This is a genomic window from Pseudomonas caricapapayae (genome assembly GCF_001400735.1).
GTDB lineage: Bacteria > Pseudomonadota > Gammaproteobacteria > Pseudomonadales > Pseudomonadaceae > Aquipseudomonas > Aquipseudomonas caricapapayae.
In genome coordinates, this window is the sequence record NZ_LJPW01000008.1 from 1 (window position 1) to 57,671 (window position 57,671).

Here is a 57,671-nt window from a genome sequence, read left to right on the forward strand (position 1 = left end):
TTGTTCGAACAAATGGCGTTCGTCTTCGAGTACGAATGGGCCGCGTGCGCCAATGACCGCGCAGCGGTCGTTGCCGGGGTAGCTGTCCAGGGCTCTGAGTGTCCAGAACTGGTGTGCCGGAATTTCACTCAGGTGCTGCAAGGGCTCGCGACCCAACGTGAACAGCGGACGCTTGAAGGGGGCCAGTGCGGTGACCAGTTCTGCCCAGTCGGCCACTTCGCGCCAGTCATCACCCGCACCGGCCTGCCAGGCACTGCGGCGCAAGGCCCAGCAGGGAATGCCAGCCAGCCTGGCCGCACGCGCTGCGTTGTGGCTGATCTGCGCGGCATACGGATGGGTCGCGTCCAGCAGTAAGTCGACGCCCTGTTCGCCAATGTACTGCGCCATGCCTTCGGCACCGCCATAACCGCCGACCTTCAACTGGCAGGTCAGATCCGACGGCACCCGGCCCACGCCTGCCAGGCTGTAGATATGTTCAGGCCCGAGCGTTCTGGCAATCGCCAGGGCCTCGGTAACGCCGCCCAGCAGCAGAATTCGTTTCATGCGTGTTTCCCCTCTTGCAAGACGCCCGCCTGACCGACGATTCCACCCTGGCGGTCGATGGCAAAGACCTCGACCCGGACCTGCGCAGGCACCACGCTGCGGGCAAACGCCAGCGCATGACGACACACTTCATCACCCAGCGGCACACCCGCCGCAGCGCTCATCGCCAGCGCCTGCTGACTGGTATTGGCATCGCGAATCTGCAGTTGCAGGCCTGCGTCCGCGCCGATATCCGCTGCCCACCGGGCCAGTTGCGGCAGATCGATGCTCGAGTGGCGGCTGTGCAGGTCCATGTGGCCGGCTGCCAGCTTGCTGATCTTGCCGAAGCCGCCACAGAGGCTCAACTTATCCACAGGCACCTTGCGCAGATGCTTGAGCACTGCGCCGACAAAATCGCCCATCTCGATCAGGGCGATATCGGGAATGTTGTACACGCGGCGCATGGTGTCTTCGCTGGCGTTGCCGGTGCAGGCGGCAATATGTCGGTAGCCGTTGGTGGTGGCGACGTCGATACCCTGGTGGATTGACGCGATGTAGGCCGCGCAGGAGAAGGGGCGAACAATTCCGCTGGTGCCGAGAATCGACAGCCCTCCGAGAATGCCGAGGCGCGGGTTCATGGTCTTGAGCGCCAGTGCTTCACCACCCTCGACACCGATCGTGACCTCGAAACCGCCGCTGTAGCCTTGTTCTTCAGCCAGCCGCAGCAGGTGCTCGGTCATCATGCGTCGGGGCACCGGGTTAATGGCCGGCTCACCCACTGCCAGCACCAGACCAGGGCGGGTCACGGTGCCGACGCCGGTGCCTGCGATGAAGTGCACACCAAGTGCGTCTTTCAGCCTGACGCGCGCAAATACCAGCGCGCCGTGGGTCACGTCAGGGTCATCGCCGGCGTCCTTGAGCGTTCCGGCTTCGGCAACGTTATCCACGACCCGGCAGAATTCCAGACGCATCTGCACCTGTTTGCCCTTGGGCAACACGATCTCCACCGCATCGCTGACCTGCCCACTGAGCAACAGTCGCGCCGCCGCGAGGCTGGTTGCGGTGGCGCAACTGCCAGTGGTCAGGCCACTGCGCAATGGCGCAGGCTGTTCGGCGGTTTCTTCGCGCATCAGGGTTTGACTACGTCCAGCAGAGTGATCGGCAAGGCCTGGCGCCACGTGTCGAACTCGCCAAGGGGTTGCGCGTGGGCGACGTGAATACGCGTCAGTTCGCCGCCATGCCGCTCGCGCCAGGCCATGAGTGCAGCTTCGCTTTGCAGGGTGACGGCATTGGCGACCAGCCTCCCGCCGGAGCGCAACTGCTCCCAGCAGGTTTCCAGTACGCCGATACGGGTCACGCCACCGCCGATGAAAATCGCATCCGGTCGTTCCAGACCGTTCAGCGCCTGTGGCGCGCTGCCACGTACCAGTTGCAGGCCGGGCACGCCCAATGCGTCGCGATTGAATTCGATCAGTTGCTGACGGTCTTCGTCCGCTTCGATGGCCATGGCCCGGCAGGTCGGGTGCGCACGCATCCATTCGATGCCGATAGAACCGCAGCCCGCGCCGACATCCCACAGCAGCTCGCCCGGTACAGGCGCGAGGCGGGCCAGGGTGATGGCCCGCACGTCGCGTTTGGTGAGCTGACCGTCATGCTCGAACGCACTGTCCGGCAGGCCCGCCAACGTGCTCAGGCGCAGTGCGCTGGCGTCGGCGCGACAATCAATGGCAACCAGGTTCAGGGCAGCAATATCGGGGTTGCCCCATTCACTGGCCAGCCCTTCAACGCGCCGCTCGGCTTCGCCACCCAGATGTTCGAGGACGGTCATGCAGCTCGGGCCAAAGCCTCGCTCGCGCAACAAACCGGCGATCATTGCGGGGCTGCTGCCATCGTTGCTCAGCACCAACAGACGCACGCCATGATGGAAATGCGCGTTCAGCGCGGCCACCGGTCTGGCAACCACCGACAGGGTGACAACGTCCTGCAGCGGCCAGCCCAGGCGGGCGGCAGCCAGTGAAAAAGAGGAGGGCGCAGGCAGAATGCGCATTTCATCGATGGCGACCACGCGTGCAAGGCTGGCTCCGACGCCGAACAGCATGGGATCGCCACTGGCCAGCACGCAGATTTCGGCACCGCGTTGCTCCAGCACCGGGTTCAGCGAGAACGGACTGGGCCACGCACGCCGTTCTGCACGGATACACGGCGGCAGCAACGCCAGCTGGCGCGGGCCGCCGAACACCTGATCGGCGTGCAGCAGGGCGTGTCGGGCGTTCTTGCCCAGTCCCTTGTAACCGTCTTCTCCGATTCCCACGACTGTCAGCCACGGTGACATGTAACTACCTCAATCCGAACTTCCGACAGAGCGCCTTTTCATGCCTGCGGACAAAGCAGGCATAATACCGCGCCCGACGGGGTACAAGTGCTCTAATCCACGTCCAGTTCATACCGGGTGATCCATTTGAACGAGCCGCAGTCCGCTCGCACATCCTCTGCAACGCTACGCCCCTCGGCCTGCCCGGGGTTGCTGCGCATCGTCCCGGCACTGGACGGCGGGATCTGCCGGATCAAGCTGGCGGGCGGAGTTATCACCAGCGCTCAGGCCACGGCGGTCGCCGAAGCTGCGCAGACTTATGCGCAGGGTGTTATCGAAGCCACCAACCGCGCCAATCTGCAGATTCGCGGCATCGGTGCCGATCACGACGGGCTGATAGCATCGCTGATGGCGGCCGGGCTTGGTCCGGCCAACCCTGCCAGCGACGATGTGCGCAACCTGATGCTCAGCCCGACCGCCGGGCTGGACCCGCAGATGCTGTTCGATGCCCGGCCGCTGGCGGCGCAGATTCTCGATGCGCTGGAAAGTCACCCGCGTTTTCACGAGCTGTCACCCAAATTCGCGTTGTCGCTGGATGCAGGTGAAGCATTGATAATGCTGGAACATCCACATGATGTATGGCTGTCGGCGTTGAAACTCGAGGACGAGGTGCTGCTGGCGTTCGGCCTGGCCGGTTGCCCGGCTCATGATCAGCCAGTTGCCGCTGTGCCTCTGGCTCAGGGAAAGAAGCTGGTGATCGCGCTGCTGGAGCTGTTTCTCGATCTGGCCCGTCCGCAACACACGCGTATGCGCCATCTGCTGGCTGAGGTAGCGATCGACGATGTGTTGCGCCGGCTTTCGACCCGACTCGACTGTACGTTGCGGGTTGATCACGCGATCACCCGGTGGCGACGTCCGGCAACTCAGGGCAATCGCCATATCGGCGTTTATCCACAGGCACAGCCGGATCAAGTGGCAGTGGGCGCTGTTGTACCGTTAGGGCGCCTTGATGCGGCGACGCTTTCCCGTGTCGCGCAACTGGCTGCCGATCAGGGCGACGGCACCTTGCGCCTGACGCCCTGGCAGAGCCTGTTGTTGCCCAATGTGCCGGTCGAGCAAGCGGCTGTGGTGATGGATGCGTTGCAGTCTGCGGGTCTCCTGTGTTCGGCTCGGCAACCGCTGGCGCAGATGCTCGCGTGCACCGGTTCTGCCGGTTGCGCAAAGGGACTGGCCGATACCAAGGCTGATGCACTGCAACTGGCTGCCGGTCTGACGGCCAGCCAGGCCGTCCATCTGAGTGGCTGCACGCGCTCCTGTGCCGCGGCCCACGTCGCGCCAGTCACCCTGCTGGCCGTCTCGCCCGGCCGTTACGACCTTTATTTTCGCGACGCAGCCCACTCCGGTTTCGGTGTACTGCGCGCGCGTGACCTTACTATTGAAGCAGTCGGTGCGCAGTTGAACGCCGACTCACGGAGCAGCATTGCATGATTGATTACATCCGCGATGGTCAGGAGATATATCGCAACTCCTTCTCGATCATTCGCGCCGAAGCGCGCCTGGACACGATCCCCGCCGACCTGGAAAAACTCGCCGTGCGCGTGATCCATGCCTGCGGGATGGTCGAAGTCATCGAAGACCTGCGCTTCTCGCCAGGTGCCGGTACGGCCGGGCGCAATGCCCTGGCGGCGGGTGCGCCGATCCTGTGCGATGCGCGCATGGTCTCCGAAGGCATCACCCGTACCCGGCTGCCCGCCAACAACCCGATCATCTGCACATTGCATGACGACGGTGTACGCGAAATGGCCCTTGAACTGGGCAACACGCGCTCCGCCGTGGCGCTTGAACGGTGGCGTCCGCACCTGGAAGGCAGCGTGGTAGTGATCGGCAACGCACCCACCGCGTTGTTCTACCTGCTGGAAATGCTTGATGCCGGAGCGCCGAAACCTGCCTTGATTCTTGGCTTTCCGGTCGGCTTTGTCGGTGCTGCCGAGTCCAAGGCCATGCTTGCCGCAGACAGCCGGGGTGTACCGTTCGTGATCATGCAGGGCCGTCGTGGCGGCAGCGCCATGGCTGTGGCCGCTGTCAACGCACTGGCCACGGAGATCGAATGATGCAGGCTCGCGGTCGATTGATTGGCCTGGGCGTCGGTCCCGGCGACCCGGAACTGATCACCGTCAAAGCTCTGCGTCTGCTGCGTGAGTCGCCCGTGGTGGCGTACTTCGTGGCCAAGGGTAAAAAGGGCAACGCATTCGGCATTATCGAAGCGCACCTGCAGGACGTTCAGACCTTGATGCCGCTGGTCTACCCGGTTACCACCGAAGCATTGCCTGCACCGTTGTCCTACGAAAAAGTCATCAGCGACTTCTACGACGAGTCCAGCCTGCACATTGCAGCACACCTGGACGCCGGACGTGATGTGGCGGTGATCTGCGAAGGCGATCCGTTCTTCTACGGTTCTTACATGTACCTGCACGATCGTCTCGCCGAGCGCTTTGAGGCTGAAGTGATCCCGGGCGTGTGCTCGATGCTGGGGGGCGCTTCGGTGCTGGGTGCGCCACTGGTGTATCGCAACCAGAGCCTGTCGGTGTTGTCCGGCGTGCTGTCCCATGACGACCTGAAACGCAAGCTGGCCGACGCCGATGCGGCGGTGATCATGAAACTGGGACGCAACTTCCACAAGGTACGCGAGGTTCTGACCGAACTGGGCATGGCCGGGCGCGCGCTGTATGTCGAGCGCGCCACGATGGCCAATCAGAAAATCGTGCCACTGGATCAGGTAGACCCGATGTCTTCGCCGTATTTTTCGCTGATTATCGTCCCTGGCGACAGGTGGCAAGGCTGATGACTCTCAATACTCCGGCCATCGTCATCCTCGGCAATGGCAGCCTTGCTACTGCGCGGCGCATTCAGCAGATGTTTCCCGATGCGCTGATTCATGGTCTGGCCGAGCGTGTGCAGGGTGCCGACAGCACTTACAGCGAGTTTGGCGCGCTGCTGCGTCAGTTGTACCAACACAACACTCCCATCATTGCCCTTTGCGCTGCGGGCATCGTGATCCGCACGCTGGCCCCGTTGCTGCTGGAGAAAGGTGCCGAACCGCCGGTCCTCGCCGTCGCCGAAGACGGCAGCGCGGTGGTGCCCTTGCTGGGCGGCCTCGGCGGGGTGAATGTCCTGGCGCGCAGTATCGCGAGCGGGCTGGGTGTTTCGCCCGCAATTACTACCAGCGGCGAGTTGCGTTTCGGCACCTGCCTGCTCAACCCGCCGAGCGGCTATGCACTGGGCGATCTGGAGCTGGGCAAACGTTTTGTTTCCGACCTGTTGTCCGGCGAGCCCGTGCGCATCGAAGGCGAGGCTCCGTGGCTGGCCCAGGCGCAATTGCCCGAGGATCCACACGCCGCGCTGGCGATCCATGTCGGCAGTACGGTGCGCGAGCCTTCGGTCAATGAATTGCTGATCTACCCGCGCAATGTACTCGTTGCCGTGACTGACATGACCGATGAACTGGCTGACAGCGTACGCTCGGCCCTGCGCGACGCACGTATTGCGCGTCAGTCCCTGGCCTGCCTGCTGGCCGCAGAGGAGCAGATGGCCAATGGGCATTTGCATCAGGCCGCTGCCGAGTTGAATGTGCCTGTACGGTTCGCCACTGCCGGCTCGGCCCGCGAGATGGCGATGAACGCTGTACCGCAACTGTTGCCACCGGCCTGCGTCGACGACAACCTGTCGATTGCCGTGGCCGCTCAACCGCTGGACGTGCAGAGCATCGGACGCAAGCGCGGCCGGCTTGCCGTCATTGGCCTGGGTCCCGGTGCGGCAGACCTTATGGTGCCCGCGGTCAAGGCTGAGCTGGCCTGTGCCAATGATGTGCTGGGGTATGAAACCTACGTTCGCATGGCGGGGCCGTTTCGTGCCGATCAGGTGCTGCATTGCACCGATAATCGTGAGGAAATGATGCGTGCCCGGCATGCCTTCAAACTCGCTGCGCAGGGCCGCTCGGTGGTCGTGGTGTCGTCCGGTGATCCGGGCGTCTTCGCCATGGCTTCGGCGGTACTTGAAGCGCTGCATGAGTCAGACAACGAGCACTGGCATGCCGTCGAGCTGGAAATTCTGCCGGGTGTCTCGGCTTCTCTGGCAACAGCAGCCCAGGCGGGCGCTCCGTTGGGGCATGATTTCTGCGTGCTGTCGCTCTCCGACAACCTCAAGCCCTGGGAAATCATCGAAAAGCGTCTGGACCTCGCCTGTCATGCAGATCTTGCGCTGGCCTTCTACAACCCGATTTCCCGCTCCCGACCCTGGCAACTGGGGCGCGCGCTGGAGATTGTCCGCCAACATCGTATTTCTGAAACACCCGTTACGCTGGGGCGCGACATCGGCCGACCTGGCCAGACACTGCGCGTCATTACGCTGGGTGAACTGACACCGGAACAGGTGGACATGCGAACCATGGTGTTGATCGGCTCTTCTCTGACGTGCACGTTTCCTCGCAGTGAAGGTGGCAAGTGGGTCTACACGCCGCGTTGGTATGGCGAAAAACCTACAGCATGAGCCCAGTGGGCTGTCATGCATGCGTTGGATTTGTTGTGAGAAAGTTCTGAAACCCCTAAGCGGTACAAGGCATTCAGGCCGTATATTTTGGCTTGGGTGCCTGAGTGAATTGGCACTGTTCAAACTGCCAGGCTTGTGGCCTGTTTCCCTGTCCTGCCACTGAATGTTCTCTCGTCCGCGATTCACCGGGCGCGGCACTCTGATTGAATTTTGAGCACGTTACTGAGTGCAGGTCCGACTCGTCCTGAAGACATCAGTGTTTCGTTTGTATCTGCTGGAAAAACAGCCTGATTTATTTCGTTAGTCTCGTTTCGGTCCCTCAGGACTCATGAATTAAAGGACTAATGAAATGAACCAGGAAAATACAATGAGCACTACTGACAATCTTGATTACCTTGCCGCCTGTGAGCTGGCTGAATGCCCAGCATCGTTGATCGCGTACGCAGTATCCAGACAGCCCGAATTACTGCGGGCAAGTGATGTGACTGATTCCGTCTCCGATGATGAACGTTCTCAGGGCGCAGTGGTTGCGAGCAATCTGGTGGCGTTTGCCGAGGGTATGTCGCGCCAGAGCAAGGAAGACGTCATGGACTCTTTTCTGTTCGCCACCCTTGCGGCCAACAAGGCGTTCAACGCTGAAACGCAAGCCGAGAAGTGGTATGGCAAATTCAACGAAGTACTCTCGAAGACTGGCTGGCTCTCCACCCGCTGGAACTATGCCCGTTACCGTGCGACCCAGCAGCGCTTTACCATGGACGAAGTCGGCCTCGAGGTTCTTGGCTCGGCCGTTACGACTGCCGCATTACCAGGGCCTGCATCGTTGCTGATGCTCAAGGTCGCTGCAGATGCCGTCGCTGCGCTGAAAGCCAGAGAAGAGCCTCTGCGCCTGTTCGAAGGCCAGACCAAAACACACCGCGGTGGCAGTTTCCGGATTGCCTCTTGTATCGAAGATGACAAGACCGTGAATCTGGCCATGGGTGCGGTCAGCTTCCAGGCCGACAGCGATGTCACCAATGTCCTGTTCTGGGAGTGGCAGGATACCCATGTCAGTACCTGGAAGGGTGAGGACAACCTTGTGCTCAATGCGAGGCTGTATGCACGTCATCGTGATCTGATCCAGCAGAGGCTGGGTGACAGCGCCAAAAGCGCGATCGCAGAGTTTGATATCTGATTTTTTTGCGGAGGCACAGGTCGCCTCCGCGTTCGGGATAAAAGGAATTTTCCCCATGAAGCAGGAACTGAATGCCGTTGTCGTCAACGCAGGCTGCGTGCTGTTTTTTTCCGCTCCGCAGCAGGCCGTCCCGAAAAACGATGTGCTGGATTCGCTGTTGTATGTGCAGCTGGCCGCATCAAAGCAGCACCCCAAGTTTGCCGAATTCGAAAAATGGAATGAAACCCGTCTCGCAGCGGCCCTGCGTTTCGGCTGGGTGCTTAATGCCAGTGAACATGTCAGCGAGCCCTTGCGTGCAGGGGCTGCTGCCCGGACAGCATGGAGCTGCATGGCGGAGGCCCTCACGCACAGTGTGCCACCGGAGGATCTTCAGCGCGCAGAGGTCTTGATGCGCAAGGTTTGCAGTCAGCGAGCCGGTGACACAGCGCTTCGGCTGTTGCGCAGTCAGACGCTACAGAGCGGCTTGAATCATGCGGGAAAGTTGCAGGTCAATGTGGTCCTGCAACTGGGTTTTGTCGACGCCCGACGCAACCTGACGCTGGCGCAGCTTAATGTCGCCACACACCAGCCGTTGTCATCCGGTTTTCTTTTCGATGTGCTCGAGCCGCAAAGTATATACGGCAACGTCGCTGTGACCGTCTATACCATGCAATTGCTCGAAAAGGTCTATTCACGGTTTCGCGAAAGTATCGACACGGCGCTTTCGAGCAAGCGTGCGGGGCTGATCATGTCGCTTGGGGAGCACCCTGATGTCTGATCCGGATGAAACCCTGCTGGCAGGCTCCAGCCTGCTGTCCTTTGCCCGGAACGTCGAACCTGATTTACGCGAGGACATACTGAGCTGTCTGCAATACGCCCGGCTTGTCGCAACGGATCGCTACTCCCCTGGCAGGGCCTGGCGTGCATGGCTGAATGCTTACCTGCACGCCATTCTTGCCAATGGCGGGCGGCGCAGCGCAGGGCTCAACGACGTACATCTGAAAATTCACAGTTTCAGGGATGTTGGCAAATTGCAGCTTCCAGTGATCGATAACACCGTTGAGCTTGGCCAGTTATACCGCAGTTCGTTCGACAGACTACTGAGCAGTGATCACGCGAAAACGTTTTTCAGCAGTTGGTTTACGTCTGGACGTTCTGAAAGCTTCCAACTCATGCCCTGCGTAATGCACAGCGAAGACGAAGTGACGATTCTCATGTGCAGTGTGCAGATGACAACATTGGCGTTGAGACCTGCGCTTCATTTCTGGCAGGTACTTGGAGGGGAAATGCGCGTGCATGCTGTCGGTACGGCGTTCCGGTTCAGTCGCCAGAGCTTCGGACCTTTTCGCCAGACTGTTCAGGACGCCCTGACTGGTCGTGCCGTAGCCGAAATAATCAGGCTCTAGCAATGTGGTCAGGCGCCCAGGGAAGGGAGTAACGCAAATGAATGCAGAAGCAGGCAATGCAGCGTATCTAGGTGATATCCCCAGTATGGTGGCATTTCTTCCGGGGCTTTCGAGCGAGGAGCGCACGGACATTCAGGACGTACTTCTGGATGCGCAGTTGTTCGCAGGCAGGCAGTTTGATTTCAAGACGCAGTGGAACAGCTGGATGCATTACTACCGCAGCCGACTCAAGGCTCGCGGCATACAGCAAAGAGGTTTGGTGCTGGGCGACTCACTGGTCGTGAGCAACGTCGATGATCTGTTGCAGGCGACCTTCAACGTCAGTAATCCTGCGGATCGCGAGCGAGTCGGCAGCCTGGTGCAGCGTGCCGTCAAGGCGATGGGGGTAAATCAGGCGGCAGAGTCCTACTTTCAAAACGGTTTTGATCACGGGCGTCTGGGCAGTTTTCAGGTAGTGCCCTGTGAAAAGTATGAGCATGACCGGATCCTTTTGCTGCTTTGCAGTCTGCATCTGAGTGTCGACGAGCGCGCTGCGGGCAGCCGACGCTTGCTCTTTCACTTCAAGGGCGGCAGTTACACCTTTGACAGCAAGCGTTACGCGACCCATCGCGATGACGTCATGCGTTATCTGGATGGCAGAGCGCAAGGCCTGGTGCGGGCTGCGCTCATCTGAGCCGGTCAGGGCAGCAGATAGCCCCTGATACCGGTGAAAATGATCTGTGCAGCCAGCGCACAGACGAATAGCCCCATCAGGCGGCTGACAATCTGCAAACCCTGATCGCCAAGGATCCGTTCGATACGGTTGGACAGGTAAAGCACTACTCCAACCGTGAGGCTGGCCAGCGCAATACTCAGGATGGCGGTGAGCTTGTCGTCCCAATGGGGCTGACTGACGCCCATGACCAGTAACGCGCCGATGGTGCCGGGGCCAACGGTAAGGGGGATGGTCAGCGGAACAATGGTCACATCCTGTTGAACAGTGTCGGTCTGAACGGCCGACTTGCCTTGGGCCATGCCCAACGCAGAGATGAACAGAACACTGCCCGCACCGATCCTGAATGCATCGACAGTGATTCCGAAGACATCGAAAATCACTCTTCCGAACAGATAGAGCAATACGCTTGAAACCAGCGTTGCAAGCGCGACCTTCCAGGCCAGGCGCCGTTGCTCCTTGCGCGAGTGACCACGGGTCAGACTGATGAAGCAGGAAAGAACGAAAAACGGGCTGTAAAGCACCAGCATTTTCAGATAGACGCTGAACAACACGTGAAGCATGGCTTCGACTCGACAGCAGGTGGATGGCATCGTCAGTCTATCAGGCCACTCGCTGCCTTTCCCGTTGCTGTCATTTGTGCCGATACTGCTCGCCGCTCGACGCAATGCCGCGAGCCTTGTCTCGGTGCGCAACCCAGTGTTCGACCAGTTCACGCAGTTGGGACAGTTCGATGGGTTTGGCCATATGACCGTCCATCCCTGCCTGACGTGCGCGGTCCTTGTGCTCGGTGAGAATGTGCGCGGTCAGTGCAACGACCGGTGTGCGCACCCGCTGGTTGCCGACCTCCCAGGCACGTAATTGCTCGGTGGCCGAGAACCCGTCGAGTATCGGCATTTCACAGTCCATCAATACCAGATCGTAACGTTGTGCCTTCATGGCACGCAGCGCTTCTTCGCCATTGCTTGCCGTATCGGGGTTCAGGTTGAGCTTGCCAAGCATGCCGCGAATCACTTTGGTCGAAATGCTGTTGTCTTCGGCGACCAGAATCCGGAAGTCGCCGGGCACGCTTACCGGTGTATTCATTACCGGACCCGGTTTGTGCGAGCCGACGCCCTTGTTCAGTTGGGTCAGCTCGTCTGCCAGCGTCGTCTTCAGTGTGTAGCCTGCCACCGGTTTCGCCAGAATGCGTTTGATGCCGGAGTTGCGAGCGATAATCTTGCTGGGCGCATTGCTGATGCCGGTCAGCATGATCAGCAGAATATCGTGATTCAGGCTCGGGTCTTCCTTGATCTTGGCGGCCAGTTGCATCCCGGTCATGCCGGGCATGTTCTGATCGAGAAGGACCACATCGAAATAGTCGCGTAAATGAGCCTTGGTCCTGAGCAACGCCAGCGCCTCTTTGCCGGACGCCACGGCACTGACGTTCAGGCCCCAGGCGCTGCATTGCTGAACCAGCACTTTGCGGCAAGTATCATTGTCATCGACCACCAGCACCCTGGCATCCTTCAACGGGCTGTCCAGATCGATGGTCGGCTGTTCCAGCAGCTTTGCATCCAGAGGCAGGTTCAGCCATAGCGTGTTGCCCTGGCTGCCACTGTTCTGAATACCGAATTCGCCGTCCATGAGGACAATCAACTGGCGGGCGATGACCAGCCCCAGATGGCCACCAAGTCTGCTGCTGGCCAGGAAGTTGCGGCTGTGCAGTTCGGCGTGCAGCAATTCTTCACGCTCTTCGTCGGAAAGCGATTCACCGCTGTCCTGCACCGAAATACGCAGGCGGGTCTTTCCGTTTTTCGAGGACTCAAGAGCGACGGCCAGCAGAATCTCGCCTTCGTCAGTCTTTTTCAGGGCATTTTCCAGAAGGCTCAACAGCGTCTGACGCAGGCGAGTCGGATCACCATTGATGACGCGCGGCACCTGAGGCTGGATCTGGCTGATCAGCTCGACCTGTTGCTGCTCGGCCTTGGCGCGGAAGATGTTCAGGCAGTCCTCGACCAGCGCGCCGATATCGAACTGCACGTCGTCCAGTTCTATCTGCCCCGATTCGAGCTTGGTGATGTCCAGAATCTCGTTGATCAGCGTCAGCAGTTCATTGCCGGCGCTGTGAATGGTCTGCACATAATCGCGCTGCTTGACGGACAGTGGCGTGCCGAGCAGCAGCTCGGTCATGCCCAGCACGCCATTCATCGGGGTACGAATCTCATGGCTGATCTTGGCCAGAAATTCGGCTTTGGCGTTGATTTCGGCAGTGCTGGCAGCCTGATCGCGGCTGATGCTGAAACGGTCTTCGGTGATGCTGCGGTGACGTTCGCCGAGGGCCAGGCTCATCAGCACCCCGCTGATGCAGAATACGCTGAGCAGCGCGAGTATCAGCCATTGCGGCGGCACCAGGCTCAGCCAGAGCAGACCTGGCAGAACTACCATGTAACCAATATTGAAGGTGATCATCCCGAGCACAAACAGGCGCGCCGAACGATAGCCCTTCTGCCAGTGCCACATCGACACCGCCAGAATACTCAATGTGGTCAGCGAAACCAGGCCAAAGGTCAGGATGTTGATCGGCAGCCTGTCGTTCAGCAGTACCAGTAACGTACCGATACCCATGAGCACGGCGTTGCCCAGCAACAGACGGTCCAGCTTGCGGGCATTGCGGTGGACGAAGAAACAATAGGTGTAGATCAGGCCTGCCACTGCCGCCAGCAGCAACGCAATATGCGCGCTTGGGGTCTGTGAAATATTCCACGGGTCGATCGGGCGGAGCAGGTTGAGCAGCAGCAGGGCGCTGAGCCCGAGCAGTGCTTCGCAGGCGGCGAGCCAAAGATTGCTGCGCGACCGTGTGTGCCCGTAGCGCGTCAGGTTCTGCACGATCAGCATCGCCAGGGCGCCAAAAAGCAGGCCGAACAGGAACGGTTCGGTCTCGTTGGCAGCACTTTGGATGGCGGGCTCCAGGGTAATGCTGGGGCGCATTTTCTGGGTGGATACCAGCTTCAGATAGATGTCCAGCGAGGCCGAGCTTTGCGGGATCGGCAGCAGGAAGTCGTTGGAGGGCAGGCGCTGATCGTCCTTGGGCACTTCGTTGCCGGCGCGCAGATGATCGATCTGCTGATCGCCGTCCATGACGTACATGTCCGCACTGGCGAGGTCCGGGGCGAATATGCGCAGAAGCTGTTCATGCTGGGTAGGTTGCAGGTGGTAATGCAACCACACCGCGCTGTCGCGATCGGCAGCAGAAACACGTTCCAGTTCGATGGGGCTGAATTGATTCTGATAGCGCGCCGAACGAATTTCATCCAGCGTCAGGTGAGCCTTTTCGTCGAGCAGCGTAGACCAGCCTGCGCCATGCTCGGCCTGCGCCGAAAGCATGAACAGCAGGGTCAGCAGTCCAGCGATTGAGGCTATGGCAATCCTGAGCCAGCGCACAATGAAATCCCTTCGTGAGTGAATGCCTGGTAAAACCGCAAATGCCGGGTCAATGGGCCTGCCTCCTGATTGAAAGGCTGGCCCGGTCGATTATTCCTGGTCTTCGCCACGCTCGCGGGCAATGGCACGATAGCCAATGTCCTTGCGGTAAAAACATCCTTGCCAATCAACTTTAGCGGCCAGCGCATAAGCATTTTGCTGCGCATTGCCGACACTGTCACCCAGTGCTGTGGCACACAGTACACGACCGCCGCTGGTCACGACACGATCATCCTGCAAGGCCGTGCCCGCGTGAAAGACCTTGCCTTCCAGTTGCGCAGCAGCGTCCAGACCTTCGATGACCGCGCCTTTGGCGTAATCGCCTGGGTAGCCACCGGCAGCCAGGACGATACCCAGGCTCGGACGCGGGTCCCACTGTGCTTCGATCTTGTCCAGTGCCTGCGCCAGCGCCGCCTCGACCAGCAGAACCAGGCTCGATTGCAGGCGCAGCATGACCGGCTGGGTTTCCGGATCGCCAAAGCGGCAGTTGAATTCGATGACTTTCGGATTGCCTGCCTTGTCGATCATCAGACCAGCATAGAGGAAGCCGGTGTAAACGTTGCCTTCGTCGGCCATGCCTCGGACGGTCGGCCAGATAACCAGATCCATGACACGTTGATGAACCTCGGCGGTAACTACCGGAGCAGGGGAGTAGGCACCCATGCCGCCTGTATTCGGGCCGGTATCACCGTCGCCGACGCGTTTGTGGTCCTGGCTGGTGGCCATCGGCAGCACATTTTTGCCGTCGACCATGACGATGAAGCTGGCTTCTTCGCCATCCAGAAACTCTTCGATGACGACGCGCGAACCGGCTTCGCCAAAGGCGTTGCCAGCCAGCATGTCACGTACGGCGTCTTCGGCCTCTGCCAGCGTCATGGCAACGATCACGCCCTTGCCTGCCGCGAGGCCGTCGGCCTTGATGACAATCGGAGCGCCTTTTTCACGCAGATAGGCCAGGGCAGGCTCGATCTCGGTGAAGTTCTGATAATCGGCAGTGGGGATCTTGTGGCGCGCCAGGAAATCCTTGGTGAATGCCTTGGAGCCCTCGAGCTGCGCCGCACCGGCGGTCGGACCGAAACAGTCCAGGCCACGGCTGCGGAACAGGTCGACCACGCCTGCAACCAGCGGTACTTCAGGGCCGACGATGGTCAGCGAAACGTTCTTCTCAGCGAAGTCCGCCAGTTGTTCCAGTGCCAGAACGTCGATTGCCACGTTCTCGCATTTGGCTTCGATCGCCGTGCCCGCATTGCCCGGTGCGACAAATACCTTCTGCACACGTGGGTCCTGAGCGACTTTCCACGCCAGGGCGTGTTCACGACCGCCGCTGCCAATGATCAAAACATTCATTTCAAAAACCTCGATGACGCTGATTCTGGAGTACGCGGGATGCCTGGAAACATCGATCCCGCGGTACGAGGTCGTAATGGCGTAGGTGTATGCAAGACGGGTGGGGCTTCGCTGAGCGGAGTTGCCTCCTGGCAATGAACATCAGCGGAGCCCCACCCAACGCAGCAGACGCCTGCGACAGTGCGGCCGTTTTTCTGTTTAGTGCCTGAAGTGGCGCATGCCGGTGAACACCATCGCAATGCCCGCTTCGTCTGCCGCAGCGATCACTTCGTTGTCACGCATCGAACCGCCGGGCTGGATGACGGCAGTGATGCCAACCTTCGCCGCGTTATCGATACCGTCGCGGAACGGGAAGAAGGCATCGGAGGCCATGACCGCACCCTGCACCTGCAGTCCGGCATGCTCGGCCTTGATGGCGGCAATGCGTGCCGAGTTCACGCGGCTCATCTGGCCTGCACCGACGCCGATGGTCTGACGATTGCGGGCATAGACGATGGCGTTGGACTTGACGTACTTGGCGACTTTCCAGGCAAAGATCAGGTCATGCATTTCGTGCTCGGTAGGGGCGCGCCGGGTAACGACCTTGAGATCGGCCGAGGTGATCATGCCGATGTCGCGGCTCTGCACCAGCAGACCGCCATTCACGCGCTTGTAGTCCCAGGCAGGCAGGCGCTCGCTCCACTGACCGCTGGTCAGCAGGCGTACGTTGGCTTTGCTGGCCACGATGGCGCGGGCTTCGGCGCTGACGCTCGGTGCGATGATCACCTCGACGAACTGACGCTCGACGATGGCCTTGGCCGTTGCGGCGTCCAGCTCGCGGTTGAAGGCGATAATGCCGCCAAATGCCGATTCGGCGTCGGTGGCATAGGCCAGTTCGTACGCCTGACGAATGCCGCCTTCATCGTCCGGGCAGACCGCTACACCGCACGGGTTGGCGTGCTTGACGATCACGCAGGCCGGTTTGACGAAGCTCTTGACGCATTCCAGTGCAGCATCGGTATCGGCGACGTTGTTGAACGACAGTTCCTTGCCTTGCAGCTGGGTTGCAGTGGCAATGCCGACCTCGGCAGGTCTGGCTTCAACGTAGAACGCCGCACTCTGGTGCGGGTTCTCGCCGTAGCGCATTTCCTGAGCCTTGACGAACTGGGTGTTGAAAGTACGTGGGAACTGGCTGCGGCCTTCGGTGCTCAGGGTTTCAGCTGTCTGGTCGACGCCACCCAGGTAGTTGGCGATCATGCCGTCGTAGGCGGCGGTGTGCTCGAACGCCTTGAGCATCAGGTCGAAACGCTGTGCGTATGTCAGGCCGCCGGCCTTGAGGCTTTCCAGCACCTGGCCGTAATCGCCGGCATTCACCACGATTGCGACGTCCTTGTGGTTCTTTGCTGCGGAGCGGACCATGGTCGGGCCACCGATATCGATGTTCTCGATGGCGGTCGGCAGATCGCAGCCAGGTTTGGCAACAGTGGCTTCAAACGGATAGAGATTGACTGCAACCAGGTCGATCGGCTTGATGCCGTGTTCGCTCATGATGGCATCGTCGGTGCCGCGTCGACCCAGAATGCCGCCGTGGATCATGGGGTGCAGGGTCTTGACCCGGCCATCCATCATTTCGGCGAAGCCGGTGTAGTCGGCCACTTCGACTGCCGCAACGCCGTTGTCCCTGAGTAGCTTGAACGTACCGCCAGTGGAGAGAATCTCGACGCCCAGCGCTTCAAGCTCACGGGCAAATTCAAGGATTCCTGTCTTGTCGGATACGCTGATCAGAGCGCGGCGGATCGGCAGGCGGGTAGTCTGGTCGGTCATCTCGATTTCCATCAAAAGCAAAAGAAGTCAGCAAAAAAAAGCGACCGCGGTGCAAGGTCGCCTTTTCTGTTTTGAATGCTTAAAGCAGATCGTACTGTTTGAGTTTCTTGCGCAGCGTGCCGCGATTCAGTCCCAGCAGCTCGGAGGCCTTCGTCTGGTTGCCCTTGACGTAGTTCATCACGCTTTCGAGGAGCGGAGCCTCGACTTCCGACAACACCAGGTTGTAGACGTCAGTGACGGATGCGCCTTCGAGGTGGGCGAAATAATTGTGCAGCGCCTTCTCGACACTTCCGCGCAGGGTCTGACCCTCTTCGCTCGGCGTGTTGAGGTGCTGTTTCAAATTGACGTTGTCGCTCACGGGTGTTGTTCCACTCACTAAAGTCTCGGTCATCATCGTCATGCGGCCACCTCTTTATCATTCTCGTTATCCGGGCCCTTGCAGCCTTGGCTGAAGAACTCCCGAACGTTGGCGCACTGTGCATCCGTATCTTCCAAACGATTGAAGTGGGCGCGAAACTCTCTGGCGCCCGGCAGGGTTGCGAGATACCAGCTGACGTGTTTGCGTGCAATGCGCACGCCCATCACATCCCCATAGAAAACGTGGAGCGCTGCCAGATGCTCAAGCAGAATACGTTCCACTTCACTCGACTGCAGGGCCGGGAGTGTCTCTCCGGTACGCAGAAAGTGTTCTATCTCGCGAAAAATCCAGGGACGCCCCTGGGCGGCCCTGCCAATCAGTAACCCGTCCGCGCCGGTGGCCTGTAGCACGCGCCGGGCTTTTTCGGGTGAATCGATGTCGCCATTGGCAAAGACCGGTATCGACACTGCCTGTTTGATCATGGCGATGGTGTCGTACTCGGCTTCACCGGTGTACAGGTCGGCACGGGTTCGCCCGTGTACCGCCAGTGCCTGAATGCCTGCCTGTTCGGCGATTTTCGCTACCGTCAGGCCATTTCGGTTGTCGCGATCCCATCCGGTGCGGATCTTCAGCGTAACGGGTACATCAACCGCAGCCACCACGGCCTGCAGGATGTCGTTCACCAGTTGCTCATCTTTCAACAGCGCCGAGCCTGCTGCCTTGTTACAGACTTTCTTGGCCGGGCAACCCATGTTGATGTCGATGATCTGGGCTCCCAGTTCGACATTGGCACGTGCTGCGTCTGCCAGCATCTGCGGATCACCACCGGCGATCTGTACCGAGCGTGGCTCGGGATCACCTTCGTGGATCATGCGCAGACGCGATTTGCGGCTGTTCCACAGGCTCATGTCACTGGTGACCATCTCCGACACCACAAGTCCGGCACCGAGTCGTCGGCACAGCTGGCGGAAAGGCTGATCGGTGACGCCCGCCATCGGGGCGAGAACCAAGCCGTTTTGCACTGTATATGGGCCGATGCGTACTGCCGACATAGCCTTACCTGTTGTGGAGGCCAAATCATCCGCAGGCCATGTAAAAAACGTTTCACCCGGTCTGCAACGGCCCGTCCTGCCAGCCGCGTGCGCCACCGTCAGATCGAACCGAGAGTTTGAAAAAGGGTTGGCATGATACCCGCTCTCGATGACTGGATAAAGGCTGAATTGGATAAAATCTGAACAACTCTTGCTGCGTTCGCTAAAGACGAATACGCGGCGTTCGATCTGCTAATTTCCGCGATCATGCAGCGTTCTATGGCTTGAAAAGCCTTTATTGCATCAATTAAGGCCGACGCTGCGGCAGCAGCGTTGTCATTCCGGCGAACGGAAGTTCAGGCTGTAGTTCACAGCCTTGGCACCTGGATCAAGGATATCCAGCGCAATATGGATCGGCGTCTGGGGCGGCATCTCTTCCTTGCCGGCCATTTCGCCACTCAGGTATTCACCTGGCTTGAACCGACGACTGGCAATCAACTGACCGCTGGTATCGGAAAAGCGCAATTCCAGCAGGGGGAATGGCTGCGAAAACGAGGCGCGGTTGTAGATGATCGCGTCTACCACCAGAGCTCCCTGAAACTCGGGATGACTGCGCACCACCAGGTTGCTGCTCTTGAGCTGGGATATATCGACCTTGGTCGGCACCTTGCAGCCAATTTGCGGGCAGATCTGCTGGAACCACGGACGATACTGGTCCTGTCGCGCCAACTGATCGAAATGGTACCAGACGTACTGGCCCGCCAGGCCTGCCAGCGCCAGCAGAATCAACAGGCCCCACGCGAAGCGTCGGCCCCAGCGCGGTTTCGGGCGTTGCCAGTCCAGCTGCAAAGGATCGTCAGTCAGGTCAAGAAGTGCCTGATCGCGTACTGCCGGTTCGTTACGGCTGCGTCTGCCGCGCGGTTCGGGTTCAGGCTCGTGGTCCTCGTCCCGATCATCCTCGTCGTCAACGGCTGACCAGCGTTCCGGTTTCTCGGCAGGCAGGCTTTTGCGTGATGGGGTAACAAGTACGACGGGCTCGTCATCGTCCAGGTGCTTGTCAAGGGACAGCGACGGCTCGGTACGCTTGTCGTCCGGCACAGGCTGCGGTTCGTCATGCAAGTCGGTGTCCGGGACGACCTCTGCATGCAGCTCCGGCAAACGTTCGACATCATCGTTATGCAGCGTGTCGACCCACGCAGCCTCGTCGGTCTGGCGATTGTCGCGCTTCGCCGTCAGGCTTGTATCGTTATTGCCGCTATCACTGGCCGGACGGCTAAAGGTGTCGGGACGTCGGGCTTTGCGCTGTTCGAGGCGAGCCAGTTCTTCGTCCAGATTCAGGTTGTCCAGATCCAGCTCGCTGACCTGCCAGGGGTCATCGTCTTCCGGCGTCTTGTCCGGCCCTGATTTCGGCTCGGGCTCGTGCGTCGACAGGGGCTCTGGTTCGGGCTTGTCGGCGACGACCGGCAAGGCGGTCCGGGCCTCCTTTTCGGAGTCGTCGATGGCGCGCTGTTCGAGCAGCTGTCGGGCAGCGTTGAAAACCTGCAGGCAGGCTCCGCATCGCACCACGCCGCGGGCCACGCTCAGTTGGGCGTGGCTGACTCTGAAACTGGTCTGGCAGTGCGGGCACTGGGTGACGAAACTGTCGGTCATGCGGCTGTCCGGTTGAAGCGGCGGTTAACGGCGGCTCCCCGTGATGCGTACCCAGCCATCTCGGTTTGCGATCGGGTCCAGATCAAAGCTGTCAGCATAGGCCGCAGCGACTTCCTCGCCCTGTTCGGCCAGAATGCCTGACAGTGCCAGGCGACCTCCGGTCCTGATCAGTGTGGCCAGTTGCGGTGCCAGAGAGACCAGCGGGCCAGCCAGAATGTTGGCGACCAGTACGTCGGCCTGCTGGTGCGGGAGGTCCTCGGGCAGGTACAGCGGAAAGCGTTCGGCAGCGATATTGTTGCGTCCGGCGTTGTCACGAGAGGCTTCCAGTGCCTGCACGTCGATGTCGGTACCGACGGCCTGCTCGGCACCCAGCAACAAGGCCGCAATCGCCAGGATGCCCGAGCCACAACCGAAATCCAGCACGTTGCAGCCTGTGAGGTCCTGGCCATCCAGCCACTCGAGGCACAGCGCAGTGGTGGGGTGGGTTCCGGTGCCGAATGCAAGGCCCGGATCAAGCAGCAGGTTCACGGCGTCCGGTTGCGGCGCGGCATGCCAGCTCGGCACGATCCACAGGCGCTTGCCGAAGCACATCGGCTGGAAGTTATCCATCCAGCTGCGTTCCCAGTCCTGATCTTCGATGACCTCGGCGCTGTGCTCGGGCAGTTCTTCTCCCGTGAGCAGGCTCAGGTGGGCCAGGGCCATCTCGGCGTTGGTGTCAGCTTCGAACAGCGCAAGCAGGTGGGTGTGTGCCCATAGTGGCGTGGTATTGAGTTCTGGCTCGAAAATCGGCTGGTCTTCGGCGTCCATGAATGTCACGGACACGGCACCGACTTCGAGAAGGGCGTCTTCGTAGGTTTCGGCTTGTTCTGGGCTGATGGCGAGACGGACTTGCAGCCAAGGCATGGCGGATTACCTTCGATCTTGAAATAGGTGCGACTTGAACGGCCGGTGCGGCCGCAGGAAGCGGGCAAGTTTACTGCTATGTGCTGCAAACAACAAAGCCGCATCACTGCGGCTTTGTCGTTCTGAAACACACTGGCTTATTGATTGGCCAGTTTGTGCTCCAGGTAGTGGATGTTGACGCCGCCTTCGCAGAAGCCTTCATCACGGGTCAGATCACGGTGCAGCGGGATGTTGGTCTTGATCCCGTCGACCACGATTTCGTCCAGGGCATTGCGCATGCGTGCCATGGCTTCTTCGCGGGTCGCGCCCCAGGTGATCACCTTGCCGATCAGCGAGTCGTAGTTGGACGGCACCTTGTAACCGCTGTACAGGTGCGAATCAACCCGTACGCCGTTGCCGCCCGGTGCATGGAAGTGCTTGACCAGACCAGGGCTCGGGACGAAGGTTTTCGGGTCTTCGGCGTTGATCCGGCATTCCAGCGCATGACCCTTGATGACCACGTCATCCTGGGTGTACGACAGCTTGTTGCCGGCGGCGATGCTGAGCATCTCCTTGACGATGTCGATACCGGTGACCATTTCGGATACCGGGTGCTCCACCTGAACACGGGTGTTCATCTCGATGAAGTAGAAACGACCGTTTTCGTACAGGAACTCGAAAGTCCCCGCGCCGCGATAGCCGATGTCGATACACGCCTTGACGCAGGCCGCCAGAACATCCGTACGCGCCTGTTCGTCGATGAACGGTGCCGGTGCTTCTTCCAGAACCTTCTGGTGACGACGCTGCAGCGAGCAGTCGCGATCGCCCAGGTGGATCGCCTGGCCCTGGCCATCGGAAATCACCTGGACTTCCACGTGGCGCGGGTTGGTCAGGTATTTTTCCAGGTAGACCATCGGGTTGCTGAACCAGGCCGCTGCTTCGGCGCGAGTCTGGGAGGCAGCTTCGATCAGGTCTTCTTCGCGATGAACCACACGCATGCCGCGACCACCACCGCCACCGGCGGCCTTGATGATCACCGGATAACCGACTTCACGACCGATGCGCAGAGCGGTTGCTTCGTCTTCCGGCAGCGGGCCGTCGGAACCCGGAACGGTGGGCACGTTGGCCAGCTTCATGGCGTCCTTGGCAGACACCTTGTCGCCCATCAGGCGGATGGTGTCTGCTTTCGGGCCGATGAAGGCAAAACCCGACTTTTCGACCTGTTCGGCGAAATCGGCGTTCTCTGCGAGAAATCCGTAGCCAGGGTGGATCGCGGTGGCGCCGGTCACTTCGGCAGCCGAAATGATCGCCGGGATGTTCAGGTAGGACAGATTGGCCGGTGCCGGACCAATGCAGACGGTTTCATCCGCCAGGCCCAGGTGCATCAACTCGCGATCTGCCGTGGAGTGTACAGCGACGGTCTTGATGCCCAGTTCTTTACAGGCACGCAAGATGCGCAAGGCAATTTCGCCGCGGTTGGCGATTAGAACTTTTTCCAACATCGCAGGCTCTCCCCGGGTCAAACGATTGTGAACAGCGGCTGGTCATACTCAACCGGCTGACCGTTTTCTACCAGGATGGATTCGATCACACCGCTGGCTTCTGCCGTGATGTGGTTCATCATTTTCATCGCTTCGACGATGCAGATGGTGTCGCCTTTCTTGACGGTCTGGCCGACTTCGACGAATGCAGGCGAAGTAGGTGCCGGGGTGCGGTAGAACGTACCGACCATTGGCGACTTGACCACAAAGCCGTTCAGTTTCGGAGCCGATGGCGCTTCTGCAGCAGCAGGGGCTGCAGCCGGAGCCGGTGCGGCAACTGGCGCAGCAACCGGGGCAGGGGCGTAGTAAGGCTGCGCTGGCGTCTTGCTGTGACGGCTGATCCGTACGGACTCTTCGCCTTCACGTATTTCCAGCTCGTCGATGCCGGACTCTTCCAGCAGTTCGATCAGTTTCTTGACTTTGCGAATATCCATCAATCATCAACTCCCAAGGTTCTGTCAGGGCATTTAGGCTGTAAGTTCAAACCGTGGGCCGGCGCAGGGCCGGATCACTCATGGCTTGGCATTTACGGCCAGTTGTTCCAGGGCGGCCTCCAGGGCCAGTCGGTAACCGCTGGCGCCAAGGCCGCAGATCACTCCTACAGCGACATCTGAAAAGTAGGAGTGATGGCGGAAAGGTTCGCGTTTGTGCACGTTCGATAAATGCACTTCGATGAATGGGATGCTCACTCCCATCAGCGCGTCACGTATTGCAACGCTTGTGTGCGTAAAAGCGGCCGGGTTGATCAAAATAAAGTCCACACCCTCACCGCGAGCGGCGTGAATACGGTCGATCAGTTCGTACTCGGCATTGCTTTGCAGATACATCAGATGGTGACCGGCATCGCGAGCGCGTTGCTCCAGATCCTGATTGATCTGAGGCAGGGTGATAGTGCCGTAGACCCCGGGTTCCCGAGTGCCCAGCAGGTTCAGGTTGGGTCCGTGCAGGACCAGGATAGTCGCCATTGCGTGTTCCTTTTATTGTCTGCGAGCGGTTTACGCCCGGCGACTATGCCGGAAGGGCAATGGACTGTCCAGTTAACAACAGTAGCCAGCACGATGAGCGATATTCGCGCAAAGTTTGTGACTCAGGCTTTAGTTTTGGTCATTTGCCCTGTTCAGGCGCTCGATCAGCCCTGCTGCGTCGATTTCGCCGACAACCCGAACTGTTTGCAGCTCTTCGCCGTTTTTAGCGAAAAACAGCAGCGCCGGTGGACCGAACAGCTTGTAGCGATCGAGCAAGGCGCGTTGCTCCGCATTGCTGTCGGTCATGTCGAAGCGGATCAGGCTGTAACCCGACAAACCGGCGACGACCCCCGGATCCGGCAGAACTTCGTGTTCGATGACCTTGCAACTGATGCACCAGTCGGCATACCAGTCGAGCAGCAGCGGTTTACCCGCGTCCCGGGCTTCCTGCATCACACGGTCCAGTTCGGCGGACGTGCTGATCGTCTGCCACTGACTCGGGTTCGAGGCGACTGTGCCATTGTTTGCCGCCAGGTATTCCCGGCCCAGCGGACGCATGGGGTCGGTCTGCCCGGACAGCGCGCCATACCAGCAGGCCAGCGCATAGACCAGCAGCGCCAGACCAAGCAGTTGGGCGAGTTTCTGTCGTGTGGTCTTTTCGGTGAATTCCAGTGCACCGAGAAACAGCGCGACGCCAGCCGACAGCAGACCCACCAGCAGTAACGTGATCTGACCTGGCAGAACGCGGCTCAGCAGGCCGATCGCCAGTGCCAGCAGCAGCACGCCGATGGCGTTTTTGACGGTCACCAGCCAGGGGCCGCTTTTCGGCAGCCAGGTGGCGCCACCGGTTGCGATCAGCAGTAACGGCGCGCCCATTCCCAGGCCCAGAGCAAACAGCTTCAAGGCCCCGCCGACAGCATCGCCGCTGGCACTGATGTACAGCAGCGCGCCGGCCAGAGGGGCCGACACGCACGGCGACACCAGCAGGCTGGAGACTACGCCCAGCACCGCTGCCCCCCACAATGATCCACCTTCGGTCTTGCCTGCGATACGGTCCAGGCGTGAACTGATCGCCTGCGGCAGGCGCAACTCGAAAGCGCCAAACATGGCCACGGCAAAAATCACGAAGAATGCCGAGAATGGCACCAGCACCCATGCGGATTGCAGCCGTGCCTGAAGATTCAGGCCCGCGCCGAACACGCCCATCAGTGCACCCAGCAGGGCAAAACAGGCCGCCATCGGTAACACATAGGCCAGTGACAGGCTCAGCCCGCGCAGGCCGCCAACCTGTCCGCGCAATACAACGCCGGACAGAATCGGCAGCATCGGCAGCACACAAGGGGTGAACGTCAGGCCTACGCCTGCGAGGAAAAACAGCGCCAGTTCTTTCCAGCTCCAGGCTGCTGCGGTGGTTGTGGTGTTTGCAGATGCCGGTGCGGCCAGGCTTGCAGCCACATCACCAATGCTCAGACGCTCGGTTTCAGGTGGATAGCACAGGCCTTTGTCAGCGCAGCCCTGGTACGTGACGGCGAGCGTGAAAGGGCGTTGCTCGCCGGGGTTGCGTGGCAGGGTGATGTCGAGAATGCCGTGATAGACCTCGACATCGCCAAAGTACTCATCGTGTTTCTGTTCGCCTTTGGGCAGTTGTGCTTCGCCCAGACCAACATCGGCAGGCTCTGTGCGGAACTGGAAACGATGGCGATACAGGTAATAGCCATCGGTGGCGACCAGTCTCAGCTTGAGCGATTCAGGCGTGGTTTCGATCAGGCTCAGTTGAAAGGCCTGACGCACAGGCAGGAAGTCCTTGCTGTTGTCCAGCGAGCCGCCTCCGAGGGTTGGCGACGGGCGGCTGTCCAGCAGTCCGGCACCGGAAGCGGGCAGGGCCAGGATCAATAACATCAGGCAGAGCAAACGGCGCATGGCAATCTCGAATCTCGAAAGTCCGCGCATGATAACGGAGTGTTCCACAGCCTGCTGATACGAGGTTTGTAAGGGGCAGTGTCAGTCAGGTAACGGAACCATCCAGCGAGGCTACTTGCTACCCGATGAGAAGTTGCCGCCAGCCTCCTGTTCGTAATGCTCGGGGATTGCGTACTTGTAGGTTTCAAGCCAGCGCTGCAGGCTCAGGTCACGCTCTGCGGCGGTGTTGACCTGCGGCGTCGTCGAGGCGGCCTTGCCGCTGGCCTGCAGTTGCAGCCAGGTTTCGGTCTGTTTCTGCGCAGAAGGTGATTGCTCGTCGCCCGCGGCCCAGGCACTGCCGGCTATAAGCAGCATGACCATGCTGCCGATGGTTACACCTTTCATGGTTGGACTCCTGTTGTCCTGACGGACGCGAGCGGGTTGGCCGGTGTTTTGCCGATTTTTTCGGCTCGCGCCTGGGCCTCGGTGACCTGCTCGGGCGTCAGCCCGGCGCGGGATGCCAGTTCGGCGGCTTGTGTCCATTTGTTCTGGTAGATCAGCAAGGTGGCCAGATTGATTGCCGCCAGCGGATCGGACTGTTTGAGCTCCATGGCCGTCAGGAACTGAAAACGCGCCTGTTCCAGCTTCAGCTGATTGAGGTACACAACGCCCAGATCGTTGCGGATCTTTTCATCAGTCGGTTGCAGCTTGCTGGCCGTCAGCAGGTGTTGCTGAGCCAGTACATTGTCGCCACGGGCTGCGGCCAGTTGTCCCAGTCCATGCTCACCCTCGGCGGCCCGACAGGTGCCAAGCAGACTGCGATACAGCGGCTCGGCTTCACTGCTGCCCAGAAGCCGCAATACCCGCGCCTTGCGCAGGCGGACCTCGCCCAGACTGTCCGGCAGGCTTTCCAGGTTGGCGAGGCTGGCATGCAGGCGTCCTTCGTCAGCCATGTTCTGGGCCAGGTTCAGAGAGAACTCCTGATCCGATGTCAGTTTTGGGCACTGGCCGGGTCTGGCCGTGGCCTGCGTCCATAACGCACTCCCATCACTGGCACATCCGCCCAGCAGGAGTAGCCCGAGTAGTGCGATCACTGGTTTCATTGCAATGCGTCCTTTCGTGCGCGGGCGACACCGGGGTTCAACTGCCCAGTGCGCGGCTTATGGCGATAAATCCCGGCCCGGCCAGCACGATCAGCAGGGCTGGAAACAAAAACACCATCATGACCACCGACATCTTTGCCGACAGTTTGGAAATGTATTCCTGCAGGCGTGTCAGGCGTCGGTCGTCAATCAGTTGTTTGAGCGTGAGCAGGGACTTCAATGCGCCACCGCCCTGATGAATCAGTTGGTTGAGGATCACACAGGTGTCGCTCAGCTCGTCCACGGCCAGCAGGGCAGCGGTTTTTCTGAGTTCTTCGCCCAGTTCCAGGCCTGAATCGACCCGCATCAGCACCACGCGGATCTCTTCGGACAGCACCGGCAGCAGCTCCTTGCCTTCATCGCTCAGCACTCGCAGCGTCTGCTCGACCGCCATGCCGGACTCGAAAAGGATGCGCAGCAACGGGATAAATGTGGAAATTTCCACCACCACTTTTTTCTGTCGACGCTTCGCGACGGCCGCGAGTATTCGCTTGGGCAGCAGATAGCCGATTCCCAAGGCAAATATCGGCGCAATGAACGGCTGCTCGATGCCTTTGAAAAAAAGCAGTTGGACCAGAATGATCATGGTCATCAGGCCGATTGGCACGCCGACCTGACACGCGGCAAACAGTGAGCGTTTGCTGGCACGTCGCCAACCGATGCGGTTGAGCAGCACCTGGGTTTCCGAATCCAGGCTGATACTGCGCTGACCGATGCGAGTATCGCCGAGTAACCGCAACAGGCTGCCGATACGGCTTTCGCGTATCACTCGTCCGCGCAACCGTTGAGCCACCAGGCGTTCGTTGCGTCTTTGGCGAGCCATGCCTGACAGCAGCAAAAATGCAGCAGCGGCGAGCATCAGGGCAGCGAATATCAGCTCCATCTCAGATGCTCCTCAGCATGCGCCACAGCACCACACACCCTGTTGCCTGTAGGCCGAACGCCATGCTCAACATGACCTGTCCGCTGCCATCGCTCCACATATTCAGCAGGTAGTTGGGGTTCACCGCCAGAAAGTAACCGGCCATACCCACCGGCAGCAGCGCCAGCACTATCGCGGTCATGCGGGTTTCACCGGTCATTGCGCGCAATTGGCGACCGGCCTGTTCGCGGTCGCGAATCAGTTTGATCAGGTTTTCCATCAGCTCGCTGGCATTGCCGCCATACCGATGATTGACCCGCAGGCCGAGGGCAAACAGGTGAAACTCGTCGCGCTCATACAGCTCGGCAAAGTCCCGTGCGGCATCCGGCAAGCTGACCCCCAGTTGTACATTACGCTCGATACGGCTCATGCCATCCTTGAGTGGCTGGTCCGTAGCGTCGATACCGTGCAGCACGGCGTCGGCCAGGGTTCTGCCGGATTTCAGGCTTCGCACGGTATGGTCGAGCAACTGCGGCAATTGCTGGATCATGCGACGCACGCGCACTTCATAGCGCCACGAAACGAATATGCGCAGGATCACGGGCACCGCCAGCAGCGCGCTGACCGCGCCGACGACACCGCCCAGCCCATAGCCGATCAGGATCAGCAGCGCATACAGCGACAACGCCAGGCCGATGCGTTCGGTCGGCTGGCCCAGCCCCGCACGTAAAAAGGTCCGATCCAGGTAAGTCCATCCCGCTTTCCTGGCCACTGGCTGGACTTGCCCGGCCGTCAGGCGCTGCCTGACCCGTTCACGGGCGCCCTGATTGAGCGCGAGGTAGAACATGCGAATGGACACCATCAGCAGCAGCAGGGCAATCAGACCGAGCACCATTGATGCATTCATGCGGCCTCCCGGCTCACGTCAGTAGCCAGGCCGCAGCTTGTCGCCGGCGGCGTGCGCGGCTTCGCGCATGAAGCCGACGCCGGTGCGACGATCAAGGCGGAACAGGGTATTGGTGACATAGATGTCATCGCGCAGGCCGACCACTTCCACCACTTCGCTGACACAGCGCCGACCGTCTGGCAGGCGCGCCAGCTGGATAATCACATCCAGCGCCGCGCAGACCATCTGGCGCAGGGTTTTTTCCGGGATCAGTCGTCCGGTCAGGCCGACCAGCGTTTCCAGACGCAGCAGCGCATCCTGGGCATTGTTGGCGTGAACGGTACTCATCGAGCCGTCATGACCGGTGTTCATCGCCGTCAATACATCCAGCACTTCGACGCCACGGATTTCGCCGAGGATGATGCGGTCCGGGCGCATCCGCAGCGAGTTGCGAATCAGGTCGCTGGCGCGTACCTCGCCATGCCCCTCGGCATTCGGCGGGCGGGTTTCCAGACGAACCACGTGCGGGTGGCTGAGCTGCAGTTCGGCAACATCCTCGATGGTGACCAGGCGCTGATTGCTGTCGATCAACTGGCTCAACACGTTGAGCATGGTGGTCTTGCCTGTGCCCGTGCCGCCGCTGACCAGAATGTTGCAGCGCTTGCCCACGGCTTCCTGAAAGAATTCGAAAATCGACTGATCGATGGTTTGCATCGCCACCAGATCCGCGCTCTTGAGCATGTCCTTGCGAAATTTCCGGATCGACAGGCAAGGGCCGTCCAGCGCAATCGGCGGAATGATGGCATTGACCCGGCTGCCGTCGGGCAGGCGGGCATCGACCATGGGCGAGGACTCGTCCAGTCGCCGTCCGAGGGGCGCGAGAATGCGCTGCATCACACGTTCGACATGGTGCGAATCGATAAAGCGCAGGTCGGTGTGGTGCAGCACGCCATCGCGCTCGACAAACACCTTGCCTGGCCCGTTGACCAGAATTTCCGTGACCGACGTGTCGCGCAGCAACACTTCCAGCGGGCCGAAGCCGGTCAGTTCATCGACCAGCTCTTCAGCCAGGCGCTCCATTTCGTAACGCGAGATGGCCAGTCGCAGCCGCGCAACGTATTCCGCCACCTTGTCGATGACAAATTGCGCCAGTGCCGGTCGCGAGCCTTCAAGCAGGTTTTTGCCGCTTTCTTCGATGCCATCGATGATGTAACGGTGCAGCACCAGTTTCAGGCCTTGCCCGTCGTCGGCCTTGCCTTGCGTGCGTGACGAGACGCCAAACAGTTTTTCCGGCATTACCTGTTCCCCCACAGTCGAGCGAGCCAGCCCTGATCGGGCTTGTCGTGAGCCTCGGCATGACGCGCCAGATGCTCGCCAAGCCGCCGCAGCCCGGTGCGCAGCGCATCGCGTGACGCCAGCTCGAACAGCGTCACGCCCTGGTTCTTGGCGTTGAGACGCAGTTCCGGGGCAAGCGGCAGTACGGCAAGCACCGGCAGGCCAAAGGTCTTGCCCACGGTTTCCGAATTGGGGGCGACCGACCGCTGATAGCGATCGACCAGCAGACCGGCGTGCTGCATCTTCATGCCTTTTTCGCGCCAGTTATTGAGTACTGTGAGGTTGCGTCGACAGCCCAGCACGCTCTGGTCGCTGTACCACAGCAACTGGTCGCAATGACTGACCAGCGAGCGCAGCGCCTCACTGTCCGGCTGCCCCACAAGGTTCACGACCACATGCTGAAAATGCTGGCGCAGGGCGCTGAGCAGCATGTAAAGCTCTGCGGCGCTGGACTGCTCCAGATGATCGTCGGCTTCGCTGTACGCCAGAATGCGCAGGCCGCTTTCGCTGGTGGTGAACGCACTGTCGATCAGCGTGGCATCCAGCCTGCGCAAGTGGCGCAGCGCATCGCCGAAGCTGAAGGTTGATTCAAGGCCAAGCATCAGCAGGCTGTCTCCGCGAGGCAGACCGAGGTCCAGCAGCAGCGTGCGTTGCCCGGCCTTGTGCACCACCATTGCCAGGTGCGTTGCGATCAAGGCCCCGTCGTCATCGCTTTGCGCGCCATACAGCACCGAAAGGCCACTCATGTTCGGGTTGGGCGTCACGGCGGGCAGGCGCTTGCTCAGACGTCTGACCAGACCGGCAACCTCACTGGAGCGAGAACCGTAGGCGACAAAATCCCTGGCCCCGGCGCGCATGGCGTTGAGTACCAACTGGTTATCCATGCCATCGCCGAGCGCAACGATGGCCAGCATCGGCTTGGCTTCCAGTGCGCTTTCGATCAAGGCGCTCTGCGTCATCAAATGCTCACGGTCCAGCCCGACGAACACCACGCTGGCGAAGGTCACGTCGACCAGCGCCAGCAGATCGTCCAGGCTGCCCGTTCCGGCACTGACCACCTGGCCCAGTGAGCCCAGCGCACTTTGCAGCCATTCCAGATCAGTATTGTTGCGGGTGATTGCCAGGAACGTCTGGCTCAGGCTCTGACTCATTTGGATAACCCGTCGCGGCGGTCGAAGTCGCCGTTTTCCAGAAAATACAGGCGTGGAAAGCTTGGGTCGTACGTGCGCAGCCCCTCGCCCGGCAGCGAGGGCAACCGGGCGTTGGCAGCCAGCGGTTGAACCAGATGCGGGGTAACGATCATCAGCAGTTCGCGTTCGTCGCGCTGAATTTGCGAACTGCGAAAAAATGCACCGAGAATCGGGATGTCACCCAGGCCGGGAAACTTGTCTACCGAGCCGCTGTTGCTGGAACTGATCAGCCCGCTGACCACGAAGCTTTCTCCGTCGGCAAGTGCGATGCTGGTGTCGGTGCGCCGGATGTTGAGCGCGGGCACGGTGGTCCCGGCGATGGTGATACCGGCAGAGAAATCCAGTTCGCTGACTTCCGGTGCGACTTTGAGCAGAATCCGGTCCCGGCCTACGACGGTCGGGGTCAGGGTCAGGCGTACGCCGAATTCCTTGTACTCGATGGAAATACCATTGCTCTCGCCATTGGGCACCGGCACCGGGAATTCCCCTCCGGCCAGAAAGCTCGCGCTTTGCCCATTGAGCGCGACCAGGCTGGGACGTGCCAGGGTGTACGCGTAGCCGCTGTTTTCCATGGCGTTGATCATGCCCAGCACCTTGCTGCTGCCACCGCCCCAGACGATATTGAAATTGCTGTTGTTCAGCGGAATGCTCGGCCTGGTGCCGCTTACGGTGCCGGGTGTGACATTGACGCCGGGCACCGTGCCAGGTGCGCCGAACAGAAAGTTGTTCGAGCCCTTGCCGAATATCGAGGTGCTGGCCTCCTTGAGCTTGGTGCGGCTGACTTCGATAAAGCGAATGTCGGTCTGCACCTGGCTAGGTAGTTGAGCATCGGCAGAGGGCGCGGTGACGCTCTCTATCATCGACGCCGTCGCACGGCCGCGCACGAACACCATGCTCTGACGCGGGGCGCTTGCGCAGGCCGTCCAGACCATCAGACTGGTCGTGCCCTGCGCCACGCCGGTCAACAGAAAACCGTCACTGCCGTTGACGTGCACGTCGGCGATTTTCGGGTCTCCCACGGCAATTCGGGTGATGGCTACAGGAGAGCGCACTTCCTGCTGAATGCCTTGATCGATTTCCATCGCGGCAGGCATGGCCGCAAGCCCGGCACAGTTGCCGGAGGCACCCCAGGCGGAAGGCGCGGACAAGGCCGCGAAGGCTAACGCCAGCAATCCGGGTTTTGTAACTGGCACGGAACAACAGCTCATCAAATGCAATCCTTGCTCAATCAGGGAGTTTGTTGCGTGATCTGGTTGCCGCGTATGACTTCGACTGCGCGAGGCGTACGAGCGGTTGCGCCAGGTGTTGGCGGACTGGCCGGGCTCAGGCTCAATTGCCTGAAGCTCACCAACTGGCGGTTGGCGGTGTCCAGCCGTTCGGCAACATCAAGGCTACTGGCTTCGTTCGCCCAGTAAGCCTGGAGATTGCCTTCGTCGGCACTGCGCACAGCCAGGCGCAGGACACCGGTCTGCGAAGCCAGCATCAGCCGCGCTACAAGCGCCTCCGGCACCGCAACGGTGACTGTTCGGGCGTTGAGCCGTTGCTGCTCCTGTTTAAGGCGTTCGTCAGCGTTGATGTCCTGCACTGGCTTGCCGTTGCGATCCGGGCCGAGCAGTGCGCCAACACCGAGAATTCGCAGGGCGGGCACGGCCACCTGGCTGGAGCGATTCGGGTTGCTGACGTCCTCAGGCAGGTAAAGCAGTACATCCACAAAGTCGCCAGGGCTGAGTTGTCCGGCTGCGCCGATCACTTCATCGACCTGCAATGCCAGCGCCCGCTCATGTGGCCGAATCATCCGCGCCAACGTACCGCCGGCTTCAAAACTGCTCTCACTGAGCCAGGTTCCGGCGGTCAGCGTGCGCCAGCTGCTGCGGCCAACGACCTTGTCGACGTGCTCGAAGCCTCCAGGCGGGGCGACCTTGAGGCGTTCAATGGTCAGGTCGTCAGCCGTGATCGGGGTGTAGGCCGGTACGTCGCGGGCTAAAACCACAACACTGTGGCGCAGTGCCTCCTCGACTGGCGGAGTCACGGGCGTTCGAGTCGTTGTTTCGGGGGTGACAGGCACCGTGGGCTCATTGACAACTGCAGGCGCCTCGGCCGGTTTGCTGACGGCGATGCCCAGATACCCGGCAATCAACGCCCCCAGCAGAAACAGGACCGCAAGCACCATGGTAATGCGACTGCTCATGGCAACTTTCCCTTTGTCATCGCAGGACAACCTCAACCCGGTGCGGCAACGTCGCAAACAGTGGCTGACGGACGACTTACCCGTCCGTTATTTGACGGTAGCTCATGGCACCCAGAACGCCATTATGCGTTGGTATAAAAATGCTGTTGAGTGAATGACATAGCGTTTGGCCGAGCAACGACGGGGGCAGCCGGACCTATAACTTTCCGGTTAATGCTTTATTGAGATTGTGGGTTTTTTGATTGAAGGCAATGCTGGTATTGCAAGGGGATCCATGCGCAAGACGGTTTATCGGCGCCTTGAAGGCGCAAGGAGAAATGAGATGTTCCTTACCCAGTTGTACGTCAGCGTCTACACTCGTATTCAGTCGTTTATCAAAGATAAAGAGGCCGCTTCAGCCATTGAGTACGCCATTATCGTTGCGATGGTGGCACTGGTGTTGTTTGCAATGGTGACGCCAATGGGGACCGCGATCAAAGCAAGGTTCAATGAAATTATCACCGCACTGGGTGGCACGGCGGCGAGTTAGTTTATAATTGTGCTCTGAGTTCATTCCTGTCGAGATAACTAAATGGCTGTCCATCCTACCCGCCAACAACTGCTGTTGGTTGATGACGAAGAGGACGCAAACGACGAGCTTGCAGAACTGCTCGAAGGCGAGGGGTTCTGTTGCTTTACGGCCTCTTCCGTGAAGGTGGCCCTACAACAGTTGACGGCCCATCCGGATATCGCGCTGGTGATCACCGATCTGCGGATGCCGGAGGAAAGCGGCATCCAGTTGATCCGTCATCTGCGCGAACACACTTCGCGCCAGCACCTGCCGGTGATCGTGACTTCCGGCCATGCCGACATGGACGACGTCAGCGATCTGCTGCGCCTGCACGTGCTGGACCTGTTCCGCAAACCGATCTACCACGTTCGCCTGCTGGAAACCCTCAACAACCTGTTCCCCGAGCCGAAAATCTTTCAGGTCCAGTGACGGCAGGTACTGGCCCGACTGGGTCGCGGCCTTGAGTCGAAAGCAGAGCATCCCTACATTGCTGCCTCCAGACTGCCTCCAGGCGGGATGCGCAATTGTCGAAGTCGGGCTTACTTCACCACGCTGAACTCTACCCTCGCGGTCTGACCGCTTTCATCCAGCACACTTAACTGATAACGACCCGGTTTGCTCAGGGTCGGGGTGAAGTCTTGCCGGGTGTCGGTGTCCGCCAAGGGGGTGCCATCGATAAACCACCAGCGGCGTCCACTGCCACCCAGGGCCGAGAGTTTCAGGCGCAAAGCCTGGCGGCTGTTGGCGGGCAGACGCAGGTTGTCGCCGTCGCGCACGCCGACGATGCTCAGAGGTGGTGCCAGGTTCAGGTTCTGTGGCGGACATTCCGGGTCGGCCGGCGGCAGCCTTGCTTCGCGACGCTCGGCCTTCGGCAGCCAGGGTTCCAGAGGTGCAGGCCAGAGAGCGATCTCCTGCGCCTGAGCGTCCGGGCAACTGGCAGCCACGCGCAATCCCTTGGCATTCACCCAGATACGTTCCTGCAAACCCAGACCGAGCGGTTGATCGGCTGCTTGCAGGGTGGGTGGTGTGGTGCCGTCCAGTGTCCAGGCGAAGCGTTGGCGGCGGCAATCAGGGTCGCTTTTGTTCATGGGCTGCCCCAGCGGCCAGCAGATCGCCGCTACGCCGACATTCAGTGGCACCGGTTGAACCGCTGCGGCGATACCGCGCTGGCTGTCGCGATTGACCAGCACGTCGTGAACCTGAAGCATCAGTGGCGCTGCCGAGGCCAGTCCGAACTGCCCCGGTACTGGCGTGCCGTCCGGGCGTCCGATCCATACACCGACCAGAAAACGCGGCCCCACGCCAATCGCCCAGGCATCGCGGAAGCCATAGCTGGTGCCGGTCTTCCAGGCCAGTTGCGGGCGCTGCACCAGCTCGGCGCGCGGGTCGATATCCGGACGCGACTGGCCGCTGAGAATGCGCCGGATGATCCACGCGGCTCCTGGCGACATCATCCGCCGCTCGCGCAGTCTGTCTTGCGGTTGCAATCGAACATCGGCGCTTCGTCCGCCGCGAGCGAAAGCGCTGTACCCGGTAACCAGATCCTCCAGCCGACTGCCCGCGCCGCCGAGAATGAGTGCCAGATTCGGTTCGGCCAGCGGCGGCAGGGTCAGCGGTACGCCACCATTGCGCAGTTCGGCGGCGAAGCGTTTCGGCCCATAGACTTCCAGTAACTGCACGGCAGGCAGGTTGAGGGACATCGACAGCGCCGAGCTGGCCGCCACCGGGCCACCGAAACCGGTCGAAAAGTTGCCCGGCCGATAGTCTCCGTAGCGTCGTGGCACATCCTGCATCAGTGATTCGGAGTGGATCAGCCCGGCGTCCATGGCCATGCCGTACAGAAATGGCTTGAGCGTCGAGCCCGGCGAGCGCAGGGCTGTCACCATGTCTACATGCCCGAAACGCCTGGCATCATTGATATCCACCGAGCCTACGTAGGCGCGCACCGCCATGTTTTCCGCCTCGACCACCAGAATCGCCGCCGACGTGCGTTCCGGAAGGCGCGCGCGCCAGCCCATGAGCAGGTCTTCCATGCGTCTTTGCAACGATGCATCCAGCGTGGTGCGAATCAGCGGCGGGCTGTCCGGCCGATTCAGGCGACGGGCGAGCAGGGGCGCAAGGCTGGGTTCCTGTCGCGGTGCCAGCCATAACGGTTCTTCCAGTGCCTCGTCCACGCTCGATTGCGGCCACACCTGAAACTCGGCCAGGCGCCTCAGGACCTTGTCGCGGGCAAGCTGCGCGCGTTGCGGATGTCGATCCGGACGCAGACGGCTCGGAGCCTGTGGCAACACGGCCAGTAAGGCAGCCTCGGCGCGGGTCAGGTTTTGCGGTGATTTGCCCAGGTAGGCCCAACTGGCGGCAGCCACGCCTTGCAGCGTACCGCCAAACGGAGCGCGATTGAGATACAGGCTGAGGATCTGATCCTTGGACAAGTGCCACTCAAGCTGCAATGTGCGCCACAGCTGGCGAAATTTGCCGGATAACGTACGCGAATGAGGGTCGAGCAGACGCGCCACCTGCATTGATAGCGTACTGCCACCGGATACCACCCGAGCGCCGTGGAGGTTTTGCCAGGTGGCGCGTACCAGCGCCAGCGGGTTAACGCCAGGATGACTGTAGAACCAGCGGTCTTCGTAGGTCAGCAGGGCTTCGAGGTAATAGGGCGAAACCTGCTCGTTGCTGACCGGGTAGCGCCACACGCCGTTGGCGTCGGCAAAACGCCACAGCGGCGTACCGTCCTCGGCCAGCACGACGCGGGCCAGATCGTCTTTGGGCAGCGGTAACGGCCACAGTCGATCCGCCAGCCAGAGCAAGGTGATTATCAGCAGGATCGCGCCTGTCAGCCACGTGAGTTTTTGCCGCAGATGCAGAAGAAATTCAGGTTTCAACGCAAAGAGCCTTTATGATCCACGGAACCTGAAACGCCTTGCGACGGCCAAAGCGGACAGATCATTTTCCTCACGACCCCAATCAGGACGTACATATGCAGGTAGAAGGCTTTTTTGAATGGCTCGGGCAGGCCATCGGCGCAGTGATTCGCTTCTTCGTCGACGGTCTGGCGTGGTTGTTCAACGGTTTCACCCATGCTGGAGGAAATTTTGTCGATGGCCTGTCTCGCACATTGGGCATGGACACTTCGCTGATCAGTATCGTCGCACTGATCATCGGCCTGATGCTGCTGTACTCGGCCGTGCGGGCATTCATGCGGGCTTCGATCATCCTCGGGATCATCTGGCTGGCGCTGGGCCTCTGGTTGCTGAGCTGGATCATTCATTGATGTGCTGACTCCGTCTCCACCTGCGGGAGCGAAAGGAGCGACGCTTTGCCTGTTCGCGAAAGGAGCGACTCGGTTGGTATTTGTGGGAGCGAACTTGTTCGAAGGCTTTATTTCTGACGATACATCTTCAGCGGATGTACCGGCCCCTTCGCGAACAAGTTCGCTCCCACAGGTACGCATTCCAACCAACCAACCAACCAACCAACCAACCAGTCAGTCAGTCAGCGATTATTTCCCCTTCACCACCATCTGCGCTGGCGCTTCGCCCAGAGCCTGCCAGTTCGGGCGGTACATCGATTCGACCTGCGGCGGCGGCACCCGGTATGTACCTGGCGTGACTGCGCGCGCCAGGTAGAGCAAGTGCACGGTGCTGCTGCCGTCGATGTCCAGCGCGGCCACGTACCGATCACCGCGATATTCCTGGTGCTTGATCCCGGCATTCTCCATCGATTCACGGATCGTCTTCACCTCCTCGCTGGCGTCTTCCAGGCTGGCCGAGCTTTGTGCCAGGTTCTGGTTTTCCAGCTCAAGGCCCGCAGGCAGCAAGTCCACCACCAAGGCATCCGGCACGCGCTGTTTTGCACCGATCTCCAGATGCACCAGCAGCAGTTGCCCGGTTTTCAATGCGCCCACGTTGAGCGGTGCGCCGCTCAGGCTCAGGTATTCGCGACGAATGCTCAGGTTTTCGCCACCTGCTGCCGGGGCCTGGGCTGGATAGCCGGAGACGGTCAATTGCTGGTAAAGCGTTTCGCTGCCCTGGTTGCGCACCGAAAACGGTGAGGCCAGCAGCGCACCGTCGAGCTTGAGGCCCGGCTGTTTGTTGCTCAACTCGCGGGTTTCAGTGCCGCTGGCGATGCTCGCGGTCCAGTCCTTCTCAGGCTTGCCCAGCAGGTTACGTCCGGCGAGGAACAACGAGTTGCTTTCTTGCGTGGACAGGTAACGATTGGCAGCCACTTCATCAGCCAGGGCAAACAGACGCTCATCGCGTTTGTCTCGGGCGATATCGTTCTCCTCCAGCAACGCCAGAATCAGCGCCTGATCCCGCAGCGAACTGCCGTAGTCGGCCAGCCACTCATTTTTGCGGCTGACTGCCAGGCCTGCCGTCAGGGCCAGATCGGCCCGCGGCTTGTCGCCCATTTTTTCCAGCGCGACCGCCAGTTGCACCAGCGGCAGGCCGGAACGCGCATCGCTGCGTCGGTCGAACAGGCTGCGCAAGGCCGCCAGCGGAGCCTGCTGACTGCGTGACAGCACCAGCCCGGCATAGGCTTGTACGGCAAAGCGCGTGTGTTCGGCGTTCTGGCTGTAATTGACCTGAATCTGACCTGCATCCTGCAAGTAGCGCAGCAGTCGTTCACTGGCTTTCTTCAGCGCGTCCGGTGGCACGGCAAAGCCCTGATCGCGAGCGCGCAGCAGGAAGTCGGTGACATAGGCCGTCAGCCAGTATTCCTCGTCGCTGTCCGAGCCCCACAGGCCAAAACTGCCGTTGTAACGCTGCATGCCCAGCAGGCGCTCGATGCCGATCTCGACCTTGCGCCTGCGTTCGGTATCCGCTTCACCGGTCAGACCAAGCCGCTTGAGGGTTGCTGCGTCGGCATAAAGCGATGGGTACAGGCCACTGGCGGTCTGCTCCAGGCAGCCGTAAGGGTAGGCCTTCAGGGCGCGAATCTGTTCGCCAAGGTTCAGTGGTGGACGGCTCGACAGCGATAGCAACGCTTCACGACCGGCGGGCTCGAACGCGTCGAGTGCGCCTTCCGGCAGGTTCCAGCTCTGCTCATTGAGGGTGGCGCGGTAGTGCCTGAGCATGGCCGGGTAAGCGGGGCGCACACCGACAGTCCACTCGCGAGTGAAGGGCGGCAGACTTTCGCCGGGCAGGTCCAGGCCTTCGACCAGGACCTTGATTTTGCCCTGACCCAGCCCGCCTTGCGCCAATACCGGCACCTTCAGGGTGATGCGCTGGCCCTGTTTGAGTTGCAAGGATTTGCTCTGATCGCCGCCAGGAATGCTCAACTGGCCTTCGGCGCTGATCTTCACGTCCAGCTTCTGCGCTTTGCCCGACAGGTTCGAGACATCCAGTGCGACGCTGGTCTGGTCGCCGCCAGCGAGGAAGCGCGGCGTGGACAGTTCGGCAATGATCGGGGCCGCCACGACGGTTTTCGCCTCGGCCATTCCGTAGCGGTCGTCGGTCCAGGCCTGGGCCATGACCCGCAGTTCACCGTTGAAGTCTGGAATGTCGACACTGACTTCACCTTCGCCCGCGTCGTTCAGGGTCACCGGCGCACTTTGCAGCGCCACGATGGTGACGCTGGTGTCCGGACGCTTGCCGCCTTTGGCCAGCGCATCGCCACCGAACGCCATGCTGGCCAGACGGCCCTGGCCGGCTTCGATCAACTGACCATAGATGTCCAGTTGATCTGCGCCATACTGTTTGCGGCCAAACAGGCTGGCAAACGGATCTGGCGTGGCATAGCGGGTGATATTGAGAATACCCACGTCCACCGCCGAAACCAGCACATGGACCTGTCCAGGTACGCTGCCATCGGCGTTTTTGGCAACAACCTTGAGTTTAAGCGGTTGTTTGGGGCGCATCTTTTCCGGTGCTGTAACGGTCAGCGCCAGCTTGCGTTGCGTGCGGTCCAACGGCAGATGCAGCACGCCCACAGCGCGTTTCGGTGTGATATTGGCCTTGCGTTCGCCGGGACGTATTACCAGGGCGGTGACGTACAGATCGTGGCGCGCCCACTTTTTGTCCAGCGGGATTTCGTACGACTTGCCTTCTGCGGGCACGTCGATTTCCTTCCACCACAGCGGACCTTCACTGGACTCGACCAGCAGATAGCCCTTGCCCGCAGCAGGCGGGGTGATAGTGACATTGGCGGTGTCGCCATCGCTGTAAGCCGGTTTGTCCAGCGCCAGCTTGACCTGATCCGGCCTGACCGCGCCGCCGTCGGTGTTGTCCTGCCAGCGATAGCCGGCCCAGAAACGCAGACTGCTGACCATGCCGGTGGACGGATCTTCCACTTCTACGCGGTAAGGGCCCCACTCGACCGGGAAGCTGATTTTGGCCGTGGAGTCCTTGGTGATGTTGAGGGTTTCCTCGTTCAGGTTGAGGAATTTCTCGTTGAAGTGATAGCTCCAGCCATCGTTGGCCGAGTAATTCCAATAATAGTCGCGGCGTTCGCGAATCAGACGGACTTTCAGGTTATCAGCGGCCAGCTTGTTGCCGGCGGCATCGGCCATGACGATTTCAAACTCGGCCGGGCCGTCACCGTTGGTCTGTGCTTCGCCCTTGCCGGCCTCATCGTCGTAGTCATCACTCCCCGCACTGCTGCCGAACAGCGGACGCAGGCCGGGCAGTTGTTCGGCAGGCCAGACGGGTTGTACCAGACGGCGGGTGATCGGACGCCCGCCGGACTCTTGCAGGCTGGCCTGGAGAATCAGTTGCAGCGGCGATCTGGCTTGTGTCCATTCGCTCTTCACGGCCAGCGTCGCGTGGCCTTCGGCATCGAGCGTCACGGGCTCAAGCTCCAGGTCATGCTTGAGGTCTTCTTCGGTGATCGAGCCGAATTGGTAACCCGGCAGTTTCGCCACTGCTTCGCGCAGCGGGCGGACATAGACCTGACCGGCAAGGGTATTGCCCGAGGCAGGCGCGCCATAAAGGTAGCGGCCGGTGATATCGAACTCGGGATTGTCGGCAGGCGCAACCGGCACGTCGCTGCCCTTGAGTTCCAGGGCCAGACGCTCGGGCAGGAAGTCTTCTACCTTGAACTCGTAAAGTTGGGGCTTGCCGTCGCCCAGGTCGAAAACCAGCTGCCAGCGTCCGGTGGGCGCTTCGTCGGCAAGCTGCAATGGATATTGGTAGAAACCGTTGCTGTCGGCTTCCCAGACGAACTTGCGGCTGACCTGATCATCGGGGCGACGCACTTCGACGGTAATGGGCTGAGGCTTGACCTTGTTGCCGTCGCTGTCGCGCAGCAGGCCGTTGAGCAGCACGGTTTCGCCGGGACGATACAAGTCCCGCGGGCCGAAAATAAAGAATTGCAGCGGATGGGCCTGAGGGCCGGAGATGTCGAACTCGGCCAGGTCCAGCGCCGAGCTGTTCAGGCGCAGCATGCTGGTCTGTTCGTCCTTGTGTGCCAGCACCACCGCGGCTTTGGCCGGCAACGGCAGTTGGGCGTGGCCATCACTGTCGGTCTTGCCTTGCGCGACGACCTTGCCGCTGTCGTCATACACGTCGACGCTCACATCGCTCAGGGCCTTGCCGCCCTCGAGCGCCTGAGTGAAGGCATCCAGACGGTTGCTGTAACGGTGTACCGACAGACCGATATCACTCAGGGTGAACAAGGTTGCCGGCTGCGAGTAGCTGTAGGTGCCCGAAGCGCGCATGACCGCCAGATAAACGCCTGGCTGCTGCAGGGGTTTGATACCGGCAATCGGCAGCAGCAGGGTTTCACGCGTATTGCGCGCAGGCTTGAGGTCGAAGCGGCCGCTGTAGACCAGCTCGGCCATAGGCAGCAGTTCTTCGGAACTGTAGCTGGAAAGGCTCGACGCACCGTCCCATTGGGCGAGGAAGTTCGGCATCGAGTCGGGTTTGACCCGGAAGAATTCGACATCCACTTTGTCGACGTTCAGAGCGATGACCGGCAGGCCCTCGGCCAGACGCGTCGGCAACAGGCTGCCACGGCTGGCGAAGCCGACAGTGGCTTGCAGATCGCGGGTTTCCAGACGGCTGATGTATTCGGCAGCGAGCGCAGCCTTGTTGACGGCCTGCAGCCCGGCATCGACGGTCAGTACCAGTTTGCGCTGCGGCTCCAGGTGGCGCAGGCGCAATTCCATGAGGTTATCCGACAGCTCCCAGGCACCGTCGACCTTGCCGTTCTTGCTGTCCACCAGATGAAGTTTTTCGGCGAATGCCTGTTCCGGGTCCAACGGAACGGAAAAGCTCACCGACAAGGCGCTTGCCCCGTCGATCTGGATTTCCGATACGTCGATGACCGTCAGCGCTCGTCCTGCATAGCGTTTGCTCAGCGCGGCGAGGTCGACAGCGGGTTTGGGTTTTGTGTCGGTAACCGCTGCCTGAGTCGTGGCTGCTGCGGCTGGCGCGGGTTTGTCTGTGGAGGAGGAATCACAGGCGCTCAGCAGCGCAAGCGCGCAAGCCAGAAACAATCCTTTGTTGAACATGGGGGCACTCATCGGCAACGGTAGAGAGGGGGCGACTATATAACAGTCGTGATGACAAGTATTACTGTCAGATAGGACAGGTCATCTCGGGCTACGCCTCGCCTGTTGGCGAATACGGTCTTTCAGGCGAAGCATTTTCGGTGAATAGGCAGCCCTTTCGCGAACAAGCGATGCATCGCCCGGTTCGCTCCTGCGGCTTTTGGCCAGAACCAAAGGCTGACCTGTGTATAACGCTGAGCGTGAGCTTGGGCATGAGAGTCGTTCTCCGGGACACCCTCGTTTGATCTGGCTACAATGCCCGCCTTGCCGGGAGTCCTCATGTCCACGTTGCTCAACGATTGGCGTCATCGCTCAACCCATCGTCGTGTCTGGGCGCTTGCCGCGCCGATGATTCTGTCGAATATTTCCGTTCCGCTGGTGGCGCTGGTCGACAGTGCAGTGATCGGTCATCTGCCGCACGCCCATCAGTTGGGCGCCGTCGCGGTCGGCGCGACGCTTTACACCTTTCTCGCTTGGGCCATGGGCTTTCTGCGCATGGGCACCACCGGTTTTGCCGCGCAGGCGGCAGGGCGCAATGACAGTGCGGCGCTGCGCCGGATCCTGTTGCAGGGGCTGTTGCTGGCCGTCGGACTGGCGTTAGTGCTGGGGGTGATCGCCTTGCCGTTCAGCCACCTGGCGCTGGAGATGATGCAGCCGTCGGCCGATCTGCAGCAAATGACACTGGACTTCTTCCATACCCGGCTGTTCGGACTGCCTGCGGCACTGGCCAGTTATGCGCTGGTCGGCTGGTTTCTCGGCGCGCAAAACGCCAGAGCGCCGCTGGCCATTCTGCTTATCACCAATCTGGTCAATATCGTGCTCAACCTGTGGTTCGTCATTGGCCTCGACTGGGGCGTGGTCGGTTCGGCCCGTGCCTCGGTGCTGGCAGAATGGACCGGCGTAGTCCTCGGTCTGCTGCTGGCCCGCAAGACCCTGCGTGCCTGGCCAGGCCGCATCGTCTGGCCGGCCCTGAAATCATGGAGCAACTGGCGTCCTTTGCTGGCGGTCAACCGCGACATCTTCCTGCGCACGCTGGCACTGCAATCGGTGATGTTTCTGATTACCGTACAGGGCGCTCGTCTGGGCGACGCAACGGTTGCCGCCAACGCGTTGCTGCTCAACGGCCTGCTGTTGACCGCCCATGCACTGGACGGGCTGGCGCATGCGGTCGAAGCGCTGTGTGGCCATGCCATTGGTGCGCGCGACCGGGAGACGCTGCGGCGCTCGATGGTGGTCGCGGGCGGTTGGTCGCTGATCGCCAGCGTAGCGTTTGCGCTATTTTTTCTGCTGGGCGGGCAGGGGTTCGTCAGCTTGCAGACCGATATTCCCGAGGTTCGCGCAACCGCAATGACCTATCTGCCGTATCTGGCGTTGATGCCGTTGCTGGCCGTATGGAGTTACCTCCTGGACGGCCTGTTCATCGGGGCCACCCGTGCCCGCGAAATGCGCAACGCGATGCTCTTCAGCGCGGCAGGCATCGCGCCGGTGGCGTATCTGGCTTCCAGTCACGGCAACCACGCCTTATGGCTGACGTTTTTAGCCTTTACCCTGCTGCGCGGCCTGAGCCTTGGGGGCATTGCCTGGCGATTGACGCGCAGGGACGGCTGGTTCGTTCACTGAGCCTTTGCCGGAGTGTGCTTGACGAACATGTCGACTTCGTCGACCACGGGTGCCAGGCTGCTTAACAGTCTGGCGAATGCGCCGACCAGCGTGCCATGGTTGGTGCGCGAGAAATACAGATCGCGTACGGGCACACCTGCCTCGCGCAACGCCCTGGCCAGACCGCCGGTATTGCGTTTGGGGTTGACCACCGAGTCGGTACGCGAGGCCATCAGCAACGCAGGCGGTGCGCTGGCGCTGACGTGATTGATGGGTTGCGAGTCAAGTGGCGAGTTCGGGAAAAAGAAGACCGGTTTCACCTCCGGCTCCTCGATGGGCAGGAAATCGTATGGTCCGGCCAGCCCGATCCAGCCGCTGAGGATGGACGGAGACAACCCTTCGCGAGCCAGCCAGCGCGGGTCGAGTGCCAGCATTGCGGCATTATAGGCACCTGCGCTATGGCCCATCACGTATAGCCGACCAGGGTCGCCACCGTAGGCCTTGGCATGCGAGTGTGCCCACGCAAGGGCCTTGGCGGAGTCCTCCAGGAAACCGGGGTAGCGCACTTGCGGATACAGTCTGTAGTCGGCAATCACAACGACCATGCCACGCGCAGCCAAGGCTTCGCCGATGAAAGCGTAATTGGCTTTCGAGCCGGTGTTCCAGCTGCCACCATAGAAAAACACCACCACCGGAGCATTGGCCGGTTTCGCCTGCGGGGTGTAGATGTCCAGCCTATTGCGGGGATCCGGTCCGTAGGCCAGGTCATAGACGTGATCGACAGGGCCGGCCGGATTCAACGTGTTGAGCAGCTTCAACGGAGAGCAACCGGACAATGCTGCCAGTAAGGCACCGCTCATCAGTGTGAGGAAAATCACTCGGATCATGGGGGAAGGGCTCCGGCGGGTGATTCGGACGTGCATGAGACCATCGTGCTTCGATTCAGTGCCGCACAGGGACTGCTACGTCACTCAATGGCGTCCGGATCACCCGAGTCGCCATTCGCCTGGCTGGCAAAACCGATAAGCGGGCTGCTCAGCGTCAGACCATCGTCGTCGATCTGTATTGTGCTACAACCGGCATCTACTGTGATTTTGCTGCCTTCGTCGAGATAGATAAGGGGCCCGTCTGCCATTTGCAGGCACCGCTCGGCCCCCGAGAACGTCTGCCAGTCGAGGTGCATCCGAACATTATCGACAGGCTCTGGATCACTCTCGCGGCTCGCGTCTGGAGTCTGCGCCGACAGGCACCCGGCGATCAGCGGTGGCTGGGCGTCGTCCGCAGAAAAACTCACCGCCACACCCATGCCACCCCGACATTCGATAGCCAGTCCCGGTGCCAGATGCAGCCAGCAGCCGCTGTCGGGGTCATTCGTGCGCTGCCATTCCCATTCCAGCCAAACATGTACTCTGCCTGACGCGTCAAGACTTGCAGGCTCACCATAGGTGCCAACGACCTGGCCCCGCTGCAGTTGCGCGATGGGGGGGCGCGGCACCGGGGCAGGTGTCCTGAAGCCGACTTCCCACGGTATGGCCTTGAACTGGTTCGAGTAGCGATCGGATGCCAGGGCGTGGCCGTCAACGGTGCCGAATCGGTGCCGGACTTCGGTGATCAGCCACATGTGGTTCCAGTTCTTTTCCGGATGGCCGGCCAGTGGCAGCAGGCGTCCGCTGGTCACGAACGGCAAGCTGCTGTGCCCCGATGCATGTTGGCCTGCACGGTTGCCTGGAATGTCTGCTTCATGCCCGGTGACGGCAAACTGCGTGACGCCGGGTTGTTGCGCAAACTGACGCCACGGCGCGACAGGGCTGCGCGCAAACCCATGCAGGTTGGTACCGAATACCAGTTCGTGGCGACGTCGTGAATGAACAAAGTGGTAGTGGATGCCTTCTTCTGCGCACAGGCGCTGGACCAGTTGCAGGTCGGATTCCTGATATTGCACGCAATGCTCACGTTCGCGGCATTCGGTCTGCCGGTCAAAACGGAAGCAGCCCTTCAGGCCATGTTCTTCCAGCACCTGAGTGATGATCCGGATCGCGGTCATGTGCTGAAACAGGCGTGAGTGGCAGCGCAGTTCCAGGCAGGCCAGTCGGGGTCCCATTGTCAGCGTGTAACATGCCGGGCCGGGCTGGTAATGCTTGCGGGCTGCCCCCTGAATCTGGCCATGAAAACTCTGCCCCTGAACACCCTGGCCCCCGGCGAAGCTCAGCAGGGCAGGTTCGTACATCAGGCTGGTGAGGTCCAGATCCAGGCCGTCACCGTGGATTTCCAGTTCAAAGGCAAAGGGCTGACTGATCGCTTCGGTTGCGCTGAACGATACGACGGGGAAGTGGCGCTGCAGACGGGCAATCTCCAGACGAAAGAGCGGCGCGCTGGCGGGATCGGGCATGGAGGGCTTCTCTGGCAGAAGTGCGGCTGTGCATTCTGGCGCAGAAGTCGGGCAGGGCAGAGAGCAGCAAGCAGAACAGGACATTGCCTACAGCAGGTATTGGTGGGGGATTACGTTGCGTGCGTGATGATTGTCCCTTTTCGAAGCACTCCCGCGTCAACTGTGCATACATGGCCCCGATGGGAGTGAGCGGGAGCATGAGCACGGCAGTGATCGCCGATGGTGCCCATTGCAGGCACCATCGCGATTCCTGGCATCAGGACGAGAGGTACGAAGAGCGCGTGAGGCCCAGGCGCAATGCGTCGAGGAAGTAGGTGCGTTCGCGCGGGGTGATCCTGGCGCTGGCGACCTTGTCCCGGTAGTGGGTCATCAGTTCTTCGGGCGACAAATGCACGTAGCGCAGCATGTCTTCAATGGTGTCGTGGGTTTCGATACCGGCGTGGTAAACGCTGCCGTCCGGGTTCTGGTAGATGTTCACCGAGTCGGTATCACCGAACAGGTTGTGCATGTCCCCCAGAATTTCCTGATAGGCACCCACCAGAAAGATCCCCAGCAGATAGTCTTCGCCTTCGTTCAAGGAGTGCACCGGCATGCTGGTCTCGATGCTTTGCTCATCGACGTATTGCTTGATCTTGCCGTCGGAATCACAGGTCAGGTCCTGAAGCACTGCGCGGCGCACCGGTTCTTCGTCCAGACGGTGCAATGGCAGGATCGGCAACACCTGACCGATTGCCCAGGTGTCCGGCAGGCTCTGGAACACCGAGAAGTTGCAGATGTACTTGTCGGCCAGCTTGTCGTTGAGTTCGTCCAGCACCTGACGATGCGAGCGTTGACGTGCTTTCAGCGAGTTGTACAGGCGACGGCAGACGGCGAAGTAGCATTGTTCGCCCAGAGCCTTCTCCGCCAGGCTGATTTTGCCATCGGCATACTGCGCAGCGATGTCGCTCATGTAGTGCGTGGCGCGCCAGTAGGTTTCGGTGACCATTTCGATATCGGTCGGACCCAGCAGGTCCACCAGCCATTGAACGGTTTCCGGCAGGCTTGCCTTGTCGGCGATTTCCGGCACTTCGTCGTTATGCTTTTCGACGTCGGTTACCTGAACCACCAGCATCGCGTGGTGGGCGGTCAGCGAGCGGCCGCTTTCAGAGAAAATGTGCGGATGCGGCAGGCTTTGCGCGTCGCAGAATTCCTTGAGCATACCGACCACGACACCAGCGTAATCGTCCATGTCATAGTTGATCGAGCTGGCATTGCGCGAGTGTGTGCCATCGTAATCGACGCCCAGGCCGCCGCCGACATCGATGTAGTCCACCGGCAGACCCAGTTTGCGCAGTTCGCCGTAGTAGCGGATCGCTTCCTTGAAACCGTGCTGGTAGTCGGCCAGGTTGGCGATCTGCGAGCCCATGTGGAAGTGCAGAAGGCGGATGCCCTGGTCCAGGCCCGCTTTGCGGAAGCGCTCCACCACCGACAACAACTGTGCGGCCGACAGCCCGAACTTGGATTTCTCGCCGCCGGTGTCCGCCCATTTGCTCGACGCCAGGGACGACAGGCGAACGCGCAGGCCGACCTGAGGTGCAACCTTCAGCTCGGCAGCTTCTTCAATCACCAGCTCGACTTCGGATTCTTTCTCGATGACGATGAATACATTGTGGCCCAGCTTCTGGCCCATCAACGCCAGGCGGATGAATTCACGGTCCTTGTAACCGTTGCAGACAATGGTGCCGCCTTTGGGCGCCAGTGCCAGCACAGCCATCAGTTCAGGCTTGGAGCCCGCCTCCAGACCGATGGAAACGTTCTGCGTTGCGATGATGTTTTCCACCACCGCTTCCTGCTGGTTGACCTTGATCGGGTACAGCGCAGTGTATTTGCTCTGGTATTCCAGACGCGCAATGTTGCTGTCGAATGCACCGGTCAGCTGACGCACACGGTCTTGCAGGATGTCGGGGAAGCGCACCAGCAAGGGCAGCGACAGCCCGCTTTTGCGCAGGTTGTCGACCTGTTCGTAAAGATCGATGGGCGAACTGTCCGGCCCATTGGGGCGGACTTCGACGCGACCTGCTTCGTTGATTGCAAAGTAACCCGCGCCCCAATGGCGAATGCCATAAACGCTACGGCTGTCCGCAACTGTCCATTGGCTGCCATCGTCTTTGCGTGTGCGTCGTACGGACATCGAAGTCCCCTATAAAGAAAGTCGTAGCGCCAGCCCGTAATCGGCTGGGCGCATTGTAATGAGTTGAAATGACGATTTGATTCGCCGTCCGGTACGCGGGTTCAGCCGCCGGACTTTTTAGCCTTGAAGCCTTTTTTGATCAGTTCGGCCAGTAGCAGTTCGACGTGATTGCCCTGAATCTCGATTACACCGTCCTTGAGCGAGCCGCCTGTGCCGCAGCGCTGCTTGAGGGCTTTGGCCAGCTCCTTGAGTGGCTCTTCGGCCAGCGGGACACCGCTTATGGTGGTCACGGTCTTGCCGCCACGACCCTTGCTTTCACGGCGCACGCGGGCAATACCGTCCCCTTCGGGGATGGCCGTCTGTTTGCAGGTGCAGTCGGCAACGGGCTGGCGACAATCGGGGCAGTGACGCCCGGAGTCGGTTGAAAACACCAGGCCGCCCAGGGCGGCGAAGGAAGCGGCTTTTTTAGCCACGCAAAAATCCTCTTGTTGAGGACTGAAGATGGGTCGGGCTCCTACGAGCCATCGACCGCGAAGCCCCACTCTGGCAGGGGCAGCGCTACTGGAACGGCAGGGCCGGCCCAGTTTGAAAAGGTCGCGCAGTGTAACGGCAAACAGGCCGGTTGCTAAGGGGCTGGATACGCCAATTTCTGAACACTCGCTTACTGATCGTTCTCGACCTGTTCAAGGTAGCGTTTCAACGCTGCCAGAGAGTCCGGACACCAAGAGCCGTTTTCAGACTGACGCAGCACTTCGTCGAGGGGCATGAAGCGCGCTTCCAGCACCTCTTCGGGTTGCAGTTTCAAAGGCCCGTCCCACACTGCCGAAAACACGGCGCACCAGAGCCGGTTGCCCGGCTGGTCGAAGAAGAACCGTTCGTGCGCCTGCAATGGCACGCCACCGACGCCCAGCTCTTCCTCCAGTTCGCGGGCAGCGGACTCGGCGTAGCTTTCATCCTCTTGCACCATGCCGCCTGCAGCTACATCCCAGTAGCCAGGATAGATGGCTTTGCTCAACGTGCGCCGGTGCACGCACAGCTCACCGGCACTGTTGAACAGCAGAATATAGGTGCCTCGCCCGATCAGCCCGCGTTCACGCAAGTCGGCGCGGACCTGCGAACCGAGCAGCCGATCCTGTTCGTCGACCCAGGCGATCTGCTCGGCATCCGAGGCGGCGCGGTGCGCGGCCTCGTTGACAGGAATGGACATCAGCCCTGATTCAGCAGCTGGCGCAGGTCGATGACCGCGGCGTTGGCACGCGAAATGTAGTTGGCCATGACCAGCGAATGGTTGGCGAACACACCGAACGGGCTACCGTTGAGAATCATCGGGCTCCACAGCGGTTCCTGAGAGGCTTCCAGCTCACGAATGATCTGACGCACGCTCACAGTTGCGTTCTTCTTGGCCAGTACATCGGCGAAGTCGACTTCGATGGCCCGCAACAGATGCGAGAGTGCCCAAGCCTGACCCCGTGCTTCGTAGAACACGTTGTCCACTTCCAGCCACGGTGTTTCGACGATTTCCTCGTCTACCTGTGGCACTTCGCCGGGTTTGACCGAAACAGCGGCTTCGGTTTTCAGCGTGCTGTTGAGTTTGACCCGGCCAACGCTGGCCGAAAGGCGTTGCGACAGCGAGCCCAGGCGCGTGCCGACATCGCCCAGCCAGTTGTTCAGATTGTCGGCGCGGGCATAAAACAGCGCGCCTTTCTGGTTTGGATCGGACAGACGAGCCTGATAACGGCTCAGGGAGTTGATCCCCTCGGCATATTGCGACTCGCTGGAAGGCAGAATCCAGCTGCGATTGTTGAAGTTGAACAGCGGCTCGGCGCGAGCCAGATCGCCGTCTTCCGCCGATTGGGATTGAGAACGGGCAAAGTCCTTGCGCAGCGCCCGGCTCAGGTCACGCACCTGCACCAGTACGCCGTATTCCCAGCTCGGAATGTTGTCCAGCCACAAGCCCGGTGGCATGCGGTCGTTGGACAGGTATCCACCCCGTTTATCGAGCAGCGTGCCAGCCACCGTCTTCAGCGTTTCGACTGTCGTATAGCCGATAACCATCTGTTTGCCTTCGCGCTCGGCGGCGGCTTGCGCGTTCTGTTGTACCGGGAACAGTGCAGGCTCCTTGCTCCAGTACCAGCCGACTACCAGCGCAACCAGCAGGTAAATCAAGATCAAGGCGCCCAGAGCGCGACTATAGAACAGGTTACCCAGGTAACCGCGACGTTTGACCGATGAGGTGTCAGCGGTGCGCTCACCCGCGCTGCCTGCGCGGTTCTTCCAATCCAGCATGGTAGGGTCCTTTCGATCTTGAGTTGAATGCTTCACGAGGCGTTCGACCGCAACCTTACCCTAAGGTGCGATTGAAGCAGCAGCAAGCCACAAGCCATAAGCGTAGAGCAAACCGCTGTCAGCTTGCAGCTGGAGCCTTATAGCTGCTATCTATCAGTCGATTGATTTTGAGTAATGGCTAAGCGCCATCAAAATGTTGTCAAATAAGTGACTTACGGCGCTGTTGTGTCGTATCGGAGGTGCTAGCATAGCGCCATCAGCCGTATCGCTCAGTAAAACCACAGTAGTCTCAATATGACCGAGTCAGAAGACCCTAGCCGAGATCGCCTGAAGCATCATTTTGCCCAACGGGTCATCCATCAGGCGCGCCAGATTCTGGAGACGTGGCAGCGCCTGCAAAAGGCCGAGTGGTCGACTGGGGACATGGCTGAGCTCAAGGAGTCGACGCTACGCCTTCTGCGCTTTGCCGAGCGCTTCGAGCAGGCGGAGCATATTTCCCTGGCGCACGACATCAGCCACGCACTCGACGCCGTCGAGGCCAATCGGGGTCGCCTCAACAGCAGCCTCATCACTGATCTCAATCGTTTGATGCAGCGCCTCTCGCGTACCGGCCTGCGGCATGGCGACCGGTTGGAGCAAACATCGCTGCCACCGTTGCGCAAGCCAGTCTATGTGGTACTTCAGGATCATGAGCGGGCAGAGCGCCTGGCCAAGCAACTGGAGTTCTTCGGCCTGGCCGCCTTGTCGCTGCACAGTGTCGCCGAGTTTCAACGTGCAATGGCCCAGCGGCATCCGGCGGCGATTGTCATGGATGTCGATTTCAGCGGCGCGGGTCAGGGCCTGAAACTGGCATCGCAGGCTCAGGAAGGCCTGGAACAGAAGCTTCCGCTGTTGTTTTTCAGTGTCAGCGAAACCGATACGCCAACCCGTCTGGCAGCGGTTCGGGCCGGTGGCGAGGAGTTTCTGACCGGCGCGCTGGAGGCGTCGAGCCTGCTGGAAAAAATCGAAGTCCTGACCTGCGTGGCTCAATACGAGCCTTATAAAGTGCTGATCATCGACGATTCACGTGCTCAAGCGATGCACACCGAGCGTGTTTTGAATGCAGCCGGAATTGTTACACGGGTTCTGCTCGATCCGATTCAGGCAATGTCTGAACTGGCCGAGTTCCAGCCGGACCTGATTATCCTCGACATGTACATGCCCGGTTGCACCGGTACCGAGCTGGCCAAGGTCATTCGGCATAACGATCGCTACGTCAGCGTGCCGATCATTTACCTGTCTGCCGAGGATGACCAGGACAAGCAGCTCGACGCCATGAGTGAGGGCGGCGACGACTTCCTGACCAAGCCGATCAAGCCTCGCCATCTGATCACCACGGTCCGCAACCGCGCTGCCAGAGCTCGCAGCCTCAAGGCGCGCATGGTCCGTGACAGCCTGACCGGGCTGTACAATCACACGCACATCCTGCAATTGCTGGAAGATTGCAGTTTTCGCTCGCGACGTGAAGGCAAGCCACTGTGTTTTGCCATGCTCGATATCGACCATTTCAAGAAGGTCAACGACAGCCACGGCCACCCGATGGGCGACCGTGTGATCAAGAGCCTTGCACTGTTCCTCAAGCAGCGCCTGCGTAAAACCGACTTCATCGGCCGTTACGGCGGTGAGGAGTTTGCCATCGTCATGCCGGACACCGACATTCAGAGTGCTCATAAAGTGCTTGATGAGATTCGCCATCGCTTTGCGGAGATCCATTACCCCGCGCAGCCCGCCGATCTGTTCTGTACCTTCAGCGCCGGGGTGGTTTCTCTTGGTGCGCATGACGACAGTCTGAGCCTTGCGTCCCAGGCTGATACGGCGTTGTATTGCGCCAAGCATGCGGGCCGCAATCAAGTGCATTCGGCCCTGGTCGATGTGCCCTATCACGTCGTGTTGACGGAAATCGAGGCCTGAGTTCTTTTCAGTCCTGGCTTTCGATCAGCTTTTGTCGCGCCGTCGACCTGGCAGGTGAAAATGCAAGTGCCAACTGGGTACGGTTATGCATGTGGGTCAAGCGCAGTACTTGCGATACATAGAGTTTTACGGTGTTTTCGGTAATACCCAGTTCGCAGGCAATCTGGTAATTGGTCAGCCCGGTGCTGACCAGACGTGCCACGTCAAGCTGGCGGGGTGACAGCTTCGCCAACGCCACAGGCATCTGTGGGTCATGGTCGACGCTGGTTTTACGTTCTGGCTGTGGCCTGTTCTGAACACTGTCCAGATTCTGATAGAGGTCGTCTATGGAGGCGGCGAGGAACTGAAGCTTCTCGTTGAGCAGGCCCAGTTGCTGACGGTTTTTTTGCCGTTCGTTCAGCGCTTCCACTTGCAATTGAACGCCCTCGAGTAACTCTTCGAGGTTGACCGGCTTCTGGTAATAATCGGCAATACCGGCTCTAAGGGCTTTGATGACATCCTTTTTCTCGGCTTGTCCGGTCAGCATGATGGCTTCGAACAGGTGCGTCTTGCCGCCTGCCATATTCATCGTTTCAACCATCTCGATGCCGTTCATGCCGGGCATTTCCAGATCGCACAGCACAATGCCGATGGCGCTGTCGTTGCTGAAATGCTCGATGGCTTCGAGGCTTGAATAACAACGCACGCATTCGTAACCGCTGCCCTCCAGAAACTCGCAGAGTTCTTCGACTATAAGAGGCTGGTCATCGACCACCAGAACTTTCGTGACCGGGTAGTTATCCACATGCAACTCCATGCTGTTAAGGCCGGCAGACCGGAACCTTTATCCATTCAGCAAAACATGATTCAGCGTTGTTTGATTCGTGTCAGCGGTCCCTGACAGTACGTCAGAGCAATGTGCTAACCGTAGTCGTACTTTCCGACTATGTACATAGTATTAAAGTTTTCAATCGGCCGAGCACCGGTTAATGAACGACACATACCGTTATCAGTAAGCCTGCCAGTAAGAAAGGTGAAAAAGGATATTTATCCGGCGTGTCGGGGGTTCCAGGAAAATCACGCCGTGCAACTCGTTGGTTTCTATGAGCCCGGCCGCTCTTCAGGAACAGTACCCCGATCAGCATAGCGACGCCTGCGCCCATAAATGTGCACAGTAGATAGACGCTGTTCGAGGCGAGTGCGAGTGCTGCCATCAACTTGACGTCTCCGGCACCCAGCTTGCCGAGCGCGTAGCCAGGCAGTGTCAAGCCCAGTGCGAGCGCCAGTGCCAGCGCAGCTTCGGACGGGGCAGCGCCCAGCCAGGTAGTGCCTGTGCATGACAGATACACGGCAGCCAGTGTTGCCGCGCCCAGTGTCAGCCAGTTGGAAATCTGCTTGTGTCGCGCATCCTGTTCGGCACAGATTGCAAACCAGACCAGCAGAAAAAATAATTTCACCACGCAAACACATCCTGTTGTGCGGAAAGAATCTATGCTGTGCTGAGGCCGTAAGTGTCAGGGTAGACGTTGATATGAAAACCGTTCTGCAACCTTCCTTTTCTCGTCGGCAACAGGGTGCCGCCGCTATTGAATTTGCCGCGGTGTTCATTGTTTTCTTTGCCGTGTTCTATGGCGTGGTGAGTTATAGCCTGCCGTTGCTGATGATGCAGTCCTTCAATGCTGCGGCCAGTGAGGCCGTGCGCCGAAGTGTTGCCCTCAATCCGACGGTGACTGACTACAACACGCTATTGAAGAGCCAGGCTCAGAGTGTTGTCATGAACCAGTTGTCATGGATGCCGCCTGCGCTGGGTTTCAGCGCCAGCTATACCAGCGTGACGTACAGCGCCGGTGTTCTGACAGTGACCATTCAGTACCCGAAGGCCCGATTGACCCAGGTGCTCCCGCTACTGACGCTCCCCGTAATTGGTGAGATCCCGCGCTTGCCGACCAACCTTACTGCACAAGCGAGCCTGCAACTTGTCCCTTGAAAAAAATCGTCTGAGCCGATGGCTTGGCCGTGGTGAAACACCACAGGTGCAGCAGGCTGTGCCGGTTTCCAGTGAGCCCGGTCCTGTCGGTGCCGACTTGTATTTGCTGCTCGATGATGAGGGGCGGATACAGAGCATCAGCCCGCAGCTGCTTGCTCGATTGGGCATTGCTGCTCCGCTGGCGGCTGCGCAGCGATTGATGAACCTGTTGCTGCCCAATAGCGCGCTGGTCATCGAAGGCGTGCCGCCTGACTGGCTGGGTCATATGCTGGATCTGGACTTCAAGAGTGCCGATGCGCATACCTTGCACGCTCGTGGCTGGGTGCAGGCGCATGGCAAGGGCTGGCTGTTGCAGTTGCTGGATATCAGTGACCTGATGGAAGAAGCCAGCGCCGCTCGCAGCCGTCAGCAGTGCCTGCGGTTTGCCGGGCAGATGGCCGAGCGTGTACGTGTGTGCAATGTGGACCGGTTGACGGCCGTGGTGACCGAGCAACTCGAAGAGCTGGCGCAACTGTGGCACGTACCTTGTGTGGCGCTGGTATTGCCGGAAGTCAGCGGCGTTGGCTGGCGTGTCTACTGTCAGTACAGCGCGCATACTGCGCCGGAGCTGTGGCAGGTGGGGCAGCGGCTGGGTACTGCGCCGGATCGGTTCGATGCCAATATCACGCATCAACTGAGGTTTGGCGGCAGCGTCGATCAGGGGCCGCTGCAAAGTGCCTTTGGCAACGCCGACGGCTTTCTGATCCCTCACAGTCGCGATAACGTCGCCAAAGCCTGGCTGATGTTCGGCTTCTATAATCCGCAACAACAGGCCCCGGACCTCGGAGAGCGCGAGTGGCTCAACCTGTGCTCGGCGCTGGCCGGTCCGGTACTGTTCCGTTTGTCCGAGCAGCACAATCGCCACCATGTCGAACGTCTGGCAGTGCTTCAGGACCTTTTGGGGACCGGCTGGTGGGAGCTGATACCGGCGAGCGACGAGATCCTGTTGGCACCGCAGCTGGCGCGCAGCCTGCGTCTGGGCGACAGGGTCGAGAGCCTGTCGCGTCAGGACTGGCTGGCGCTGATTCATCCGGCGGATCGACAGGAGCTGTCCAGTCGGCTGGCGCAGTTGCGCGACAAAGGCACGCCACTGATGCTGTGCGTGCGCCTGGCGCAGGGCGATCCCGCCCAGGAAACCCTCTGGTTCCGCATTCAGGGTCAGGCACTGATCAGTGGCCAGGTACAGCGGGTACTGGGTTTCATGCTCGATGTCAGCGATATCAAGAATCAGGAAACCGAAGCGGCGGCGGCTCACGCCCGGCTGGACAACCTGATTGCCAGCTCGCCGGCCGTGATTTACGTGCAGCGCTACGACCACGGCAACCTTGAGCCGACCTTTTTCAGTGACAGCCTGACGCCCTTGCTGGGCTGGACGCTGGCCGACTGTGTAGACGGTCAGTTGGCGGAATACATTCACCCTGAAGACCGCGACATCTGGTTCGAGCGTAACCGGCAACTGCTGCGTGAAGGGTTCGTCAGCCGCCGTTTCAGGTTGCGCAACAGGAACGGCCAATACCACTGGCTGCTGGACGAAGCGCGAGTGCTGCGTGACGACCTCGGCATGCCGGTGGAGGCGGTGGGGCTGTGGCTCGACGTGACCGAGGCCACCCTGGCGGCCGAGCATATACGGCGCAGCGAGGAGCGTTACCGCATTCTGGTCGAAGATTCGCCGGCAATGATCTGTCGCTACACGCCGGACCTGGTTTTGAGTTTCGGCAATCGGCCGCTGGCCAACTATATGGAGTGCACGCCAGAACAACTGACCGGGATCAACCTGGGAGACTGGCTGTCGGACGAGCAGCGCGAGGCGTTCATCAAGCGTATCGGCCAGCTGACTCCGGAAGCGCCGGTGAGCACCGAAGAAATCTGTATCGAGCTGCCGGGCCGCGAGTATGCCTGGTGGATATGGGCCGACCGGGGGGTATTCGATGAGCACGGCAAGCTGGTCGAAGTGCAGGCGGTGGGCCGCGACAATACAGACGTGCGCCGTTCGAGGATGCAGTTGAACCAGAGCGCCAAGATGGCCACGCTGGGTGAAATGTCCACAGGCCTTGCCCATGAGATCAATCAGCCACTCAACGTTATGCGTATGGCGGTGGTCAACGTTCTCAAGCGCCTGGGGCGCGGTGATGTGGACATCGAATACCTCACTGAAAAGCTCAATCGCATCGACACGCAGGTGCAGCGTGCTGCCCGGGTGGTCGACCATATGCGGGTGTTCGGTCGGCGTTCCGAAGTGGAGGAGCAATTGTTCGACCCGGCCCAGGCGGTGGACGGCACAATCTCGATGCTGGCCGAGGGCATGAAGGGCAAGGGTGTGCAGTTGCGGGTGGGCAGCATGGTCGACGCCGTGCAGGTGCGCGGACATGTCGATCAGCTTGAGCAGGTGCTGATCAACCTGATGGTCAATGCTCGCGATGCCTTGTTGTCGCGCCGGGAAAAAGACCGTGATTTCGAACCGTGGATCAGTGTCGAGGCCGAGCGGGATGAAAACATCATCCGGCTGGCGGTTCAGGACAATGGCGGCGGAATCGATCCCCGTTTGCTGGAGCGCATTTTCGAGCCGTTCTTTACCACCAAGCCTGTCGGCGTCGGCACCGGACTGGGCTTGTCCGTCAGCTACGGCATTGTCGATCAGATGGGTGGCCAGCTCAGCGTCGCCAACATCGGCGAAGGCGCTCGTTTTCAGATCGAGCTGCCGATATTCAATGCCGGCTAGATAACCAGCGTTGCCTGACCCAGGTTGCAGCTCAGGTTGGCACCCACATCTGCGGATGCCAGGCTCAGGCCCAGCGACTGGAACAGAGGGTCTACCACCAGGGTCAGCAAGCGTGTCAGCGAATCGTCGACGATGGCGTCCAGTGCCGTGGTCAAGCTGCTCAGTATCGATGCCGCTCCGGTGATGACGTTGCCAATCACAGTGCTGGCCGACGGTTTATAGACATCGACCTTAACGCTTGAAACCAGCCCGGTCAGCACGCTGCTCGGCTTGCTGGCCGCGACCCCGGTCAGAAAATACGGGGCGCTATTGATTTCCGGCA

The 57,671-nt window shown here is 60.3% G+C and carries 49 protein-coding genes (1 of these 49 running past the window's edge); 15 read left to right on the forward strand and 34 right to left on the reverse strand.

Annotated features, from left to right (window positions below):
• The 3 genes from ALO80_RS01170 to ALO80_RS01180 all read right to left on the reverse strand — a co-directional run.
• A partial coding sequence (locus ALO80_RS01170) for a cobalt-precorrin-6A reductase (RefSeq protein WP_055007635.1) occupies positions 1-543 on the reverse strand: 543 nt, incomplete at its 3' end.
• On the reverse strand, positions 540-1,652 hold the full coding sequence (locus tag ALO80_RS01175) for a cobalt-precorrin-5B (C(1))-methyltransferase (RefSeq protein ID WP_055007636.1): 1,113 nt from the start codon (positions 1,650-1,652) through the stop codon (positions 540-542). The genes ALO80_RS01170 and ALO80_RS01175, both read right to left, overlap by 4 nt.
• Positions 1,652-2,854 (reverse strand): bifunctional cobalt-precorrin-7 (C(5))-methyltransferase/cobalt-precorrin-6B (C(15))-methyltransferase, encoded by a 1,203-nt coding sequence (locus tag ALO80_RS01180; RefSeq protein ID WP_055007637.1) that lies wholly within the window; start codon positions 2,852-2,854, stop codon positions 1,652-1,654. The genes ALO80_RS01175 and ALO80_RS01180 overlap by 1 nt, the downstream gene beginning before the upstream one ends.
• A 126-nt stretch (positions 2,855-2,980) precedes the next feature.
• Here ALO80_RS01180 and cobG point away from each other — a divergent pair, with 126 nt between their 5' ends.
• The 8 genes from cobG to ALO80_RS01220 all read left to right on the forward strand — a co-directional run bounded on the left by cobG (position 2,981) and on the right by ALO80_RS01220 (position 10,607).
• Entirely contained in the window at positions 2,981-4,321 is a 1,341-nt protein-coding gene (gene cobG, locus ALO80_RS01185) for a precorrin-3B synthase (RefSeq protein ID WP_083493099.1), read from the forward strand.
• Complete coding sequence (locus ALO80_RS01190; protein ID WP_054986600.1) at positions 4,318-4,944, forward strand: precorrin-8X methylmutase; 627 nt, start codon at positions 4,318-4,320, stop codon at positions 4,942-4,944. The genes cobG and ALO80_RS01190 overlap by 4 nt, the downstream gene beginning before the upstream one ends.
• The gene (locus ALO80_RS01195) at positions 4,944-5,675 is read left to right on the forward strand and encodes a precorrin-2 C(20)-methyltransferase (RefSeq protein WP_055007726.1); all 732 of its coding nucleotides are present in this window, start codon (positions 4,944-4,946) and stop codon (positions 5,673-5,675) included. The genes ALO80_RS01190 and ALO80_RS01195 overlap by 1 nt, the downstream gene beginning before the upstream one ends.
• Complete coding sequence (cobJ, locus tag ALO80_RS01200; protein ID WP_055007639.1) at positions 5,675-7,378, forward strand: precorrin-3B C(17)-methyltransferase; 1,704 nt, start codon at positions 5,675-5,677, stop codon at positions 7,376-7,378. Before ALO80_RS01195 ends, cobJ begins: the two co-directional genes overlap by 1 nt.
• A 349-nt stretch (positions 7,379-7,727) precedes the next feature.
• Entirely contained in the window at positions 7,728-8,549 is an 822-nt protein-coding gene (locus ALO80_RS01205) for a hypothetical protein (RefSeq protein WP_055007640.1), read from the forward strand.
• 55 nt (positions 8,550-8,604) lie between these two features.
• Positions 8,605-9,306, forward strand: coding sequence for a hypothetical protein (locus tag ALO80_RS01210; RefSeq protein ID WP_055007641.1), 702 nt, complete (start codon positions 8,605-8,607; stop codon positions 9,304-9,306).
• Positions 9,299-9,934, forward strand: coding sequence for a hypothetical protein (locus ALO80_RS01215; protein WP_055007642.1), 636 nt, complete (start codon positions 9,299-9,301; stop codon positions 9,932-9,934). The genes ALO80_RS01210 and ALO80_RS01215 overlap by 8 nt, the downstream gene beginning before the upstream one ends.
• Before the next feature lie 37 nt (positions 9,935-9,971).
• Positions 9,972-10,607, forward strand: a complete 636-nt coding sequence (locus ALO80_RS01220; RefSeq protein WP_055007643.1) for a hypothetical protein — start codon at positions 9,972-9,974, stop codon at positions 10,605-10,607.
• A 5-nt stretch (positions 10,608-10,612) separates the two neighbouring features.
• Here the strand turns inward: ALO80_RS01220 and ALO80_RS01225 are convergent, their stop codons facing one another.
• The 20 genes from ALO80_RS01225 to cpaB form a co-directional block, all read right to left on the reverse strand.
• Complete coding sequence (locus tag ALO80_RS01225; RefSeq protein ID WP_055007644.1) at positions 10,613-11,209, reverse strand: MarC family protein; 597 nt, start codon at positions 11,207-11,209, stop codon at positions 10,613-10,615.
• 70 nt (positions 11,210-11,279) lie between these two features.
• Positions 11,280-14,069 (reverse strand): hybrid sensor histidine kinase/response regulator RetS, encoded by a 2,790-nt coding sequence (gene retS, locus ALO80_RS01230; protein WP_055007645.1) that lies wholly within the window; start codon positions 14,067-14,069, stop codon positions 11,280-11,282.
• 90 nt (positions 14,070-14,159) lie between these two features.
• Entirely contained in the window at positions 14,160-15,455 is a 1,296-nt protein-coding gene (gene purD / locus ALO80_RS01235; protein ID WP_055007646.1) for a phosphoribosylamine--glycine ligase, read from the reverse strand.
• Between the two features lie 198 nt (positions 15,456-15,653).
• Positions 15,654-17,258 (reverse strand): bifunctional phosphoribosylaminoimidazolecarboxamide formyltransferase/IMP cyclohydrolase, encoded by a 1,605-nt coding sequence (gene purH / locus ALO80_RS01240; protein WP_055007647.1) that lies wholly within the window; start codon positions 17,256-17,258, stop codon positions 15,654-15,656.
• Between the two features lie 79 nt (positions 17,259-17,337).
• Complete coding sequence (gene fis / locus ALO80_RS01245) at positions 17,338-17,658, reverse strand: DNA-binding transcriptional regulator Fis (protein WP_002555375.1); 321 nt, start codon at positions 17,656-17,658, stop codon at positions 17,338-17,340.
• The gene (gene dusB, locus ALO80_RS01250) at positions 17,655-18,668 is read right to left on the reverse strand and encodes a tRNA dihydrouridine synthase DusB (protein ID WP_054986590.1); all 1,014 of its coding nucleotides are present in this window, start codon (positions 18,666-18,668) and stop codon (positions 17,655-17,657) included. Before dusB ends, fis begins: the two co-directional genes overlap by 4 nt.
• Before the next feature lie 315 nt (positions 18,669-18,983).
• Positions 18,984-20,297 carry a DUF3426 domain-containing protein gene (locus ALO80_RS01255; protein WP_055007648.1) on the reverse strand — a complete coding sequence of 438 codons (1,314 nt, stop codon included), beginning with the start codon at positions 20,295-20,297 and terminating at the stop codon, positions 18,984-18,986.
• A gap of 24 nt (positions 20,298-20,321) precedes the next feature.
• Entirely contained in the window at positions 20,322-21,200 is an 879-nt protein-coding gene (gene prmA, locus ALO80_RS01260; protein WP_055007649.1) for a 50S ribosomal protein L11 methyltransferase, read from the reverse strand.
• Between the two features lie 137 nt (positions 21,201-21,337).
• On the reverse strand, positions 21,338-22,681 hold the full coding sequence (gene accC, locus ALO80_RS01265) for an acetyl-CoA carboxylase biotin carboxylase subunit (RefSeq protein WP_055004760.1): 1,344 nt from the start codon (positions 22,679-22,681) through the stop codon (positions 21,338-21,340).
• A 17-nt stretch (positions 22,682-22,698) separates the two neighbouring features.
• Entirely contained in the window at positions 22,699-23,154 is a 456-nt protein-coding gene (gene accB / locus ALO80_RS01270) for an acetyl-CoA carboxylase biotin carboxyl carrier protein (protein ID WP_055007650.1), read from the reverse strand.
• A 78-nt stretch (positions 23,155-23,232) separates the two neighbouring features.
• Positions 23,233-23,685 carry a type II 3-dehydroquinate dehydratase gene (gene aroQ / locus ALO80_RS01275; RefSeq protein WP_054986585.1) on the reverse strand — a complete coding sequence of 151 codons (453 nt, stop codon included), beginning with the start codon at positions 23,683-23,685 and terminating at the stop codon, positions 23,233-23,235.
• A gap of 129 nt (positions 23,686-23,814) precedes the next feature.
• Positions 23,815-25,605: a protein-disulfide reductase DsbD gene (locus tag ALO80_RS01280; protein ID WP_259641136.1), complete on the reverse strand. Its 1,791-nt coding sequence runs from the start codon at positions 25,603-25,605 to the stop codon at positions 23,815-23,817.
• Positions 25,606-25,716: 111 nt separating this feature from the next.
• The gene (locus ALO80_RS01285; protein ID WP_055007652.1) at positions 25,717-25,989 is read right to left on the reverse strand and encodes a DUF3613 domain-containing protein; all 273 of its coding nucleotides are present in this window, start codon (positions 25,987-25,989) and stop codon (positions 25,717-25,719) included.
• Positions 25,986-26,687, reverse strand: coding sequence for a tetratricopeptide repeat protein (locus ALO80_RS01290; RefSeq protein WP_055007653.1), 702 nt, complete (start codon positions 26,685-26,687; stop codon positions 25,986-25,988). The genes ALO80_RS01285 and ALO80_RS01290 overlap by 4 nt, the downstream gene beginning before the upstream one ends.
• Before the next feature lie 37 nt (positions 26,688-26,724).
• Positions 26,725-27,609 carry a type II secretion system F family protein gene (locus ALO80_RS01295; RefSeq protein ID WP_055007654.1) on the reverse strand — a complete coding sequence of 295 codons (885 nt, stop codon included), beginning with the start codon at positions 27,607-27,609 and terminating at the stop codon, positions 26,725-26,727.
• Position 27,610: 1 nt separating this feature from the next.
• Complete coding sequence (locus tag ALO80_RS01300; protein ID WP_055007655.1) at positions 27,611-28,495, reverse strand: type II secretion system F family protein; 885 nt, start codon at positions 28,493-28,495, stop codon at positions 27,611-27,613.
• Between the two features lie 18 nt (positions 28,496-28,513).
• Positions 28,514-29,770, reverse strand: a complete 1,257-nt coding sequence (locus tag ALO80_RS01305; protein ID WP_055007656.1) for a CpaF family protein — start codon at positions 29,768-29,770, stop codon at positions 28,514-28,516.
• Positions 29,770-30,960, reverse strand: a complete 1,191-nt coding sequence (locus ALO80_RS01310) for an AAA family ATPase (RefSeq protein WP_055007657.1) — start codon at positions 30,958-30,960, stop codon at positions 29,770-29,772. The genes ALO80_RS01305 and ALO80_RS01310 overlap by 1 nt, the downstream gene beginning before the upstream one ends.
• Positions 30,957-32,207 (reverse strand): type II and III secretion system protein family protein, encoded by a 1,251-nt coding sequence (locus tag ALO80_RS01315; protein ID WP_055007658.1) that lies wholly within the window; start codon positions 32,205-32,207, stop codon positions 30,957-30,959. The genes ALO80_RS01310 and ALO80_RS01315 overlap by 4 nt, the downstream gene beginning before the upstream one ends.
• A 20-nt stretch (positions 32,208-32,227) precedes the next feature.
• Entirely contained in the window at positions 32,228-33,187 is a 960-nt protein-coding gene (gene cpaB / locus ALO80_RS01320) for a Flp pilus assembly protein CpaB (protein WP_055007659.1), read from the reverse strand.
• A 322-nt stretch (positions 33,188-33,509) separates the two neighbouring features.
• Here cpaB and ALO80_RS01325 point away from each other — a divergent pair, with 322 nt between their 5' ends.
• Together ALO80_RS01325 and ALO80_RS01330 are read left to right on the forward strand one after the other, a co-directional pair.
• Entirely contained in the window at positions 33,510-33,716 is a 207-nt protein-coding gene (locus tag ALO80_RS01325) for a Flp family type IVb pilin (protein ID WP_054986575.1), read from the forward strand.
• A 42-nt stretch (positions 33,717-33,758) separates the two neighbouring features.
• Entirely contained in the window at positions 33,759-34,166 is a 408-nt protein-coding gene (locus ALO80_RS01330; protein WP_055007660.1) for a response regulator, read from the forward strand.
• 110 nt (positions 34,167-34,276) lie between these two features.
• On the opposite strand, the gene pbpC is transcribed toward ALO80_RS01330, so the two are convergent.
• Positions 34,277-36,625: a peptidoglycan glycosyltransferase PbpC gene (gene pbpC / locus ALO80_RS01335; protein WP_055007661.1), complete on the reverse strand. Its 2,349-nt coding sequence runs from the start codon at positions 36,623-36,625 to the stop codon at positions 34,277-34,279.
• Between the two features lie 95 nt (positions 36,626-36,720).
• Here pbpC and ALO80_RS01340 point away from each other — a divergent pair, with 95 nt between their 5' ends.
• Positions 36,721-37,014 (forward strand): hypothetical protein, encoded by a 294-nt coding sequence (locus tag ALO80_RS01340; protein ID WP_002555356.1) that lies wholly within the window; start codon positions 36,721-36,723, stop codon positions 37,012-37,014.
• Positions 37,015-37,242: 228 nt separating this feature from the next.
• On the opposite strand, the gene ALO80_RS01345 is transcribed toward ALO80_RS01340, so the two are convergent.
• Entirely contained in the window at positions 37,243-42,192 is a 4,950-nt protein-coding gene (locus ALO80_RS01345) for an alpha-2-macroglobulin family protein (RefSeq protein WP_055007662.1), read from the reverse strand.
• Positions 42,193-42,510: 318 nt separating this feature from the next.
• Here ALO80_RS01345 and ALO80_RS01350 point away from each other — a divergent pair, with 318 nt between their 5' ends.
• Positions 42,511-43,851 (forward strand): MATE family efflux transporter, encoded by a 1,341-nt coding sequence (locus ALO80_RS01350; protein ID WP_055004753.1) that lies wholly within the window; start codon positions 42,511-42,513, stop codon positions 43,849-43,851.
• Here ALO80_RS01350 and ALO80_RS01355 read toward each other — a convergent pair.
• The 6 genes from ALO80_RS01355 to ALO80_RS01380 form a co-directional block, all read right to left on the reverse strand.
• Positions 43,845-44,717, reverse strand: coding sequence for an alpha/beta hydrolase (locus tag ALO80_RS01355; protein ID WP_055004752.1), 873 nt, complete (start codon positions 44,715-44,717; stop codon positions 43,845-43,847). The two genes, ALO80_RS01350 and ALO80_RS01355, sit on opposite strands and share 7 nt — an antisense overlap.
• 80 nt (positions 44,718-44,797) lie before the next feature.
• A complete protein-coding gene (locus tag ALO80_RS01360) occupies positions 44,798-46,219 on the reverse strand; it encodes a type VI secretion system Vgr family protein (RefSeq protein ID WP_055007663.1) in 1,422 nt (473 codons plus the stop codon).
• A gap of 256 nt (positions 46,220-46,475) precedes the next feature.
• The gene (gene speA, locus ALO80_RS01365; RefSeq protein ID WP_055007664.1) at positions 46,476-48,389 is read right to left on the reverse strand and encodes an arginine decarboxylase; all 1,914 of its coding nucleotides are present in this window, start codon (positions 48,387-48,389) and stop codon (positions 46,476-46,478) included.
• Positions 48,390-48,490: 101 nt separating this feature from the next.
• Positions 48,491-48,862, reverse strand: a complete 372-nt coding sequence (locus ALO80_RS01370) for a translation initiation factor Sui1 (protein WP_055007665.1) — start codon at positions 48,860-48,862, stop codon at positions 48,491-48,493.
• Positions 48,863-49,050: 188 nt separating this feature from the next.
• Positions 49,051-49,596 (reverse strand): NUDIX hydrolase, encoded by a 546-nt coding sequence (locus ALO80_RS01375; protein ID WP_055007666.1) that lies wholly within the window; start codon positions 49,594-49,596, stop codon positions 49,051-49,053.
• Positions 49,596-50,675, reverse strand: coding sequence for a DUF2333 family protein (locus ALO80_RS01380; RefSeq protein WP_054986564.1), 1,080 nt, complete (start codon positions 50,673-50,675; stop codon positions 49,596-49,598). The genes ALO80_RS01375 and ALO80_RS01380 overlap by 1 nt, the downstream gene beginning before the upstream one ends.
• A gap of 294 nt (positions 50,676-50,969) precedes the next feature.
• Between ALO80_RS01380 and ALO80_RS01385 the strand changes: the two genes are divergently transcribed.
• Positions 50,970-52,625: a response regulator gene (locus ALO80_RS01385; RefSeq protein ID WP_055007667.1), complete on the forward strand. Its 1,656-nt coding sequence runs from the start codon at positions 50,970-50,972 to the stop codon at positions 52,623-52,625.
• Positions 52,626-52,632: 7 nt separating this feature from the next.
• On the opposite strand, the gene ALO80_RS01390 is transcribed toward ALO80_RS01385, so the two are convergent.
• Both ALO80_RS01390 and ALO80_RS01395 read right to left on the reverse strand, forming a co-directional pair.
• Positions 52,633-53,409, reverse strand: coding sequence for a response regulator transcription factor (locus ALO80_RS01390; RefSeq protein WP_055007727.1), 777 nt, complete (start codon positions 53,407-53,409; stop codon positions 52,633-52,635).
• 181 nt (positions 53,410-53,590) lie between these two features.
• The gene (locus tag ALO80_RS01395; protein WP_055007728.1) at positions 53,591-54,061 is read right to left on the reverse strand and encodes a prepilin peptidase; all 471 of its coding nucleotides are present in this window, start codon (positions 54,059-54,061) and stop codon (positions 53,591-53,593) included.
• Between the two features lie 74 nt (positions 54,062-54,135).
• Between ALO80_RS01395 and ALO80_RS01400 the strand changes: the two genes are divergently transcribed.
• Both ALO80_RS01400 and ALO80_RS01405 read left to right on the forward strand, forming a co-directional pair.
• Positions 54,136-54,591 (forward strand): TadE/TadG family type IV pilus assembly protein, encoded by a 456-nt coding sequence (locus tag ALO80_RS01400; RefSeq protein WP_055007668.1) that lies wholly within the window; start codon positions 54,136-54,138, stop codon positions 54,589-54,591.
• A complete protein-coding gene (locus tag ALO80_RS01405; protein ID WP_055007669.1) occupies positions 54,581-57,349 on the forward strand; it encodes a PAS domain-containing protein in 2,769 nt (922 codons plus the stop codon). Before ALO80_RS01400 ends, ALO80_RS01405 begins: the two co-directional genes overlap by 11 nt.
• Here ALO80_RS01405 and ALO80_RS01410 read toward each other — a convergent pair.
• Positions 57,346-57,671, reverse strand: partial view of a pilus assembly protein TadG-related protein gene (locus ALO80_RS01410; RefSeq protein ID WP_055007670.1) — the end only. Its footprint extends 1,708 nt past the window's final position; the window shows 326 of its 2,034 coding nt (coding positions 1,709-2,034); its start codon lies off the right edge, out of view; its stop codon occupies positions 57,346-57,348. The genes ALO80_RS01405 and ALO80_RS01410 overlap by 4 nt on opposite strands.

Bases quoted from the DNA above. Each gene is read 5' to 3' on its own strand.
- ALO80_RS01375 (WP_055007666.1), bottom strand. From the start codon at position 49,596: ATGTCCATTCCTGTCAACGAGGCCGCGCACCGCGCCGCCTCGGATGCC.
- ALO80_RS01380 (WP_054986564.1), bottom strand. From the start codon at position 50,675: ATGCTGGATTGGAAGAACCGCGCAGGCAGCGCGGGTGAGCGCACCGCT.
- ALO80_RS01190 (WP_054986600.1), top strand. From the start codon at position 4,318: ATGATTGATTACATCCGCGATGGTCAGGAGATATATCGCAACTCCTTC.
- ALO80_RS01195 (WP_055007726.1), top strand. From the start codon at position 4,944: ATGCAGGCTCGCGGTCGATTGATTGGCCTGGGCGTCGGTCCCGGCGAC.
- purD (WP_055007646.1), bottom strand. From the start codon at position 15,455: ATGAATGTTTTGATCATTGGCAGCGGCGGTCGTGAACACGCCCTGGCG.
- ALO80_RS01325 (WP_054986575.1), top strand. From the start codon at position 33,510: ATGTTCCTTACCCAGTTGTACGTCAGCGTCTACACTCGTATTCAGTCG.
- ALO80_RS01295 (WP_055007654.1), bottom strand. From the start codon at position 27,609: ATGGAGCTGATATTCGCTGCCCTGATGCTCGCCGCTGCTGCATTTTTG.
- ALO80_RS01345 (WP_055007662.1), bottom strand. From the start codon at position 42,192: ATGTTCAACAAAGGATTGTTTCTGGCTTGCGCGCTTGCGCTGCTGAGC.
- prmA (WP_055007649.1), bottom strand. From the start codon at position 21,200: ATGCCTTGGCTGCAAGTCCGTCTCGCCATCAGCCCAGAACAAGCCGAA.
- cpaB (WP_055007659.1), bottom strand. From the start codon at position 33,187: ATGAGCAGTCGCATTACCATGGTGCTTGCGGTCCTGTTTCTGCTGGGG.
- ALO80_RS01255 (WP_055007648.1), bottom strand. From the start codon at position 20,297: ATGACCGACAGTTTCGTCACCCAGTGCCCGCACTGCCAGACCAGTTTC.
- ALO80_RS01180 (WP_055007637.1), bottom strand. From the start codon at position 2,854: ATGTCACCGTGGCTGACAGTCGTGGGAATCGGAGAAGACGGTTACAAG.
- ALO80_RS01305 (WP_055007656.1), bottom strand. From the start codon at position 29,770: ATGCCGGAAAAACTGTTTGGCGTCTCGTCACGCACGCAAGGCAAGGCC.
- speA (WP_055007664.1), bottom strand. From the start codon at position 48,389: ATGTCCGTACGACGCACACGCAAAGACGATGGCAGCCAATGGACAGTT.
- ALO80_RS01290 (WP_055007653.1), bottom strand. From the start codon at position 26,687: ATGAAACCAGTGATCGCACTACTCGGGCTACTCCTGCTGGGCGGATGT.
- ALO80_RS01205 (WP_055007640.1), top strand. From the start codon at position 7,728: ATGAACCAGGAAAATACAATGAGCACTACTGACAATCTTGATTACCTT.
- ALO80_RS01285 (WP_055007652.1), bottom strand. From the start codon at position 25,989: ATGAAAGGTGTAACCATCGGCAGCATGGTCATGCTGCTTATAGCCGGC.
- ALO80_RS01220 (WP_055007643.1), top strand. From the start codon at position 9,972: ATGAATGCAGAAGCAGGCAATGCAGCGTATCTAGGTGATATCCCCAGT.
- accC (WP_055004760.1), bottom strand. From the start codon at position 22,681: ATGTTGGAAAAAGTTCTAATCGCCAACCGCGGCGAAATTGCCTTGCGC.
- ALO80_RS01355 (WP_055004752.1), bottom strand. From the start codon at position 44,717: ATGATCCGAGTGATTTTCCTCACACTGATGAGCGGTGCCTTACTGGCA.
- ALO80_RS01310 (WP_055007657.1), bottom strand. From the start codon at position 30,960: ATGAGTCAGAGCCTGAGCCAGACGTTCCTGGCAATCACCCGCAACAAT.
- ALO80_RS01210 (WP_055007641.1), top strand. From the start codon at position 8,605: ATGAAGCAGGAACTGAATGCCGTTGTCGTCAACGCAGGCTGCGTGCTG.
- ALO80_RS01315 (WP_055007658.1), bottom strand. From the start codon at position 32,207: ATGAGCTGTTGTTCCGTGCCAGTTACAAAACCCGGATTGCTGGCGTTA.
- accB (WP_055007650.1), bottom strand. From the start codon at position 23,154: ATGGATATTCGCAAAGTCAAGAAACTGATCGAACTGCTGGAAGAGTCC.
- ALO80_RS01225 (WP_055007644.1), bottom strand. From the start codon at position 11,209: ATGCTTCACGTGTTGTTCAGCGTCTATCTGAAAATGCTGGTGCTTTAC.
- ALO80_RS01215 (WP_055007642.1), top strand. From the start codon at position 9,299: ATGTCTGATCCGGATGAAACCCTGCTGGCAGGCTCCAGCCTGCTGTCC.
- ALO80_RS01175 (WP_055007636.1), bottom strand. From the start codon at position 1,652: ATGCGCGAAGAAACCGCCGAACAGCCTGCGCCATTGCGCAGTGGCCTG.
- ALO80_RS01350 (WP_055004753.1), top strand. From the start codon at position 42,511: ATGTCCACGTTGCTCAACGATTGGCGTCATCGCTCAACCCATCGTCGT.
- ALO80_RS01340 (WP_002555356.1), top strand. From the start codon at position 36,721: ATGCAGGTAGAAGGCTTTTTTGAATGGCTCGGGCAGGCCATCGGCGCA.
- ALO80_RS01400 (WP_055007668.1), top strand. From the start codon at position 54,136: ATGAAAACCGTTCTGCAACCTTCCTTTTCTCGTCGGCAACAGGGTGCC.
- ALO80_RS01330 (WP_055007660.1), top strand. From the start codon at position 33,759: ATGGCTGTCCATCCTACCCGCCAACAACTGCTGTTGGTTGATGACGAA.
- dusB (WP_054986590.1), bottom strand. From the start codon at position 18,668: ATGTCGGCAGTACGCATCGGCCCATATACAGTGCAAAACGGCTTGGTT.
- fis (WP_002555375.1), bottom strand. From the start codon at position 17,658: ATGACGATGATGACCGAGACTTTAGTGAGTGGAACAACACCCGTGAGC.
- cobJ (WP_055007639.1), top strand. From the start codon at position 5,675: ATGACTCTCAATACTCCGGCCATCGTCATCCTCGGCAATGGCAGCCTT.
- ALO80_RS01280 (WP_259641136.1), bottom strand. From the start codon at position 25,605: ATGCGCCGTTTGCTCTGCCTGATGTTATTGATCCTGGCCCTGCCCGCT.
- aroQ (WP_054986585.1), bottom strand. From the start codon at position 23,685: ATGGCGACTATCCTGGTCCTGCACGGACCCAACCTGAACCTGCTGGGC.
- ALO80_RS01385 (WP_055007667.1), top strand. From the start codon at position 50,970: ATGACCGAGTCAGAAGACCCTAGCCGAGATCGCCTGAAGCATCATTTT.
- purH (WP_055007647.1), bottom strand. From the start codon at position 17,258: ATGACCGACCAGACTACCCGCCTGCCGATCCGCCGCGCTCTGATCAGC.
- ALO80_RS01300 (WP_055007655.1), bottom strand. From the start codon at position 28,495: ATGAATGCATCAATGGTGCTCGGTCTGATTGCCCTGCTGCTGCTGATG.
- ALO80_RS01360 (WP_055007663.1), bottom strand. From the start codon at position 46,219: ATGCCCGATCCCGCCAGCGCGCCGCTCTTTCGTCTGGAGATTGCCCGT.